The 57671-nt window shown below is 40.5% G+C and carries 56 protein-coding genes, 4 tRNA genes and 1 riboswitch (1 of these 61 running past the window's edge); of the genes, 39 read left to right on the top strand and 21 right to left on the bottom strand.

The genetic code is table 11. The annotated features are described in order from the left end of the window. A protein-coding gene (locus MKL38_RS09995) for a YifB family Mg chelatase-like AAA ATPase (protein WP_270903176.1) crosses the window boundary here: on the bottom strand, positions 1 to 437 show its 5' end (the start). It extends 1048 nt beyond the left edge of the window; only the first 437 of its 1485 coding nucleotides appear in the window; it begins with the start codon at positions 435 to 437; its stop codon lies beyond the left edge, outside the window. A 65-nt stretch (positions 438 to 502) separates the two neighbouring features. Continuing rightward, on the bottom strand, positions 503 to 730 hold the full coding sequence (locus MKL38_RS09990) for an accessory factor UbiK family protein (RefSeq protein WP_003654412.1): 228 nt from the start codon (positions 728 to 730) through the stop codon (positions 503 to 505). 278 nt (positions 731 to 1008) lie between these two features. Between MKL38_RS09990 and glnK the strand changes: the two genes are divergently transcribed. The 6 genes from glnK (at position 1009) to MKL38_RS09960 (ending at position 6511) form a co-directional block, all read left to right on the top strand. Then, positions 1009 to 1347 (top strand): P-II family nitrogen regulator, encoded by a 339-nt coding sequence (glnK, locus tag MKL38_RS09985; protein ID WP_000780326.1) that lies wholly within the window; start codon positions 1009 to 1011, stop codon positions 1345 to 1347. A gap of 56 nt (positions 1348 to 1403) precedes the next feature. After that, entirely contained in the window at positions 1404 to 2798 is a 1395-nt protein-coding gene (locus MKL38_RS09980) for an ammonium transporter (protein WP_231762089.1), read from the top strand. A gap of 161 nt (positions 2799 to 2959) precedes the next feature. Continuing rightward, positions 2960 to 3418: a transcriptional regulator NrdR gene (nrdR, locus tag MKL38_RS09975; protein ID WP_003654416.1), complete on the top strand. Its 459-nt coding sequence runs from the start codon at positions 2960 to 2962 to the stop codon at positions 3416 to 3418. A gap of 15 nt (positions 3419 to 3433) precedes the next feature. Then, positions 3434 to 4519: a bifunctional diaminohydroxyphosphoribosylaminopyrimidine deaminase/5-amino-6-(5-phosphoribosylamino)uracil reductase RibD gene (gene ribD / locus MKL38_RS09970; protein ID WP_017387767.1), complete on the top strand. Its 1086-nt coding sequence runs from the start codon at positions 3434 to 3436 to the stop codon at positions 4517 to 4519. After that, complete coding sequence (locus MKL38_RS09965) at positions 4516 to 5808, top strand: DNA adenine methylase (protein WP_003654420.1); 1293 nt, start codon at positions 4516 to 4518, stop codon at positions 5806 to 5808. Before ribD ends, MKL38_RS09965 begins: the two co-directional genes overlap by 4 nt. Positions 5809 to 5851: 43 nt before the next feature. Then, entirely contained in the window at positions 5852 to 6511 is a 660-nt protein-coding gene (locus MKL38_RS09960; RefSeq protein WP_005037345.1) for a riboflavin synthase, read from the top strand. Between the two features lie 59 nt (positions 6512 to 6570). Here the strand turns inward: MKL38_RS09960 and MKL38_RS09955 are convergent, their stop codons facing one another. The 4 genes from MKL38_RS09955 to MKL38_RS09940 all read right to left on the bottom strand — a co-directional run bounded on the left by MKL38_RS09955 (position 6571) and on the right by MKL38_RS09940 (position 9444). Next, on the bottom strand, positions 6571 to 6789 hold the full coding sequence (locus tag MKL38_RS09955) for a hypothetical protein (protein ID WP_005301614.1): 219 nt from the start codon (positions 6787 to 6789) through the stop codon (positions 6571 to 6573). A gap of 130 nt (positions 6790 to 6919) precedes the next feature. Then, positions 6920 to 7558, bottom strand: coding sequence for a cell division protein BlhA (gene blhA / locus MKL38_RS09950; protein ID WP_017391145.1), 639 nt, complete (start codon positions 7556 to 7558; stop codon positions 6920 to 6922). Between the two features lie 37 nt (positions 7559 to 7595). Then, complete coding sequence (locus MKL38_RS09945) at positions 7596 to 8003, bottom strand: DNA polymerase III subunit chi (protein WP_270903175.1); 408 nt, start codon at positions 8001 to 8003, stop codon at positions 7596 to 7598. Further along, complete coding sequence (locus MKL38_RS09940; protein ID WP_270903174.1) at positions 7996 to 9444, bottom strand: leucyl aminopeptidase; 1449 nt, start codon at positions 9442 to 9444, stop codon at positions 7996 to 7998. The genes MKL38_RS09945 and MKL38_RS09940 overlap by 8 nt, the downstream gene beginning before the upstream one ends. A gap of 143 nt (positions 9445 to 9587) precedes the next feature. On the opposite strand from MKL38_RS09940, the gene lptF reads away from it, so the two are divergent. From lptF to MKL38_RS09920, 4 genes are all read left to right on the top strand, one after another. Next, positions 9588 to 10688 (top strand): LPS export ABC transporter permease LptF, encoded by a 1101-nt coding sequence (gene lptF, locus MKL38_RS09935; RefSeq protein WP_270903173.1) that lies wholly within the window; start codon positions 9588 to 9590, stop codon positions 10686 to 10688. After that, positions 10688 to 11758 carry an LPS export ABC transporter permease LptG gene (gene lptG / locus MKL38_RS09930; protein WP_270903172.1) on the top strand — a complete coding sequence of 357 codons (1071 nt, stop codon included), beginning with the start codon at positions 10688 to 10690 and terminating at the stop codon, positions 11756 to 11758. Before lptF ends, lptG begins: the two co-directional genes overlap by 1 nt. Before the next feature lie 126 nt (positions 11759 to 11884). Continuing rightward, a complete protein-coding gene (gpmI, locus tag MKL38_RS09925; protein WP_270903171.1) occupies positions 11885 to 13432 on the top strand; it encodes a 2,3-bisphosphoglycerate-independent phosphoglycerate mutase in 1548 nt (515 codons plus the stop codon). Positions 13433 to 13447: 15 nt separating this feature from the next. Further along, the gene (locus MKL38_RS09920; protein WP_270903170.1) at positions 13448 to 14632 is read left to right on the top strand and encodes a S41 family peptidase; all 1185 of its coding nucleotides are present in this window, start codon (positions 13448 to 13450) and stop codon (positions 14630 to 14632) included. 4 nt (positions 14633 to 14636) lie between these two features. Here MKL38_RS09920 and MKL38_RS09915 read toward each other — a convergent pair whose 3' ends face one another. The 3 genes from MKL38_RS09915 to gacA are packed head-to-tail and all read right to left on the bottom strand — an operon-like array spanning position 14637 to position 18293. Continuing rightward, the gene (locus tag MKL38_RS09915; RefSeq protein WP_270903169.1) at positions 14637 to 16055 is read right to left on the bottom strand and encodes a sigma-54-dependent transcriptional regulator; all 1419 of its coding nucleotides are present in this window, start codon (positions 16053 to 16055) and stop codon (positions 14637 to 14639) included. A gap of 23 nt (positions 16056 to 16078) precedes the next feature. Further along, positions 16079 to 17647, bottom strand: a complete 1569-nt coding sequence (locus tag MKL38_RS09910; protein WP_270903168.1) for a sensor histidine kinase — start codon at positions 17645 to 17647, stop codon at positions 16079 to 16081. Positions 17648 to 17657: 10 nt separating this feature from the next. Next, positions 17658 to 18293: a response regulator transcription factor GacA gene (gene gacA, locus MKL38_RS09905; RefSeq protein WP_003654436.1), complete on the bottom strand. Its 636-nt coding sequence runs from the start codon at positions 18291 to 18293 to the stop codon at positions 17658 to 17660. Positions 18294 to 18505: 212 nt separating this feature from the next. Here gacA and pbpG point away from each other — a divergent pair, with 212 nt between their 5' ends. Beyond that, on the top strand, positions 18506 to 19552 hold the full coding sequence (gene pbpG / locus MKL38_RS09900; RefSeq protein ID WP_270903167.1) for a D-alanyl-D-alanine endopeptidase PBP7/8: 1047 nt from the start codon (positions 18506 to 18508) through the stop codon (positions 19550 to 19552). A gap of 108 nt (positions 19553 to 19660) precedes the next feature. Here pbpG and thrC read toward each other — a convergent pair whose 3' ends face one another. The 4 genes from thrC to xerD form a co-directional block, all read right to left on the bottom strand. Continuing rightward, positions 19661 to 20800, bottom strand: a complete 1140-nt coding sequence (thrC, locus tag MKL38_RS09895; RefSeq protein WP_270903166.1) for a threonine synthase — start codon at positions 20798 to 20800, stop codon at positions 19661 to 19663. A 54-nt stretch (positions 20801 to 20854) separates the two neighbouring features. Beyond that, positions 20855 to 22156 carry a homoserine dehydrogenase gene (locus tag MKL38_RS09890; protein ID WP_004640662.1) on the bottom strand — a complete coding sequence of 434 codons (1302 nt, stop codon included), beginning with the start codon at positions 22154 to 22156 and terminating at the stop codon, positions 20855 to 20857. 243 nt (positions 22157 to 22399) lie between these two features. After that, positions 22400 to 23212 (bottom strand): DsbC family protein, encoded by an 813-nt coding sequence (locus tag MKL38_RS09885; RefSeq protein WP_004640665.1) that lies wholly within the window; start codon positions 23210 to 23212, stop codon positions 22400 to 22402. Positions 23213 to 23358: 146 nt separating this feature from the next. Beyond that, a complete protein-coding gene (xerD, locus tag MKL38_RS09880) occupies positions 23359 to 24279 on the bottom strand; it encodes a site-specific tyrosine recombinase XerD (RefSeq protein WP_005037320.1) in 921 nt (306 codons plus the stop codon). A gap of 143 nt (positions 24280 to 24422) precedes the next feature. On the opposite strand from xerD, the gene MKL38_RS09875 reads away from it, so the two are divergent. The 5 genes from MKL38_RS09875 to ftsW all read left to right on the top strand — a co-directional run bounded on the left by MKL38_RS09875 (position 24423) and on the right by ftsW (position 29536). Continuing rightward, on the top strand, positions 24423 to 24686 hold the full coding sequence (locus MKL38_RS09875; RefSeq protein ID WP_270903165.1) for a FeoA family protein: 264 nt from the start codon (positions 24423 to 24425) through the stop codon (positions 24684 to 24686). Next, positions 24683 to 26536, top strand: a complete 1854-nt coding sequence (gene feoB, locus MKL38_RS09870; RefSeq protein WP_209831418.1) for a ferrous iron transporter B — start codon at positions 24683 to 24685, stop codon at positions 26534 to 26536. The genes MKL38_RS09875 and feoB overlap by 4 nt, the downstream gene beginning before the upstream one ends. A 20-nt stretch (positions 26537 to 26556) precedes the next feature. Then, the gene (locus MKL38_RS09865) at positions 26557 to 26808 is read left to right on the top strand and encodes a DUF6587 family protein (protein WP_003654445.1); all 252 of its coding nucleotides are present in this window, start codon (positions 26557 to 26559) and stop codon (positions 26806 to 26808) included. Between the two features lie 160 nt (positions 26809 to 26968). Beyond that, positions 26969 to 28315, top strand: coding sequence for a UDP-N-acetylmuramoyl-L-alanine--D-glutamate ligase (gene murD, locus MKL38_RS09860; protein WP_270903164.1), 1347 nt, complete (start codon positions 26969 to 26971; stop codon positions 28313 to 28315). Positions 28316 to 28339: 24 nt separating this feature from the next. Beyond that, positions 28340 to 29536 (top strand): putative lipid II flippase FtsW, encoded by a 1197-nt coding sequence (gene ftsW / locus MKL38_RS09855; protein WP_005037312.1) that lies wholly within the window; start codon positions 28340 to 28342, stop codon positions 29534 to 29536. A gap of 49 nt (positions 29537 to 29585) precedes the next feature. Here the strand turns inward: ftsW and gluQRS are convergent, their stop codons facing one another. From gluQRS to MKL38_RS09825, 6 genes are all read right to left on the bottom strand, one after another. After that, entirely contained in the window at positions 29586 to 30482 is an 897-nt protein-coding gene (gene gluQRS, locus MKL38_RS09850; RefSeq protein ID WP_270903163.1) for a tRNA glutamyl-Q(34) synthetase GluQRS, read from the bottom strand. A 1-nt stretch (position 30483) separates the two neighbouring features. After that, on the bottom strand, positions 30484 to 31020 hold the full coding sequence (gene dksA, locus MKL38_RS09845) for an RNA polymerase-binding protein DksA (protein ID WP_004640678.1): 537 nt from the start codon (positions 31018 to 31020) through the stop codon (positions 30484 to 30486). A 210-nt stretch (positions 31021 to 31230) separates the two neighbouring features. After that, positions 31231 to 32043 (bottom strand): 3',5'-cyclic-AMP phosphodiesterase, encoded by an 813-nt coding sequence (gene cpdA / locus MKL38_RS09840; protein ID WP_270903162.1) that lies wholly within the window; start codon positions 32041 to 32043, stop codon positions 31231 to 31233. Continuing rightward, entirely contained in the window at positions 32040 to 32675 is a 636-nt protein-coding gene (locus tag MKL38_RS09835) for an NUDIX domain-containing protein (RefSeq protein ID WP_045437255.1), read from the bottom strand. The genes cpdA and MKL38_RS09835 overlap by 4 nt, the downstream gene beginning before the upstream one ends. A 75-nt stretch (positions 32676 to 32750) precedes the next feature. Further along, positions 32751 to 34628, bottom strand: coding sequence for a phosphomethylpyrimidine synthase ThiC (gene thiC, locus MKL38_RS09830; RefSeq protein ID WP_003654459.1), 1878 nt, complete (start codon positions 34626 to 34628; stop codon positions 32751 to 32753). A gap of 88 nt (positions 34629 to 34716) precedes the next feature. After that, positions 34717 to 34851: riboswitch (TPP riboswitch) on the bottom strand. A gap of 34 nt (positions 34852 to 34885) precedes the next feature. Next, positions 34886 to 35971, bottom strand: coding sequence for a hypothetical protein (locus MKL38_RS09825; protein ID WP_270903161.1), 1086 nt, complete (start codon positions 35969 to 35971; stop codon positions 34886 to 34888). A gap of 108 nt (positions 35972 to 36079) precedes the next feature. On the opposite strand from MKL38_RS09825, the gene MKL38_RS09820 reads away from it, so the two are divergent. The 4 genes from MKL38_RS09820 (at position 36080) to phoU (ending at position 39818) form a co-directional block, all read left to right on the top strand. Further along, positions 36080 to 36661, top strand: coding sequence for a TetR/AcrR family transcriptional regulator (locus MKL38_RS09820; protein WP_270903160.1), 582 nt, complete (start codon positions 36080 to 36082; stop codon positions 36659 to 36661). Then, entirely contained in the window at positions 36654 to 37559 is a 906-nt protein-coding gene (locus MKL38_RS09815; RefSeq protein WP_270903159.1) for a DMT family transporter, read from the top strand. The genes MKL38_RS09820 and MKL38_RS09815 overlap by 8 nt, the downstream gene beginning before the upstream one ends. 96 nt (positions 37560 to 37655) lie before the next feature. Next, entirely contained in the window at positions 37656 to 38987 is a 1332-nt protein-coding gene (locus MKL38_RS09805) for a TolC family outer membrane protein (protein WP_270903157.1), read from the top strand. A gap of 108 nt (positions 38988 to 39095) precedes the next feature. After that, positions 39096 to 39818 (top strand): phosphate signaling complex protein PhoU, encoded by a 723-nt coding sequence (phoU, locus tag MKL38_RS09800; protein ID WP_003654470.1) that lies wholly within the window; start codon positions 39096 to 39098, stop codon positions 39816 to 39818. A 305-nt stretch (positions 39819 to 40123) separates the two neighbouring features. Here phoU and MKL38_RS09795 read toward each other — a convergent pair whose 3' ends face one another. Both MKL38_RS09795 and argH read right to left on the bottom strand, forming a co-directional pair. After that, a complete protein-coding gene (locus MKL38_RS09795) occupies positions 40124 to 40393 on the bottom strand; it encodes an oxidative damage protection protein (protein WP_000089995.1) in 270 nt (89 codons plus the stop codon). A 9-nt stretch (positions 40394 to 40402) separates the two neighbouring features. Next, the gene (gene argH / locus MKL38_RS09790; RefSeq protein ID WP_017387747.1) at positions 40403 to 41836 is read right to left on the bottom strand and encodes an argininosuccinate lyase; all 1434 of its coding nucleotides are present in this window, start codon (positions 41834 to 41836) and stop codon (positions 40403 to 40405) included. Here argH and MKL38_RS09785 point away from each other — a divergent pair. From MKL38_RS09785 to tuf, 19 genes are all read left to right on the top strand, one after another. After that, entirely contained in the window at positions 41827 to 42966 is a 1140-nt protein-coding gene (locus MKL38_RS09785) for a sensor histidine kinase (protein WP_270903156.1), read from the top strand. The two genes, argH and MKL38_RS09785, sit on opposite strands and share 10 nt — an antisense overlap. 60 nt (positions 42967 to 43026) lie before the next feature. Further along, on the top strand, positions 43027 to 43767 hold the full coding sequence (locus tag MKL38_RS09780; RefSeq protein WP_005045199.1) for a LytR/AlgR family response regulator transcription factor: 741 nt from the start codon (positions 43027 to 43029) through the stop codon (positions 43765 to 43767). 101 nt (positions 43768 to 43868) lie between these two features. Then, the gene (gene hemC, locus MKL38_RS09775) at positions 43869 to 44786 is read left to right on the top strand and encodes a hydroxymethylbilane synthase (RefSeq protein WP_270903155.1); all 918 of its coding nucleotides are present in this window, start codon (positions 43869 to 43871) and stop codon (positions 44784 to 44786) included. Between the two features lie 3 nt (positions 44787 to 44789). Continuing rightward, a complete protein-coding gene (locus MKL38_RS09770; RefSeq protein WP_270903154.1) occupies positions 44790 to 45557 on the top strand; it encodes a uroporphyrinogen-III synthase in 768 nt (255 codons plus the stop codon). A gap of 8 nt (positions 45558 to 45565) precedes the next feature. Next, a complete protein-coding gene (locus MKL38_RS09765) occupies positions 45566 to 46408 on the top strand; it encodes a hypothetical protein (RefSeq protein WP_270903153.1) in 843 nt (280 codons plus the stop codon). A 9-nt stretch (positions 46409 to 46417) separates the two neighbouring features. Continuing rightward, positions 46418 to 47611, top strand: a complete 1194-nt coding sequence (locus MKL38_RS09760) for a hypothetical protein (protein ID WP_056484314.1) — start codon at positions 46418 to 46420, stop codon at positions 47609 to 47611. A gap of 7 nt (positions 47612 to 47618) precedes the next feature. Then, positions 47619 to 48059: an acyl-CoA thioesterase gene (locus MKL38_RS09755; protein WP_003654484.1), complete on the top strand. Its 441-nt coding sequence runs from the start codon at positions 47619 to 47621 to the stop codon at positions 48057 to 48059. 194 nt (positions 48060 to 48253) lie between these two features. Further along, positions 48254 to 48580, top strand: coding sequence for an H-NS histone family protein (locus MKL38_RS09750; RefSeq protein ID WP_003654486.1), 327 nt, complete (start codon positions 48254 to 48256; stop codon positions 48578 to 48580). A 333-nt stretch (positions 48581 to 48913) separates the two neighbouring features. Further along, entirely contained in the window at positions 48914 to 49657 is a 744-nt protein-coding gene (gspN, locus tag MKL38_RS09745; RefSeq protein ID WP_003654488.1) for a type II secretion system protein N, read from the top strand. A gap of 2 nt (positions 49658 to 49659) precedes the next feature. Next, a complete protein-coding gene (locus tag MKL38_RS09740) occupies positions 49660 to 50496 on the top strand; it encodes a type II secretion system protein N (protein ID WP_199991452.1) in 837 nt (278 codons plus the stop codon). Between the two features lie 41 nt (positions 50497 to 50537). After that, on the top strand, positions 50538 to 52814 hold the full coding sequence (gene gspD, locus MKL38_RS09735) for a type II secretion system secretin GspD (RefSeq protein ID WP_270903152.1): 2277 nt from the start codon (positions 50538 to 50540) through the stop codon (positions 52812 to 52814). A gap of 41 nt (positions 52815 to 52855) precedes the next feature. After that, positions 52856 to 53485, top strand: a complete 630-nt coding sequence (locus tag MKL38_RS09730) for an FHA domain-containing protein (protein ID WP_270903151.1) — start codon at positions 52856 to 52858, stop codon at positions 53483 to 53485. Positions 53486 to 53550: 65 nt separating this feature from the next. Then, a complete protein-coding gene (locus tag MKL38_RS09725) occupies positions 53551 to 54219 on the top strand; it encodes a phosphoglycolate phosphatase (protein ID WP_127494732.1) in 669 nt (222 codons plus the stop codon). 109 nt (positions 54220 to 54328) lie between these two features. Next, the gene (gene trpE, locus MKL38_RS09720; RefSeq protein ID WP_270903150.1) at positions 54329 to 55822 is read left to right on the top strand and encodes an anthranilate synthase component I; all 1494 of its coding nucleotides are present in this window, start codon (positions 54329 to 54331) and stop codon (positions 55820 to 55822) included. Between the two features lie 98 nt (positions 55823 to 55920). Then, a tRNA-Thr gene (locus MKL38_RS09715) sits at positions 55921 to 55996 on the top strand. Between the two features lie 53 nt (positions 55997 to 56049). Beyond that, positions 56050 to 56133 (top strand) — tRNA-Tyr (locus MKL38_RS09710). Between the two features lie 37 nt (positions 56134 to 56170). Continuing rightward, positions 56171 to 56246: transfer RNA gene (locus tag MKL38_RS09705), tRNA-Gly, on the top strand. A gap of 13 nt (positions 56247 to 56259) precedes the next feature. Beyond that, positions 56260 to 56334, top strand: a tRNA-Thr gene (locus MKL38_RS09700). A gap of 146 nt (positions 56335 to 56480) precedes the next feature. Continuing rightward, positions 56481 to 57671, top strand: coding sequence for an elongation factor Tu (gene tuf / locus MKL38_RS09695; RefSeq protein WP_209830134.1), 1191 nt, complete (start codon positions 56481 to 56483; stop codon positions 57669 to 57671).

Genomic DNA, 57671 nt, shown 5'->3' with positions numbered 1-57671 from the left:
ATATCCTGACTATTATCAAGTGGTAAAAGCATTTTATGTTTGGCTTGTTGACAAGCCATTGCCAAAGTTAAAGTACCTGACACTGGCCTTACATGACCATCAAGTGCTAACTCTCCAATAAATTCAAAATCTTCGGCACAGTTTTCTGGGAGCTGACCAGAGGCAATTAAAATACCTAAAGCAATTGGTAAATCCAGACGTGAACCATCTTTGGGCAAATCTGCTGGTGCAAGATTAATGGTCAGTCGTTTAGTCGGAAATTGAAATCCACTGTTAATAATCGCTGAGCGAACTCGGTCTTTACTTTCTCTTACTGCCGCTTCGGCTAGGCCTACAATGGTAAGAGAAGGTAAGCCTTGACTCACATGTACCTCTACTTCAATGAGAGGTGCATGTAAACCCAAAAGTCCCCGTGTATAAATTTTAGAAAAAGACATCTTGTTGTTCCATTATGGTGCTTCATTTTTAATCGTTGTAAAGTATAAGTGCGCTACATTGGTGCTTATTTTTTATTCTTTAAAGTTTCTTCTAACAGTTCCACTTGTTTTTGTAGCTCTGCTAAACGTTGGTTGGCTGATTGCAGTGCGGTCTTTTGGCGGTCAATTTCTTGTCTGGAAACAAGATCTAACTTTTCGACTGCTTCATTTAATAATGCACGTAAATTTTTTTCCAAATCTTTTTTAGGCTCATCAATTTGTTCCAGAATGGCCTGTAATAAAGTTTCTAGCATGAAATATCCAAAGTGTTGTATTACCTTATGGTTTACAGTTTACCACTGCTTGAAGGTGGGATATAGGTTTCAATTCTTTTAGTACAAATAGAACATTAAATCAGCATGTAAACATACTGAAAATTCATTTTATTTTTAATAGCTCATCTACATCTTGATCACTAAATAGGTTATAAAGAAAGTTCATGCAATAGATTCATTTCCCTCAACCTTTGAAATATTGGCATGAAAATTGAACATAAAACCTTACTGGTGAAAAGAAGCCGAAGGAAACAAACATGAAGCTTGTAACTGCAATTGTAAAACCGTTTAAATTGGATGATGTGCGTGAAGCGCTCTCTGACATTGGTGTACAAGGGATTACCGTAACTGAAGTTAAAGGTTTTGGTCGTCAAAAAGGACATACAGAACTCTACCGTGGCGCGGAGTATGTGGTTGATTTCTTACCTAAAGTAAAAATCGAAATTGCGATTAGTGATGAAATGGTCGACGCGGTAATTGAATCAATTACACGTGTAGCAAGCACAGGAAAAATTGGCGATGGTAAGATTTTTGTGACTAACCTGGAACAAGTTATCCGTATCCGTACGGGTGAAACTGGACCAGATGCTGTCTAATTGGCACAAAGCTTGCTGAGTAGAAAATAACTCGCAAATGAGGTTGGGGGACACGAATGAAAAAAATGCTTATGGCGCTGAGTCTATCAGGCGCTCTTTTGGGTGGTACTGCCGTTTGGGCAGAAGAAGCTGTAACAACGCCTACATCGGAAGTTGCGGCTACATCAACATCTCAAGCTACTGCAACCACTGCAGAAGCACCAGTTGCTGAAACTCCGGCAGCTCCAGCACCGACACCTACTCTTGATACGGGTGATACCTCTTGGATTTTAGTTTCAACAGCTTTGGTACTGTTGATGACCATTCCTGGGTTGGCATTATTCTACGGCGGTATGGTCCGTAAAAAAAATGTACTCAGTACTATGATGTTCAGCCTTTCTGCTGCGATTTTAGTCAGTTTGCTGTGGGTGATTGCAGGATATTCAATCGCGTTCTCTGGCACAGGTGCATTTTTTGGTGATTTGTCTAAAGCAATGCTAAACGGAGTCGCGTTTGACGCATTGAGTGGGACAATTCCTGAAAGTCTCTTTGTTATTTTCCAAATGACCTTTGCCATTATTACAGTTGCAATTCTAAGTGGTTCTATTGCGGACCGCATGAAGTATTCAGCTTTCATGGTGTTTATTGCAGTTTGGGTACTCGTAGTCTATGCACCAATTACCCACTGGGTTTGGGCGGCAGATGGTTGGTTATTTAAAGCAGGCGCATTAGATTTTGCTGGTGGTACAGTTGTACATATCAACTCAGGTGTTGCAGGTTTAGTTGCGGCTTACATGCTTGGAAAACGTATTGGTTTGGGCCGTGAATCTATGGCTCCGCATAACTTGACTCTAACTGTAGTCGGTGCAAGCTTACTTTGGGTAGGTTGGTTTGGCTTTAACGGTGGTAGTGCTTTAGGTGCTGGCGCTCGTGCAAGCATGGCAATTTTAGTGACTCAAGTTGCTGCCGCTGCTGCTGCATTCTCTTGGTTGGTTGTTGAACGTATGATCCGTGGCAAAGCATCTGTATTAGGTGGTGCTTCTGGTGCGGTAGCTGGTTTGGTTGTGATTACGCCAGCAGCAGGTTTTGTCGGTGTAGGCGGCGCTTTAGTCATGGGCCTTATCGGTGGTGTAGTGTGCTTCTGGGGTATTACTGCACTTAAACGCTTACTTAAAGCTGATGATGCTTTGGATGCGTTTGGTTTACATGCTGTAGGTGGTATTGTCGGTGCGATTTTAACTGGCGTATTTTACAGTGATGAAATCATCAAAGCAGCCAACGTTACCTTAGCTCCAACCTTTGCTGGTCAATTATGGGTACAAGTTGAAGGCGTATTGGCAACCATGATTTACAGTGGTGTAGCGACTTTTGTAATTCTTAAAGTGATTGATCTTGTGATTGGTATCCGTGTTAACGCTGATGATGAACGCATGGGTCTGGATTTAAGCCAACATGGCGAACGTATTGAATAATTCGTAATATATCTGCTGTCTTAAAAGAACAGTCTTGCGCTGTGATCAAAGCGATGCTTTGATCTTGCTCAGGACTGTTTTTTTGTCTCATAGAATGCTGGTTCTGTAAGTGTAGAAATTTTGCTACACTAGGTCAAAGTAATCGACCCTATAAATCCGCTATGCATTGTCCATTTTGCAACGCCGCAGATAGTAAAGTCATCGATTCACGTTTAGCCGCCGAAGGCTGTCAGATTCGTCGACGTCGTGAGTGTGTAAGTTGCGGTGAACGTTTTACCACTTTTGAAAGCTATGAAGTGGTGATGCCCCGTGTGATCAAATCGAATGGAAAGAATGAACCTTTCGATGAGGCCAAGCTACGCCGTTCGTTAATGCATGCATTGCAAAAACGTCCGGTCACCCAAGAACAGATAGAAACTGTTTTAAGTGATATCCAATTGCAGATTCGCCGTTTAGGTGAGCGTGACGTGAAGTCTAGAACAATTGGTGAAGTCGTCATGCAATCTCTATTTGCACTCGACCATGTCGCTTATGTTCGATTTGCTTCTGTTTATCAAGATTTTCAGGATGTTGAAGCTTTTCGCCGACAAATTGAGCAAATGCAGCAACGTGAACAATAATTATTTGAGATTTTTATGTCTGAGTTGAAAAAAGATCAATATTGGATGCAACAAGCTATTGAACTTGCCAAACGAGGTCTATATTCGACTAAGCCTAATCCAAATGTTGGTTGTGTCATTGTCAAAGATGATCAGTTAATCGGTGAGGGCTTTCATCCTAAAGCAGGTCAACCACACGCAGAGGTTTTTGCCTTACGTCAGGCAGCTGAGCAGGCTCAAGGTGCAACAGCGTATGTGACGCTTGAGCCATGTGCACATTATGGGAGAACTCCTCCTTGTGCCGAAGCATTGGTTAAGGCACAGGTTAAAAAGGTGGTTGTGGCATGTCCTGATCCAAACCCACTCGTTGCGGGTAAGGGTGTTCAGATTTTGAAAAATGCCGGAATTGAAGTAGAAGTTGGCATTTGTGAAGATTTGGCAGAGAAATTAAACCAAGGTTTTTTAAAGGCGATGTCTACGGGCATGCCCTATGTACGCTTAAAAGTAGCTTCAAGCTTAGATGGACGTACTGCAATGGCATCGGGTGAATCGAAATGGATTACTGGTGCAGTTGCGCGTCAGGATGTACAACATTGGCGTGCCATTTCAGGAGCAGTGATTACAGGGATCGATACTGTGATTGCAGATGACTGTCAGCTTAATGTACGAACTCTGGGCAGTGTTGATATTGAGACAATTGCACAGCCAAAACGGATTATTTTAGACCGCCAAGGTCGTTTGCCGCTTGCTGCTAAAATTTTAGAAAACCCTGAAACTGTGATGGTGATGGGGCCATATCGTCAAGAACTTGCTGATTTAGGCGTGATACAATTAGAAATTCAGCCTTTAAAAGTGCTGTTACAGACCCTATCTAAGCAATATCAAATTTATGATGTATTGGTAGAAGCCGGTGCAACATTATCTACTGCCTTTTTACAAGAAGGTTTGGTAGATGAGTTGATCAGTTATATTGCCCCGACATTATTGGGGAAAAGTGCAAGAGCCATGTTCAATGCAGAGTTTGAATATATGGCACAACAACTTCGTTTTACACTTCTTGATGTGACACAACTTGATCAAGATATACGCTTAAGGTTAATCCCTACGCAAGAGAAAGTATGAATCCAGAGCCTTCGGTTTATCACAAACGTCGTCATGCAGCCCGTACGACAGACGAATATCTTTTCCATCAGCTTGTTCCTTACTTGGGTAATAAGCGCCGATTGCTCCATCTAATTTTAGAAGCCCTTGAAATTACAGGGACACTGAATAGCAAGAAAAAGAATCCTCCGATTTTTGCCGATTTCTTTGCCGGCAGTGGCGTAGTATCTCGTTTGGCGCGTCAAAATGGTTACCGAGTGATTGCGAATGACTGGGAACCTTATAGCCATGCGTTAAATCATGCGATTTTAGCTTGCATCGATGCACCTGCTTTTAAAGAGCTAGGCGGGTATCAGAAGGCAATCGATTATTTAAATCGCTTACCTGAAGTTAAAGGTTGGGTAACGCATAATCTTTGCCCACGTAATGATGATATTTATGATCCAGCTCGTGACCGTTTGTTCTTTAAACGCCGTAATGGTATGCGTATTGATGCGATTCGCCAGCAGATTGCAACATGGCAATCTCAAGGTGCAATTAATGATGTAGAGATGAGTGCATTGCTCGCGCCTTTGCTCTATTCAGCAAGTTTTGTTAGTAACACCAGTGGCGTATTTAAAAGCTTCCACCAAGGGTGGGGCGGACGTACACAAACTGCATTAGAGCGAATTGAGTCATTACTTTGGTTAACACCAAGTCGTTTTTGCGAGATTGGTGACCGTAAACGTCCTGCTGCTGAAATGTGGTGTGTAGATTCACAGCATCTAGCAAATCAAATGAGTGGTTTTGAAGTGGATGTTGCCTATCTCGATCCACCGTATAACCAGCATGCATATAGTAGTAATTACCATGTTTTAAATGCATTAACTTTATGGGATCAGGTCGATTTACCTTCACCAGATACCAAAGGTTATAAGAGCGGAATTGATAGAGCTTGGCGTAAAGAGCGTCCAAGCCCATATAACTCTTCTAAATATGCGAAAGATGCGTATGAAAAACTACTTTCAACCATCAATGCCCGCTATATTCTGACCAGTTATTCAACTGATGGTAATATCGAGCCGAAAGATTTGCTTATGGCCAATCTGGAGCGGGGCAAAGTGACCTTGTTAACACAAGATGTTCCACGCTATCGAGTGAGTAAACAACGACAGTCTGAACGTGCACGCGTGCTTGAATTTATTGTGATTACTGATACTCATGCCAAGTCAGGACCACCATTACGTCAGTTATTAGGCCAGCTTTACCACTTCGCCGAGCTAGGTGGTGTAGATACCTCAGGTAATAGCACACAGCTCGCACTTTGGTAAGCGCTGCAATTTAAGCAGTGTAAAAAGATTTGGAGATTGAGCCATGTTTACAGGCATTATTGAAAGTTTAGGAAAAGTTGAAAGCCTGCAAAGCGTAGGTGGTGATGTGCGTTTACGTATTCAGACTGATCTGGATATGTCAGATGTACATTTGGGTGACTCAATTGCGACCAATGGAATTTGTCTCACCGTGATTGAATGGGGCGATAATTGGTATGCAGCTGATGTTTCTCGTGAGAGTTTAAACCGAACGACTTTGGGTCACTGGAAAGTTGGGCAACGTGTCAATGTTGAAAAGGCAATGTTACCAACAACACGCTTTGGTGGACACATTGTAAGTGGTCACGTTGATGGCGTAGGTGAAATTACAGTAGTGCGTGAAGATGCTCGTTCAATCTATTATGAAGTGACGGCACCCGCAGAACTTGCTAAATATTTAGCAGAAAAAGGTTCTGTGACCGTAGATGGTATTAGTTTAACGATTAACCACTTACGTGGAAATATTTTAAGCTTGAACTTAATTCCGCATACAGCAGAGCGTACTAACATTGGAACATGGCAAGTAGGCAGTAAGGTAAACCTTGAGGTCGATGTTTTGGCGCGTTATATCGAGCGTTTATTACTAGGTGATAAGGCTGCTGAACAAAAAACAGAGTCAAATATTAGTATGGCTTTTTTAGCTGAGAATGGTTTTTTAAAATAAAAAGCTAAATCGTTAAAATAAAAAACCGGACACTTGTTCCGGTTTTTTATTTTGAAAATTTATTGCTTGGTTAGCGTAACCGAGTTTGTGCCGACCCATGGCTTGTTATGCTGAGTACGTGTAATTGAAAATTCGCCTTTTTCTGACTCTCGTGTGAGTAAGATAGATAAAGAGTTAAAGTCGTTATGACTCATATAAAGTTCTTGTGCTGAAAATGTCCATTGTTCACCCTGATTAAGCTGCTCAAGTTGCATTGAAATCTGATGCGGAATGTCCATTTTTACCCTCATTAATTTTCATAAATAACTATGCGATATTCTAATAATTATTTGAACTAAAAGAATATTGTGCATGACCATTCTGTGACAATTAAATGTCATTTTTATGACAAAGAGGGTCTTAAAAACTTTACTTTTCTATTTTTTCATCAGAAAACTTAGAATTCTTTAAAATGTATTCAATTTCTTCTTGAGCTGCCGAATTTAGCTTGGCTCGGAAAGCCGTTACAGACTGTTCAATTAAGCTCTCAGCTTCAAGTTCTAAACGAATACGTAAACTTTCAAGCTCAGATAAGATTTGATCATCGGTAATACTAAGTTTTACGCCAGCAGAGTAATTGACTGCTGGTGTTTCAGGGTTTTTCTGATAACGCGCAGTTTGCTCTGCAACCTCTTGTTCTAAATGACTACGTAATATGTGTAATGTTTCAGTCTGTTCATTAAACTTGCGAATTTCGTCTGCTTGCAACTCCGCAGCATAAGCAGCTTCTGATGCACGTTTGTCAGCAAGTGCTTTTTCTAAAGCAAGTTGACGACGAATACGTGCCTGCTCAATGAGCTCTGCTTTGAGGTCTGCGTAGGCTTGTTCAATTTTTTGCTGTGATTCTAACTGAGCTTTTTCGTCATTTAAAACCCAAAGCTGAATAGGGGTTTGGGGTTCGAGTAGATCGCAAATACGTGCCAAATCCTGTTGATAGGTATGACGGACAGCTTCAGGCGCATTTAACCATCTTTTTTTAAAATCTTGCCCGACATTTAATGCCACCATGTTTCTCCTTGATCAACAGTATTTACATTTTAGCGCGTTATAATTTAAAGGTCCGCGGTTCTATACCCAAACGGCGATACATTTTAAATTTTTCTCGACCAATTTGCTTGGCTGTTTCATTATTTTCAACAATTTCTATAATGTGGCTAAAATGATCAACTTGTTCAAGTGCATGATTGTTAAAATTAAATACTAACAGGCCTTGTTCAAGTGGTTGTTTAGCCGAAATACATACAGCAGCATCAGTCTGGTCAACTCCATGCGCAATGAAACTGACAGGGTCGAAATCCCATAATCTTTCATCAAGCATCTGTTGTAGCTGCACATCTGGACAATACCACCAGATTTTAGGATGCTTCTGTAATATTTTTCGACATAAACGGCAAGCACTATCGACTTGCCGTTCTTCGCTGGTTTCAAATAGATAAAAACTAACTTTAGCCATTCGTACTTACACGATTCGCTAGAAATTGCATGAGTAATGGTACTGGACGACCAGTTGCACCTTTAGCTGGACCAGATAACCATGCTGTTCCTGCTACATCTAAATGAGCCCAACGATATTCACGTGTAAAGCGCTCAAGGAAACATGCAGCTGTAATCGCGCCGCCGTATGGACCACCGATGTTCGCAATATCTGCAAATGGTGAATCAAGCAACTCTTGATAATCGTCAATGACTGGCATACGCCATACACGGTCAAATGATTGTTCGCCCGCTTGTTGGAGTTCAGCTGCTAAAGCATCATCTGGTGAGAACAAACCACTGAGTACTTTACCTAAAGCGACTACACAGGCACCTGTTAAAGTCGCAATATCAACCACTACTGCTGGATTGAAGCGTTTGATATAGGTCAATGTGTCACACAGTACTAAACGGCCTTCAGCATCTGTATTTAAAATTTCAACAGTTTGCCCGCTCATGGTGGTCACAATGTCACCCGGACGAGTTGCTTTGCCAGAAGGCATATTTTCTGCTGCTGCAATTGCACCAACTACATGAATAGGAAGTTTTGCTTCGCATAATGCACGAATGGTACCTAGTACAGAGGCTGCACCACACATATCGAATTTCATTTCATCCATGCCCAGGCCTGGTTTTAAAGAAATACCACCCGTATCAAAAGTTACACCTTTACCAACGAGAACAACCGGAGCTTGATCAATCTGTGCTTGATATTCGAGAGTTACAATACGGCCCGGACGATCAGATCCTTTGCTGACTGCAAGAAAAGCATACATGCCTAAATCAGCCATTTGTTGCTCATTTAAAACAGTGACTTTAAGTAAGTCTGGGAATTCTGCCGCTAAAGCTAGAGCTTGTTCTGCCAAATATTCTGGGAAACAAATATTACCTGGGCGGTTGCCAAGATCACGTGCATAAGACTGACCAGACTGTACTGCATGTACTAAAGCCAGTTGTTTTTCATCTAGGCTAGTCGTTGAACTAATTAAATCAACCTGTTGTAACACAAATTCATTTTTTTTCGATTTAAACTCATCATAACCATAAGCTGCTTGAGTTAAGCTTAAAGCAAATAAATAATGGTGCTCGACAGGTAACGCAGCAATATCAATTGCGATATGCTTAAATTTATTTTGTGTCGATTTGATAATCGTTTGGGCAAGTTTAGCGAGTTTGACTGTCTGAAGTTCAGCTGTTTTTCCTAAGCCAAGTAATTGGCTGTGAGGCTGATTTGAAATCTGACCAAATAAAGGCAGAGTTTCATTGAAGTTGCCTTTAAATTGGGTAGCGCTAAGAACGCTTTCTAGGTTATTGATTTGATATGTGTTGACGTTGCTTTGTAGCTGTTCTGAATCAACTAAAACCCACAAAGATTCATTAGATGTCTGTTCGGGAAAAGTTGTATAAGTTGTAAATTTCATGGCTGTCGTGATTGCCTATAGAAAGTTATGATGAATTAAAACATTGAAACACTTTCAAGCATAGCGTTGCAATGTGCGGTTTTATATTTTTAACATTCGGGTAAACTAGCAGTCGTCCCGATTAGCCTTTTGGAAGTATTACTTTGATTATTCGGCGTTATCTCGTCAAGCAAGTTGTCTCTACCTCATTGGTGGTCATTTCTTTATTGACCTTAATCATGATGGGTGGTCGTCTGATCAAATACTTTGGTGTGGCGGCGCAGGGGCGTTTAGATGCCAGCATCTTGTTTAGCATCATTGGATATCGTTTACCTGAATTTCTAACACTCATTTTACCACTGGGTTTTTTCATTGGTTTAATGCTGGTGTTTGGTCGCTTATATGTTGACCATGAAATGGCTGTATTGAATGGTAGTGGTGTGAGTCGCCATCAATTAGCACGATTACTCATTCCAATGACGCTTGTTTATATGGTTTGTCAGTCTGTGCTTATGCTCTGGATGACGCCGTGGGGACTGCGTGAGTTTGAAAAGCTGACAACTACCCAAGCGGTTCGGACAGGCTTCGATTTGGTTCGGCCAAGAGAGTTTATTTCTTCTGGACCCTATACGATTTATGCGGGTTCTTTGTCAGAAGACCGAAAAAATTTAAAGGATATTTTCTTTTATCAACGCGCTGCCAAAGAAGATAAGCCAGATGTCATGATTTTGGCAAAAGAAGCGACTCGTGTAGAGGTTGCAAATGATACAGCCAATGTAGTTGATCTGGTGCAAGGCCGCCGTTATGAAATATTCCCGGGACAACCAAAATATACGCAAGCAGAGTTCCAGTCTTATCGTCTACGTTTAGAAAATGACAAAGATGTTAAGTTTGAGAGTGGCGATGTAGAAGCCTTATCAACGACTAAACTCTTTTCAAAAACAAATGATCCAGTCATAAGAAGCGAGTTGGGATGGCGTTTGTTTGGACCATTCACCATTATTATTGCTTTAATGCTTTCTGTGGCATTGTCTGAGGTGAGTCCAAGACAAGGTCGTTATTACCGTCTTATTCCGGCGATTTTTATTTTTTCCAGTCTGATCGTATTAATGATTGCAATCAAGACTCGTATTAGTAAAGAAGAACTTGATATTTGGGCTTATCCTGCCGTGTTGGTTGTTTATGGCGTTGCAGCCGCCTTATTCTCACGTAAGCAGAAGTTAGGGCCAAAAATCAAGAAACAGATCAAGCGAGTGAAATTATAATGTTAGCACGTCGAATAGTCGCCAAATATGTGACGAAAACCACTGCGCTTGCAATGTTTGGCACCACAGTTGTTTTGTCGATTTTACAGGTCTTATTTACGTACCTTGGCGAGTTGGGTGAGCTCAAACCCGACTATAACGCATGGCAAGCTCTCATCTATGTGTTGTGGGGAGCGCCTCGTTATCTATATGAAATTTTGCCTATTTCTGCCTTGATTGGTGCTGTAATTGGTTTAGGTTCACTAGCGACCAGCAGTGAACTTATTGTTATGCGCTCCGCCGGTATTAGCTTATGGCGTATTGTTGGTTGGGTGATGCGCTCAGCTTTACTGCTTATTATTTTGTCGTTTGCCTTAAGTGAGTGGGTTATCCCTTATACGAATGAAAAAGCACAAAGTGTTAAAAGCCACCGCTCTGTAGCTGCTTTAGGCGAAGTCAAAGGTTATTGGTCACGTGAAGGGCAGAGATTTATCTATATTGACTATGCTAACTCTCAGGGCAATTTAAAAGATATTCAAGTGGTCGACTTTGACCAGAACTATTACTTGCAATCATTGATTAATGCTCAGCAAGGACAGTTCGTAAAAGATGGTCAATGGGCGTTGAAGAAAGCAGAACAAATGGATATTTTGGCGACAGGCAATGCCATCAAAACTGACCATGACGAACAATCGCTTTCTTTAGCATTACAGCCTAAATATGTGCACATGGTGACTTTAGATCCTGAAGATTTATCTCCAAGCCAGCTCATTAGTTTCATGCGCTATATGGATGAATACAGTCAGGTACCAAAGACTTACCAATTGGCTTTCTGGCAAAAAGTTGCCTCGCCATTTTCGTTGATCGCTTTGGTTCTAGTGGCGTGTTCATTTATTTTTGGACCATTACGTCAACAATCGATGGGTTTCCGTTTGGTAATCGCATTGTTTATTGGCTTGAGTTTCTATTATTTGCAGGATTTCTTGGGCTATGCCAGCTTGGTTTACTCCCCATCTCCAGCTTGGTTTGTACTTGTACCTATATTATTAATGTTTGGTGCCGGAAGTTATTTGCTTTACCGCGCTCGCTAGTAATAATTGATATTTATGGTTTTCATCAATCGTAGATATTGGTGAAAGCCATAGGAAAAAATAGAGTCTTGACCGAAAATTCGGTAAGATATTGTGACGAAATTGTAGACAAAAGAGAAATAGATTATGACGGATGCAACTGCTGGCAAGATCCCTCACGTTCTGGTCATTATGGATGGTGTTGGTCACCGTGAAGCGATTGAAGATAATGCTTTTCTTGCAGCAAAAACACCGAATTTGGCGGCAATGACAGCAAAGCATCCAAATAGTCTAATTTCTGGTTCTGGTGAAGATGTTGGTTTACCTGATGGACAAATGGGTAACTCTGAAGTTGGCCATATGAATCTTGGTGCTGGTCGTGTTTTGTATCAAGACTTTACCCGTATTACTAAAGATATTCGTACTGGCGACTTTTTTAAACATGAAGTGTTGATCGACGCGGTTGAAAAGGCCAAAGCTGCTAATGGTGCTGTCCATATTATGGGATTGCTCTCAGACGGTGGCGTCCATTCACATGAAGACCATATTGTGGCGATGTGTGAGCTTGCATTAAAACGTGGTGCAAAAGTTTATTTACACGCTTTTCTTGATGGCCGTGACACACCTCCACGTAGTGCTCAGCCATCTTTAGAAAAATTAGATGCATTATTTGCTCAATATCCAGGTCAAGGCCGTATCGCGACTATGATTGGCCGCTACTTTGCAATGGACCGCGATAACCGTTGGGATCGTGTTGAGCAAGCTTATCGCTTGTTGACCGAAGGCGAGGCACTTCGTACTGCGCAAACAGCAGCGGAAGGGTTAGAGTTAGCTTATGCAGCCAATGAAAACGATGAGTTTGTAAAAGCGACTCGTATTGGTGATGTTGCTAAAGTACAAGACGGCGATAGCGTTGTATTTATGAATTTCCGTGCTGACCGAGCTCGTGAAATTACTCGTGCATTTGTAGAAAAAGACTTTGCAGGTTTTGAGCGTAAAGTTGTACCAAACCTTTCTAAATTTGTCATGCTAACCCGTTATCAAGCTAGCATTGATGCGCCAGTTGCATACATGCCAGAAGCATTAAAAAATTCATTGGGTGAATATTTATCTTCTCTTGGAAAAACTCAGTTACGTATTGCCGAAACTGAAAAATATGCTCATGTCACGTTCTTCTTTAGTGGCGGGCGTGAAGATGAATATCCAGGCGAAAAGCGTATTTTGATTCCATCTCCAAACGTTGCAACGTATGACCTTAAGCCTGAAATGAGTGCTTATGAAGTAACTGATGAATTGGTTAAAGCCATTAATTCTGGTGAATACGATTTATTGGTTGTGAACTATGCCAATGGTGATATGGTAGGTCATACAGGTATTTTTGATGCTGCTGTTAAAGCAGTTGAAGCAGTCGACCTCTGCCTAGGACGTGTCTATGAAGCGGTAATGGCAAAGAAAGGCCATATGTTGATTACTGCTGACCATGGTAACGTGGAACAAATGCAAGACTACGAAAGCGGTCAAGTTCACACTCAACATACAACGGAACTTGTACCGTTTATCTATGTTGGCCCAACACAAGCAACAATTGCAGAAGGTGGTGTGCTTGCCGATGTAGCACCTACGATTCTCAATTTAATGCAGATTCCTGTTCCTGCTGAAATGCAAGGGCGTAATCTGATTACATTATCTGCATAAGCCAAAGGTGATTGGATGCTGCAACACATTAAATATAAAAAACTTATTGTAAGTATGTTGCTGTGTTGCAGCCAATTTGCTTTTGCGGCGCCAGTTGTAAAAGAGAAATTGTCACCTCTGCATTCGGATTCGGAAGAACCGGAACATAGTTATGCAGAGGTACCGATCGAGTCGATTCAACAGTTTGTTCAAATCTATGGAATCGTTCGAGATAATTACGTTGACGTGAAGTCCGACGATGCCTTATTTCAACAAGCCATTAAAGGGCTGGTGAGTGGACTAGATCGTTATTCGCGTTATTTGTCGGCAGAAGAATATCGTCAACTCATTCAATATACCGAAGGTGACCTCGCCTCGGTTGATTTTGCTTTAAGCCCTGAAGTGCATGTCCATAAATGGATGATTCGTGATCTTAAAACTGGCTCAGACTCATACAAATTAGGTTTGAGAAATGGTCAAGCGATTCTCAAGATTGATAATCAAGACTTAAAAAATTTAAACCAAGATCAGGTGCTTGGGCTGCTTTATGGCTCTATCGGAAGTACGCTTCAAGTACAAGCAGAAGATTTAAATGGAAACCTCAACTTAGTTCGTAATAAAAAAATAGAAACCGATATAGAACCTGTAATGCTGCATAATCAGGTTTTGGTGCTAAAAATTAGAGTATTCCAGCAAGACACGGCAAATGAAATTAAACGGTTAATTGAAGAAAATAGTTCACCACGTTTAAAAGCGGTTTTAATCGATTTACGAAACAATCCAGGTGGGTTGTTATCGGCAGCAGTCGAGTCGGCAGATTTATTTCTAAATAGTGGGATTATCGTCTCAACTAAAAGCCGTTCGGAAGGTAATCAGCAATTTCAGGCTCTGCCTGGCAATGAATTTCAGAATATAAAATTAGGTATATTAATTAATCATCGTTCTGCATCGGCAGCCGAAGTTTTTACTGCGGCCATGAAAGAACACCAGCGTGCTTGGGTAATCGGTGAAAAAAGTTATGGGAAAGGCGTAGTGCAGAAACTGTTTCCTTTGCCAAGTGGTGCGGCACTACAAATGACAGTTTCACACTATTACACGCCAAATGGCAATATGATTGAAGGGCAAGGTATTCAGCCTAATCAGACCTATCCTTTGCCCCCAGAAATGAAAGAAGAGGTATATTTAGATCGTGTTGCAGACTTATTTCTAAAGAAAAAATAGTCTTTTATACTTCCTCTCCCAATTCAGTATCTAAGCCAAACTTTTTCAATCGATAGCGTAAAGAGCGGAAGGTCATTCCTAACTTCTTAGCTGCTAAGGTCCTGTTCCAATGTGTCATGTCCAACGCGTTCAGTAGAATATCTTTTTCAATATTTTCTAAGTAGCGTTCTAAGCCTTCCATTGGTAATTTTGGTCGAGTCTGAGCAATCGCAGTTGATGTGTCATTCACTTGTTTAGTTGTGATTTGCGAGTTAACGCTACTGCCTCTGAGAGGAGGTGCTAAGTGTGTTAAATCAATACATTCATCATCACTTAAGGTAATAGCTCGTTCAATCATATTTCTTAATTCACGAACATTACCTGGAAAATCTTGCTGCAATAAATAAGTTTCAGCAGTAGTGGTTAATTGTTTGCTTGGAATTTCCCATTCCATACAAACCTTTTGAATAAAATGATTGGCTAATAACAAAATATCTCCACCGCGCTCACGTAGTGGCGGCAACATGATATCCATAACATGAATACGGAAAAATAAGTCCTGACGGAATTTGCCTTGTCGGACTAATAACTCTAAATCTTGGTGGCTGGCGCTAATCACCCGAAAATCAACATCGATTTCCTGATCTGAACCTACTGGGCGAATTTTTTTCTCTTGTACTGCCCGAAGTAATTTGACTTGCATACTTAAAGGCAATTCAGCAATTTCATCTAAAAATAAGCTGCCGCCATGAGCAGACAAAATCAGGCCTTGTTTGTCTTGGGTAGCTCCAGTAAAACTGCCTTTTTTATGTCCAAAAAGTTCACTTTCCATGAGCTCAGTTGGAATTGCTCCACAGTTAATCGCAATAAATGGACCTTCGCTGCGGTTACTCAAACGGTGAATAAGATTAGCAACAACTTCTTTACCTGTACCAGATTCCCCCGTAACAAACACAGGAGCTTGGGAACGAGCTATTTTTTTTATAGCAATACGCAAGTTTTGTATCGGTGGAGAACGTCCAATCAATAGGTCATTTTCCAACGTTATTTCACCGAACTCATGCTCTGGTTTTGGCTGATTTAGCGCTTTTTTTAATAACTGATCTAAATGAATTTGGTTAATAGGTTTACTTACAAAGTCAAAAGCTCCCGCCTTTAACGCTGCAATTGCAATATCCATATTGCCGTACGCAGTTAAAACTGCAATTGGTGTGTGAGAATAAGTTTGAGAAACATGTTTAACTAATTCTAAACCGCTACCGTCGGGTAGGTTTAAATCGGTTAAGCATGCATCGTAATGAAACTGAGTAAAGAGTTGTTTGGCCTGTTCAACCCGATAAGCAAGATGTGTTTTAATCCCCATTCGCGCAAGAGTCATTTGCATTAAAAGGCACAAATCTTCTTCATCGTCTACAAGCAAAACTAGTGGTTGCTGTTCTGCCATTTCCCCAAAAACCTAATAAAAAATCAATATATTATTGGGCATGCCATTCGGAAGCATGCCCCTTGTTTTTGCTCTACATATGTGAGCTTTGCATGGTTTGCCTCACAAAAACTATGAGACAAATATAATCCTAAACCAGTTCCATTAATTTCGGTACTAAAAAATGGTTTAAATAATTGAGATATATCACGTTTTGAAACACCTTCACCGTAATCGATCACATCAATATAAATTTTATTTGTTTGTGAATGAATGTTGATCAGAACATGGGGTGAATCGGGTGCATTATGTCGTAAAGCATTCCTGACAAGGTTAATCAGCACTTGTCTTAGTTGTTTCTCGTCAAATAATAATTTTAAGGATGAATCAGAGATTTTAAGCTGTATAGAATGTTTAACATCCGATAGATCTTCGTCTAATAACGTCTTTATGAAGTCGTTTAATTCAATCTGGATTGGATGAGTTCTTTCGCTGCTGGCAAGTCCTAAGGTGTCTTGAACAATACTATCGATGCGTTTTGTTTGCTTACCAATCATACGGCGTAAAGTATTTTGCTGCTCTAAATCACTATCTTTAAGTAAGTCATTTGCCTGAACAATTGCTGCCAGGGGATTACGGATTTCATGTGCAATACTGGCTGAAAGTTGCCCTAAGGCAGCCAGTTTGAGTTGTTGAGCTTGCTGATTAATGTGTTGTGCATCTTGTAAAATGAGTAGCGTCAATGCTTGTTGCGGCACCACAAGATGCTGCACTTTAATGTTAATAGAGTAAGCCGACAGTCGAGACTCAAAAATAAATCGATCACCTTCTTGTAGGTTATCAAACTTAAGAATTTCAAATAAATCGGGGTGCCATTTTGCTAAAGGATATTTTTCACTGGCAAATTGTGGGGGAATGCCTAACAGAGAGCAGGCAGCCGGATTACTTAGAACAATGTCGTAGTTTTCATCTAGAACAAGATAGCCTTCTTCAATTTGTTCCAAAATATAGCGGTTAATATTTTGTAGTTGATAGAGTTCTATTGATTGGTGGAAAGTTAGCGCCTCAAGTAATTTAAAGCGCTGAACCGCAATTTGTCCGATCCCATGCACCACAAAAAATAAGAAGGCTAATAAAGCACTATTACCAATAGTATTTAGATTATTGTAGTCAAATAAACTACCGACAAAACGTTGGTAAATAACAGCAATGACCGCAAGTAATGTAATGAGTAAAGACATTCTTGCGCTGAGTAAAATTGCCGAGGTGAATATAGCAATAACATACAGCAAGCTGAGTTGTAGATTTGGTTCACCTACAGAAAATGTAAGTAAACTCAGACAGATAACATCAACCACAAAAAACAAAATAAGCTGCTTTGTTGCCTGAGTTGCAATAAACTTAAAACACAAAAGCTGAAGAAGGCTTAATATGGAATAGCCAAGCAGTGTGTAAAAATATAATGCGGGTTGTTGTAGACTATTGTCGATTTGAGCATCGGTTAAAACCAAAATAATATTGAGGCTAACCGCAATAATAAGACGATATAAACCATACCACGTGCCCAAACGAAAAATCGTATTGGACAACGATGAGTTTAAGGGAAATTGCATATAAGCTTGATTACGGCTTGATCAGACCATAACGGATCGCAAGATGAGTTAGTTTAACGTCACTATCGATGGCGAGTTTTTCAAAAATACGGTAGCGGTAAGTATTCACTGTTTTGACACTTACAAAAAGTTTGTCCGCAATTTCTTGAGCGCTAATACAATTTACAACCATCATTGCAACTTGCATTTCTCGTTCGGATAGAGCGTCAAAAGGTGATTGTTGTGTGTCTGATAGATAGGAACTCGCCAACTGCTCAGCAATATCGGCACTGAAGTATTTACCACCTTGCATGACTTTGTTGATTGCTCGAACCATTTCTGTAATTGGAGCACCTTTCGTGATGTAGCCTTTAGCTCCTGCTTTAAGCAAAAGAGAAGGGTAAGGTTCTTCTGATAAGCCACTTACAGCAATAACTTTTGTATCTGGTGCGGTTTGTAGTAAACGACGCGTTGTTTCTACGCCCCCGATGCCTGGCATGTTGACATCAAGTAGCACAACTTGAGGATGTTTCTGACGAACAATAGCAATTGCTTCTTCACCCGATTCGGCTTGTCCAATGACCTCTACATCGGCATGATCTTCTAACATACGGCAAATGCCTGTACGTACAAGTTCATGGTCATCCACAACTAAAACTGTAATCAAGAAGACCTCCTTTCTTTCAAAAAACAAGTTTTTTGTTACATAAAGCAAAATTAGCTTGCAATGGAATGACAAAATTAGCAATCCTATTCTTATATAGTGAGCGAATAGTTGTGCACAATTGTGTCGGTAAAAGCGTTATACCTTATACCTCAAATGTAAGGCATAATTATAGTAAGCGCAAATGTGTATCACCCTGAGTCGAGTATTGTGCCGTGAAAAATTCTAAAAAGTCTTTAATACATGTGCTAAGCATGTCTATTTTGCTTAGTTTGAGTTCAACAAGCTTTGCAGAACTCGTCAATAACCCGTCCTCAGGGAGTAGTGGTACTGCAAGCTTAAATTGGTCTTCAGCTGACGCTAGCCAATTTTTGAATGAGGAAGATGATGAACCCACTCCGCAAGGTTCAACATCTGTAACTACAACATTGCGTGGTGGGAATGCACCGAAAGTTATAGCGTCTGCTCCTAAGCTTGCTCCAATTCGTGATACGAGTGGGTACAATGCTCAGCCGAGTGTAAGTGCTCGAGCTGCGTTAGTGATGGATGCGCAAACTGGTGAAGTACTGTTTAGTAAAAATACGAACGCTTCTGTGCCAATTGCATCTATTACCAAGTTAATGACAGCAGTGGTAACGGCAGATGCTCGTTTAAACATGTCAGAAGAAATTATGTTAGAGCAAATTGATTTTGCTGGCGCAGGTGGTAAAAATTCAAGTTCAACACTCCGTGTTGGCGACAAGATGAACCGTGCAGAAGTGTTGTTGTTTGCTTTAATGAAGTCTGAAAATCCGGCAGCAGCGGCTTTAGCGCGTACTTATCCGGGTGGTCGTCCTGCATTCGTTGCTGCAATGAACTCTAAAGCACGTGCTTTAGGTATGAACGCAACTCATTATTATGAATCTACAGGCTTAGATCCGCGCAATGTATCTTCTGCGCGTGACTTAGGGATCTTGGCGAGTACAGCATCTCAATACGGTTTGATTCGTCAATTTTCAACCACACCAACTTATGATTTCAACTTGGGTTATCGCGTATTGAAATCTAATAATACCAATGCTCTAGTGCGTAATGGTGGTTGGAATATTAACTTGTCTAAAACGGGTTATATCAATGAAGCAGGTCGCTGTGTTGTCATGCATACGACTGTAAACTCACGTCCAGCAGTGATTGTATTGCTTGGTGAGCCAAGTTCGCAAGCACGTAATAATGATGCAACTAACCTATTGAGTTGGTTAAGTAATTTACCAAAACGTATTTAATTTAATTATTCTAAAAACGCTTCTATCTAGAAGCGTTTTTTTATAGCTATTAAAAAAGACATAAAAAAACGGCTGTGTTGAACAGCCGTTTTTATGAAAACTCAGATTTTACATGTTAGATAAAATCGAATCTTTTACTTGGCTCATTGTTGCATCAATTGACAACATTACTGCATCAGCACATTGTTTGATTGCAGTATCTGGGTCTTTTAAGCCATTACCAGTCACTGTACATACAATTACAGAACCTGCAGCAATTTTACCTGCTTTAATGTCACGAATTGCACCACCGATAGAAGCAGCAGATGCTGGCTCAACAAATACGCCTTCATACATAGAAAGTAAGCGCTGAGCTTCTAAAATCTCGCTGTCTTGAAGTTCATCAAACCAGCCTTTAGAGTCACGTACTACCGCTTTAGCATGGTTCCAGCTTTGTGGGTTACCAATACGAATTGCAGTTGCAACTGTTTCTGGGTTTTCAACTGGAGCACCACGTAAGAATGGAGCTGCGCCAGAAGCCTGATAACCTACCATTGTTGGTAAACCTTCAGGTTTTGGACCAGTAAACTGATCTGTTGCTGCGTCATAAATAACTTGTTCAAACTGATCAGCAGGCTGATTTGCTACTGCTTCAGTATAGCCCATCCAGTGAGCTGTGATGTTACCTGCGTTACCTACAGGTAAGCAGTGATAATCAGGTGCACGGCCTAAAGCTTCAACGATCTCATAAGCAATGGTTTTTTGGCCTTGCAAACGGTAAGGGTTGATTGAGTTTACAATCGTTACAGGCGCTTGATCAGCAACTTCTTTTACAAGACGCATACCATCATCGAAGTTACCACGGATTTGCATAGTGATCGCACCATACATCATCGCTTGCGCCATTTTACCCATCGCAATTTTGCCTTCTGGAATCAAAACAAACGCTTTGATACCTGCACGTGCAGCATAAGCAGCAGCAGCAGCAGAAGTGTTACCAGTAGATGCACAGATAATCGCTTTAGAGCCTTCTTCAACCGCTTTGGTTACAGCCATGGTCATACCACGGTCTTTAAATGAACCAGTTGGGTTTAAACCCTCATATTTCACATAAATTTCAACATCTTTGCCAATAATACGTGGAATATTCTCTAGTTTAATGAGTGGGGTGTTGCCTTCCCCCAAAGAGATAGCACGAGTAGTTGCCGAAACTGGCAAACGGTCACGATAACGATCTACAAGACCAGTATAACGATTGGCATTAGACATGATGGTGTTCCAATTAGAGATGAAGCGGGAGAGGGAATCTTTCCCTCAACCTGATTAACTATCGAGCGATTCTAAACGAATTCTTACGATTTCGCCACGAATTGCAGGTAAGGCTTGAATTTGTGCAAGTGCCTCATCCATTTTAGATTCGACGATTGGATCGGTGAGAATCACGATTGGAATAAGGTCTTTTAAACGGGATTGTTGCATGATGGCATCAATACTAATTCCAGCACGGCTTAAGATGGTAGTGACATCTGCAAGTACGCCAGTTTGATCTTCTGCATTTAAGCGGATGTAATAACCTGTGGTCATTTCTTCACGGCTTAAAATTGGCACATTTGTTAATGCTTCAAAAGCAAGTTGAGGAATAGTTCCAGCACCATCTTCGGTATAAGAAATATCACGGACAATATCAATTACATCGGCAACAACAGCAGAAGCAGTTGGACCAGCACCAGCACCAGCGCCGTAATAGAGTGTAGGGCCTACAGCATGCGCTTGAACTAAAACAGCATTTTTAACACCATTTACATTGGCAATAAGCTGCTCATCTGGAATGAGTGTTGGGTGAACACGTAACTCAATACCTTTTTCAGCACGGCGGGCAATACCTAGGTGTTTAATGCGGAAACCGAGATCTTCGGCATATTTCACATCTTGTGCAGTAATTTTGCTAATACCTTCGGTATAGACCTTATCGAACTGAAGCGGAATACCAAACGCACAAGACGCTAAAATTGTAAGTTTGTGCGCAGCATCGATACCTTCAACGTCAAAAGTTGGATCTGCTTCTGCATAGCCAAGTTCTTGAGCTTCTTTTAATACATCATCAAATGCACGACCTTTCTCACGCATTTCGGTCAGAATAAAGTTGCCTGTGCCGTTAATGATACCTGCCAACCATTGAATATGGTTTGCAGCAAGACCTTCACGGATGACTTTAATAATTGGAATACCGCCAGCAACGGCTGCTTCATAAGCGATTTGCACAGCATTATCTTCAGCTGCTTTAAATAGTTCGTTGCCATGTTCAGCGAGTAGAGCTTTATTTGCAGTAACGACTTGTTTGCCGTGTTTGATCGCTTCCATTATGACTTCGTAAGCAGGGTGTATACCACCCATCACTTCAACAACCATATCAACATCTGGTTGACGAACGATATCAAGTAAATCTGCGCTTTGTTTAATCCCTTCTAATTCGAGATCTGGACGAGGGCGGCGTGTTCCAACGTGGGTAATTTGAATTTCTCGACCGGTGCGACGTTTAATTTCAGCGGCATTTTCTTGTAGTAGTTTAAGGGCTCCTCCACCTACGGTTCCTAGACCGAGTATTGCCAGGCGAACTGGTTTCACGTCACACTCCATTCATCATTTAATCATTTAGTTGAAGCTAGATCATAGCTAAAAAAAACGCCAGACTCTAGCGCTTTTAGTGCCTGTTCAATGAATTAGAGTGCGATGTTTGGAAAAGAAGAGTAGATCAGTCTTTAAACACAGGTGGATAAAGTATTAATTAGTGAAAAAACAAAGCGCTGCAATAAGAGCAGCGCTTTTCTTAAGAGACAGATGATTAATCATTCATCAACTTTAAGTGGATTATTTATCCAGACGTTTAATTAATTCATCTGGTGTTAGATATCCACCCAAGTACTCGCCATCAGCATTGTAAATAGCAGGTGTACCATTTACACCCATATTCAAGCCAAGTTGATATTGCTCTCGAACAGGGTTTTTACATTGAGCTGGTGGAATGTTGATACCTTGTACTGCTTGATTAAAGGCAGCTTTACGATCTGCACTACACCATACAGCTTCCATGGTCGGCATAAATTGTTCGCCGCGTGGCCAAGCGATATAGCGTATCTCAATACCCTTTTCATTAATTTCGGGTATGTGCTCATGTAGCTTATGGCAATAAGGACAGCTTGCATCGGTAAACACATAGATCACGTGCTTAGCCTTACCTTTTGCAGGGTAGACAATAAGATCTTCATTTTTTAAAGCGGCAAGATGCTTTTTATTTTCTGATGCTTGAAGTGAGTCACCAATATTATGAAGCTCTTTGCCTCCTAAGCGGATAACATCACCTTGAATTAAATATTTACCATCACTTGTTGTATAAACTGATGTCATCCCTTCTAGATTTACCCAATATAAATTAGGAACTTCAGTCGGCTTGATATCTAAAATTTTGGCGCTGATATTTGCATTCTTAAATTGTTTTTGCAAAGTTTCGATCAAACGCTGCTTGGCATTACGCTCGATAATGGTTGAAGCTTCCCCTGTAGCAGGTGCAGTCGCTGTGAGCGCATCTTCTTTTTGTGGTTTGTTTTCTTTAGAACAAGCACTGAACAAAAGGCTAGATGCCAGAGTACAGGCAAGAAAAATTTGAGAGCGGGTAAAAGACATAGATAACCCTTATTTCATCAGTATTTATAGTCAGAAGCTGCTAAGCATACCAAAAAATCTAACGTGTATTGTTAAAACTTTCTTAACCTTTGTGAACGAAATCAAACGATTGATCTGAAATACTTGCGTGGAGCTTGAAAGCTTTATCATCCTCTAGGGTGATGTTTTTCATGTAGTTGTTGCATTCTGACTTGCGCAACATGTGTATAGATTTGAGTTGTAGATAAATCGCTATGACCCAGTAACATTTGCACGACGCGTAAGTCTGCGCCGTGATTGAGCAGATGCGTTGCGAATGCATGGCGCAAGGTATGAGGTGAGAGTTCAGCTTGAATATTGGCTTGTAGCGCATAGCGTTTAATGGCATACCAAAAGTTTTGTCGACTCATAATCCCGCCATGTTGGGTTAAAAAGAGATAGTCAGTCGAACTTTTATAGAGTTGAGGCCGAGCATTATTCAAATAGCGTTCTACCCACTCACAGGCAAATTGTCCTAACGGCACCAAACGCTCTTTATTGCCTTTACCTGTAACACGTAAATAGCCTTGTTTTAAATTAATAAGTTCCAGACGCAAGTTAAGTAATTCTGAAACACGCAAACCACATGCATAAAGCACTTCAAACATTGCTCGGTCACGTAAGCCAAGTGCTGTATTGATATCTGGTGCTTGAATCAGGGATTCGACATCTTCTTCAGATAGATCTTTGGGTAATGCTCGTCCAATTTTAGGAGAGTGGTGGGTCGCAACGGGATTGTCACTCCGTAACTTCTGTTCACGTAAAAATTTGTAAAACTGACGTAGGGCAGATAAACACCGTGCAATTGAGCGGGGACTTTTTCCTGCTTTTGTCAGTTCGATAAGAACATCAGCAATATCATCACTTGACCATTGTGGAAGAGTATTTTTTTTATGGAGTTCGCTGCATTGAATGAGGTCAGATAAATAAGCATTACGTGTATGTGGACTCACTGTCTGTGCAACGAGATAGTCGCGAAAACCTTGTAAAAAGCTTAAATGTTCTGGAATTTGAACAGGGCTTGGAATACGCGGTTTTTTATTTAACATACACTACATCCTCTAAACCTCTGTACTGTAAAAGAAACTTTAAGGTTTGTCGATTAAACTGAATAGGAAGTGAAATTTAACCTTATTTGGTAATTATTCTCATTTATATGTATACTAGAAAAAAAGGTTTAGGATCGGATGCGGTGCGTTTATCAGCTTTAAAAGTGAAGCAAGCGGCGACCATCAGCAAAGTGAATCGGATATCAATAGAGTCCGAGCAGCAAGATTTGGTCGCAATTCGTTTGGAAAGTCTGGGCTTTGTGCCAGGCACACGAGTGGAAGTGATTACCAAGGGTATTTTTGGTGGTGATCCGATCTTGATCCAAATTGGCTTTACTCGTTTCGCTTTGCGTAAAGCAGAAGCGGACAAAATCGAAATTCAAGTAGAAGAAGGAGTACCCGCATGAGTGATGCGTTACGTATTGCCCTTGTGGGAAATCCAAACTGTGGTAAAACCTCTCTTTTTAACCATTTAACTGGAACTCGACAAAAAGTCGCAAACTATGCGGGCGTAACTGTCGAGCGTAAAGTAGGTCATTTTCAGTTACCTTCAGGGCGTGCAGTGCGTGTACTCGATTTACCGGGTACATATAGTCTAAATGCAACCAGTCCTGATGAGGTTATTACCCGTGATGTTTGTTTGGGTAAGATTGCCGAAGAAGGTCAGCAAGATGCCTTTTTATGTGTGGTCGATGCGACTAACTTAAAATTGCATTTAGGACTAGTGCTCGAAATGATTGAGCTTGGCCGTCCGATTTTACTTGTACTGAATATGATGGATGAAGCGCGTCGTCGTGGTATCCAAATTAATACTCAAAAGTTGTCTCAACGTTTGGGCGTAGCAGTCGTTGAGACAGTTGCTGTTCGTAATGCGGGTATTGAAAATTTATTACATGCCCTTGATCAAGAAAAATACAGTGTGCCACAGACCGAACTGAGTGGTTTGACTGGGACGCATCATCAAAAAATCGATATGATTTTTAAAGATGTTGTTCAATATGTCGATCAGGGAGATAAGCGTACTGATTTTCTAGATCGAATTTTCTTACACCCAGTTTTAGGCCTACTTAGCCTTGCCCTCATGATGTTTATTGTGTTTCAGGCAGTTTTTGCTTGGGCAGCTCCGTTCATGGATGGCATTGAAGGCTTCTTTGGCTGGTTGGGTGAAGTAATAGGAAGTGTGATTACACAGCCCCTACTGCATAGTTTGGTTGTTGACGGAATTATTGCTGGTGCAGGTGGCGTAGTTGTGTTCTTGCCACAAATTCTAATCTTGTTCTTCTTTATTTTAGTATTAGAAGAATCGGGTTATTTACCACGTGCAGCATTCTTGCTTGATAAATTAATGTTTCAAGCTGGTTTAAGCGGACGAGCCTTTATTCCTTTACTTTCAAGCTTTGCCTGTGCAGTACCGGGAATTATGGCAACGCGTAGTATTAGTGACCCTCGTGATCGCTTTACGACCATTATGGTTGCACCATTAATGACCTGTTCGGCACGTTTGCCCGTATATGCTTTGCTGATTGCAGCTTTTATTCCAGAGAAAATGATCTGGGGTATTTTCAACTTGCAAGGTCTGGTGCTATTTGGTCTGTACATGGCTGGTATTGTGAGTGCTCTTTGCGTTTCATTTTTAATGAAGTTTTTGCAAAAAGATAAGTCACAGCATGCTTTACTGCTAGAGCTACCGAGTTATCGTTTCCCTGATTTAAAAAGTGTGGGAATTGGTTTGCTGGATCGTGCAAAGATCTTCTTGAAACGTGTCGGTGGAATCATTTTTGCGCTTTCTATTTTGCTCTGGTTTTTGTGTACTTTCCCACAGCCACCAGAAGGGGCAACATTGCCGGCTATAGATTATAGTTTTGCCGGTATGCTCGGACATCTTATCCAACCTTTATTTGCTCCAATTGGTTTTAACTGGCAAATCTGTATTGCTTTAATTCCAGCAATGGCAGCACGTGAAGTCGTAGTGGCAGCATTAGGTACAGTTTATGCTTTGTCTGCAACGAGTGACGATGCTGTAGCTCAAGGTTTGTCACATCTGATTAGTGCAGATGGCTCGGGTTGGTCCTTGGCAACAGGATTATCGCTTTTAGTGTGGTTCATTTATGCTCCACATTGTTTGGCCACATTGGCAACGGTACGACGTGAAACAGGTTCATGGAAACATGTTGCTGTCATGACTGCATATCTGTTCGGCTTGGCTTATTTGGCATCGTTTGTTACCTATCAAATTGCTTCCCACTATTGGGGTTAAGGCAAGAAAGGAGGTTGTACATGATTCAATATCTGATTATTGCGGTTTTAGTGAGCTGGAGTGCTGTTGTTGTTTTTAAGAAAGTATTTCCAAAAACAGCAAACTCAGTCTTTTCTACACTCTCTTCATTTTGTGAAAAGCAGGGTTGGACAACCTTGGCAAAATGGCTTAAGCCAAAAATGACCTTTGGCTGTGCTGGCGGCTGTGGTTGCTCAAGTGAAGATAAACCTACGAATACAGTTCAAGAAATTAAGCCGATTAAATGGCAATAAATTTAGTATTTCTTGTTTCGTCTAAAAAGCCATCATATTGATGGCTTTTTTACGCACTGACACAAAAAAAGATGAATAAAGTTCAAACTGAAAAAGCATTCAAAACAGCAAAGTGCTAACATTTTTGCCATTCTGTCGATTGATAAATTGTGGGGCAAAAATGTTAATACAACGTGGTGGATTAAAAGTTGTCGCAGGCTTGGGAATATCAGGCGTTTCTGCTGTTAATTTCCTGCATGAACAAGGCTACCAAGTTGCAGTAACGGATTCTCGTCCCACACCCCCAGGCTATGACCAGATTCCAGCTGGCGTTAAAACCAGCTTCGGTCAACTTGACCAAGAATTATTATTACAAGCAGAAGAAATTATTTTAAGCCCAGGCCTTGCACCGCAATTACCAGAAATTCAGGCAGCTATTGCTCAAGGGATTTCAGTGGTAGGCGATATTCAATTATTACGCCGTGCGACCGAAGTACCTATTGTGGCGATTACGGGTTCTAATGCGAAAAGTACAGTAACGACTTTAATTGGCTTAATGGCTAAAGATGCCGGTACGAAAGTTGCTGTTGGTGGAAACCTTGGACGCCCAGCTCTAGATTTATTAAAAGATCAACCAGAGTTGCTTGTACTTGAGTTATCAAGTTTTCAATTAGAAACCACGTCTCATTTGAATGCTGAGGTTGCTGTGGTTCTTAACATGAGTGAAGACCACTTAGATCGTCATGGCGATATGTGGGGTTACCACCAAGCAAAACACCGTATTTTCCAAGGTGTTAAAAAAGTCATATTTAACCGTGATGATGCTTTAAGTCGTCCTCTTGTTCCAGACACAACACCAATGCAAAGCTTTGGTCTAAATGCTCCAGACTTAAATCAATATGGTGTTTTAAGAGATGGAGATGGCACGCTTTGGCTTGCGCGTGGCCTACAGCGTTTAATTAAAAGCTCGGATTTATATATTCAAGGCATGCACAACGTAGCCAATGCTTTAGCTTGTTTGGCGCTAGGTGAAGCTATTGGCTTACCTATGGAATCTATGCTTGAAACGTTAAAACAGTTTAAAGGATTAGAGCACCGCTGCGAGTATGTGAGAACTGTACATGATGTACGTTATTACAATGACTCTAAAGGGACTAACGTTGGTGCTACACTTGCAGCAATTGATGGTTTAGGCGCTGCAATTGAGGTTAAAAAGGGTAAGGTTGCCTTGATTTTGGGTGGGCAGGGCAAAGGTCAAGATTTTGCTCCATTACGTTCTTCTATCGAAAAATATGCCAAAGTTGTGGTATTGATTGGTGAGGATGCTCCAGTTATTGAACAAGCTATTCAGGGCGCAACCAAAATTTTGCATGCAGCAACGCTCAAAGAAGCTGTAGAGCTGTGTCAACGTGAAACACAAGCTGAAGATGTTGTGTTGTTATCACCAGCCTGTGCAAGTTTTGATATGTTTAAAAGTTATAATGACCGTGGTCAGCAGTTTGTTGCCTGCGTCAATTCGTTGGTTTAAAGAAAACATGATTAGGAATGTAGTATGGCAGGCTTAGCTCAGACCACAATCCAGAAAATCAATCATTGGTATGAACGGATATTGCCTAAATGGCCAGCGGAAGTGACGCCACGTAATGTCCTGATTTTCTGTGTCGTTGCATTATTGTGTATCGGTTCAGTGATGGTCGCATCTGCTTCGATGCCCTATGCTGAATATATGCATGAAAACCCGTTTCACTATGTGATTCGTCATGGTATTTCGATTGTCGCTGCGGCTGTGGTGGCTTATTTGACCTATCGGATATCACTTAATACGTGGTTTAAAAATACTTTCCCGTTGTGGTTGTTGACCATGGTTCTTTTGCTTGCTGCTTTAGTAGTGGGTTCAGAAGTCAATGGTTCTACACGTTGGATTAAGATCGGTGGCTTTACTTTGCAGCCAACCGAGGTTGCTAAAGTCATGATGGCGATCTTTACCGCAGACTACGTTGTGCGCCGTGCCAAAGAGGTTCGTACTCATTGGAAAGGCTTATTACGTTTAAGTGGGGTCATGGCAATCACGGTCGGTTTGATTATTGCTGAGCCTGACTTGGGTGCTACGATCGTAATTGTATTGATGATGGTCGGGGTGTTCTTTTTAGCTGGTGCGCCGCCAACACAGTTCTTAATTATGTTGGGTGCGATTGTAACCGGTATTGTATTTTTAATTTTGTTTGAGCCTTACCGTTTCCAGCGTTTGATTTCATTTACTGACCCTTGGGCAGACCCATTAGGGGTTGGTTACCAGTTATCAAATGCGTTAATGGCCTTTGGCCGTGGTGAGTGGTTTGGTACAGGCTTAGGGCACAGTGTACAAAAGCTATCTTATTTGCCAGAAGCACATACTGACTTTATGTTGGCAGTGTTAGGTGAAGAGTTTGGTTTCTTTGGTATTTCGATTGTCATTGTATTATCTTTCTCGATGCTTGCATGTTGTATCAAAATTGGTCATCGTGCATTGAAACATCATTACCTTCGCGCAGGTTATTTGGCGTACGGCATTAGTATTATTTTCTTGCTCCAGATCTTGGTAAATGCGGGCATGAATATGGGTTTGATGCCGACTAAAGGTTTGACTCTGCCATTTATTAGTTATGGTGGTACATCTTTAATGATGTGTGCTGCGATGATTAGCTTGATCTTAAAGATTGATGCTTCAACACAAGAAGTTAACCCAGAAAGGGAAGAATCAAACTTCTAGTTGAGTATTTAGGTATTAAAAAACCCGATTTGATATCGGGTTTTTTAATTTATAGATATGTTCCACTCAGCTGCTCTACATGTGGAATTAAATCTACATTCCACTGCGCTACTGCTTGTTTAAGCATAACTTTAGGCTGGTCTAAATCAACGTTAGGTTGTCCTAGTGCTTGTATTGCTTGTTGCAGCAATTGAGGAGCTTTTGACAAATCGAGTGCTTGAGCAAGGTTTTGCTTAGAAAGCTTTTGCCCTTGATCGTTCATGGCGAGGGGAAGGTGCATATAGCTCAGTTTAGGGTAACCTAGGAGTTGACCCAGCCAGATCTGACGTTCGGTGTTATCTAATAGGTCGGAGCCTCGAACAACATGGGTGATGCCTTGCAGATAATCATCAACGACTACGGCAAGTTGATAGTTAATAATCCCGTCACGGCGTTTAAGAACAAAGTCTCCAAGGTCATGTTGCAGATTAGAACAATGAGTTCCTTGTAGTCGATCATCAAAACAGATCTGTTGATCTTGAACTTTTACCCGAATCGCTTGTCCTTGAAAATCAAGCCCTAGATTGCGGCAAGTTCCGGCGTAGATTGCATTTGAACCCAGCATTTTGCGTGTACATTGACAAGCATAGATAAGACCCTCTTTTTTAAGTTGGTCTAATACGCTTTCATAAATGTCTAAACGGTTTTTTTGAAAGATGATTTCTGCATCGGGTTCGAACTGGAAGGCTTCCAGTGATGTGAGAATATGATCTTCACTGCCTGGATAAATACGAGGGATATCTGTGTCTTCGACACGAACGAGCCATGTGCCATGATGGGCTTTTGCATCACAATAACTGGCAACGGCAGTAATGAGTGATCCAAAATGCAAAGGGCCGGTTGGCGATGGCGCAAACCGACCTGAATATGCAAAGCTAGGTTTCTCTTTAGGAGTTACCTCGGTCATATTAACCGTTATTTTGCTTCTCTTTGATTTCTGCCAAAGTTTTGCAATCAATACATAAAGTTGCCGTTGGACGTGCTTCTAAACGACGTAAGCCGATTTCGATACCACACGTTTCACAGAAACCATAGTCTTCATTTTTAATGGCTTCCATAGATTGTTCGATTTTACGAATTAACTTACGTTCACGGTCACGTGTACGCAATTCAATTGCAAACTCTTCTTCTTGGGTAGCACGGTCATTTACATCTGGCAATGCAGTTGATTCGTCTTGCATCGTATTCAACGTACGATCAACTTCAGACATCAATTCAGCTTTCCATGCTTGCAGAATTTGTCGGAAATGCTCGAGCTGTCCTTCAGACATGTACTCTTCATTTTTCTTAGGTTGATAAGGTGCAATACCAAATAAACTTGCAGTTGTGCCTATATCAGAAGTTTTAGGTTTCACTTTACGTGCACGTTTTGCAGAAGCTTTTTCACCTTCCACTACAACTTCTGTATGTTCATCCAAAACTTGGTTGTGGTTGTCATTCGCCATAATAGGGCATTCCTCATCATACACGTATTATCTATACGCAAAAAATATGGTGATATGCAAGTGTTTTTATAGAAAACCATCGATGGATTTTACCATCGGGTCGTCATCATATAGATTTTTCCTGCAAGATGATAGTCATTCCGACCCGTAAATATTTTCAAAACGTGTTTACCCTAGTCATAATTGCATATAAGCATATAAAAAATAGAGCTAATAGCCTGAAATATCAGTATTTATAAGGCCCTGAAAATTTTCAAGACGGAAGACTTCGGTTTCAAAACTACCATCGTTTTTTAGACGAATGTAACGGTAGCCGGGAGCATTTTGGTCTAGGGCAAAGTCATTACTAAACGGTTTAAACTGAACACTGGTCGATGGGGTCGAGAAAAATTCCATCCCTTGCCAAGTGTTGAGTGAGTCTTGGTGAACATGCCCGCAGACTAAAGCTTTTACATTTTTAAATGGAGCTAATGTTGTAAGCAACGCATTAGAATTTTGTAACTTGTGATGATCAATCCATTTGGATTTCATTGCAAAAGGATGATGATGACAAGCCAATAAAACAGGGTTATCTGAAAATTCTTCGAGTAATGTCGCTAAATTTTGTAGTTGTTCTGGTGACAGATGTCCATCAATCTGACCTTGTACCGCACTATTTAATAAAATAACACGCCAGTTTCCTAAGCCAATCACCACAGGTTCCTGATGGTTTTCTTTATGCAATGGAAAATGGTCAACGTTATCATGATTACCCAGTGTCTGAAAAAATGGCAGACCTAACGTTTGCATATATTGAATATAACGTTTGTACGTAATAGGCGTTGGTGCTTGAGCCAGATCTCCGGTATGGATAATGGCATCAGTTTCAGGATGTTTTTTCAGGATCTGTTGAATAATTGCATGAAAACTTTCTTCAGGATTCATCCCCACAAATTCTAAGTGCGGATATTCCAATAGGTGAGTATCGGTAATTTGTATAATGACATGGTCTTTTTGTGAAAGTGTTGAGACTTGAAAAGTCACCGTCCTACCTCGTCGGATTTTATTATCGTTGTGATGTGTTGAGACAGCCATTGTAACGCCATAATGACAGGAGCATTTCTTAAACGTCCGCTGTCGAGTAGAGTCTGAATTTCACTATAATTAAATAAGTGCAGTTGAATATTTTCACCTTCATTATCTACACCAAAAACGCCGCCTTCAGCAGGTAAATCGGTTTCGCTAACATAGAGATGAAATAACTCCGAGCACGCACCAGCTGACGGATAAAAGCTAAATAGATGTTGTAAATCCTGAACTGCACACCCTGACTCTTCGAGGCTCTCTCGACGAATACAACTCTCGGGTGTTTCATCACCGTCTAACACGCCTGCGATTATTTCCAGTTGCCATGGGGAGTGAGGGTCATCTAAAGCGCCAACACGAAACTGTTCAATAAGTGCGAACTGTTGTTTTTGATCGTTGTAGAGTAGAACGCCTGCAGCCTCAGGGCGATGAATAAGCTCGCGCTGTATTACAGGGGTATATTCAGACTGGTTAAATAGACGATGTCGAAGGCTGACTTTTTCAACCTGAATAAAACCGCGGAATACATATTCACGGGATGTTATTTCGACATCTTCAGATATATAGCTTGGATGTTCAACAATGCTCATGAGCCAGTCAGGATAAAATCTATTTATTTCATCCTAACTGAGAATCATGGCTAGGCAAGTGTTTTTTTTGAATATTTACACTTTGTGATACAGTTTTTGTCCTTGTTCTTGATAAACCTCTTTCATGGTTTTGAGGCCTTCTTCAACCTCTGTATTAATATTGGTGAGGTTGTTGGCATAGTCGCGAACATTCTGGGTGATTTTCATCGAGCAGAACTTTGGTCCACACATTGAGCAAAAGTGTGCAGATTTGTGAGCCTCTTTCGGTAAGGTTTCATCATGCATACTACGAGCTGTGTCAGGGTCCAGACTTAAGTTGAACTGATCATCCCAACGGAATTCAAAACGTGCTTTTGACAAGGCATTATCGCGAACCTGTGCACCCGGATGTCCTTTAGCAAGATCGGCCGCGTGAGCTGCAAGCTTGTAGGTAATAATCCCATCTTTAACATCTTTCTTGTTTGGTAGACCCAAATGCTCTTTTGGTGTGACATAGCAAAGCATAGCCGTGCCGTACCAACCAATCATGGCTGCACCAATTGCAGAGGTAATGTGGTCGTAACCCGGAGCGATATCAGTCGTTAAAGGCCCAAGCGTATAGAATGGTGCTTCTTTACAAACCTCTAGCTGCAAGTCCATGTTTTCTTTAATCATGTGCATTGGTACGTGACCAGGGCCTTCAATCATGACTTGAACATCATGTTCCCATGCACGATGAGTGAGTTCACCGAGTGTTTTAAGTTCGCTGAATTGTGCTTCGTCATTTGCGTCTTGGATACAGCCCGGACGTAGGCCATCGCCTAAACTGAACGAAACATCGTAGGCTTTCATGATTTCACAGATTTCATCGAAATGTGTATATAAGAAGTTTTCTTCATGATGCGCTAAACACCACTGCGCCATGATTGAACCACCACGAGAAACAATACCGGTCAAACGGTTTGCAGTGAGTGGTACGTAGCGAAGTAATACACCTGCATGAATCGTGAAGTAGTCAACGCCTTGTTCAGCTTGTTCAATAAGCGTGTCTTTAAAGATTTCCCAAGTCAGGTCCTCTGCAACACCATCCACTTTTTCAAGCGCTTGATAAATAGGTACGGTGCCGATTGGAACAGGTGAGTTACGAATAATCCATTCACGTGTTTCATGAATATTTTTACCTGTCGATAAATCCATAATGGTGTCAGCACCCCAACGGGTTGCCCATGTCATTTTGGCAACTTCTTCATCAATTGAAGAACCAAGCGCTGAGTTACCAATGTTGGCATTAATTTTAACCAAGAAGTTACGACCAATAATCATTGGCTCAAGTTCTGGATGGTTAATGTTGGCAGGAATGATCGCACGACCTTCAGCAACTTCTTGGCGAACAAATTCAGGTGTAATTTCTTTTAAATTTTTTGCACCAAAATTTTGTCCCGGATGCTGGCGCGTATCAACACCTTCACGCTGGCGCTGATTTTCGCGAATTGCAATATATTCCATTTCAGGTGTGATAATACCTTGCTTGGCATAGTGCATTTGAGAGACATTTTTACCAGCTTTGGCACGGCGTGGGTTTTGAATGTGGGCAAAGCGAATATCTGCGGTACGGATGTCTTTTAAACGTTCTTGACCAAACGTTGAAGTTAAACCAGAAAGTACGTCAGTATCGTTACGTTCTTCAATCCAGTTTTGGCGAACTGAAGGTAAACCTTTGTCTAAATCAATTTGAACATTTGGGTCGGTATAAACACCTGAAGTGTCATAGACCATAACAGGGGGATTATGTTCGCCACCAAGACCAGTAGGGGTGTCGGTGAGAGAAATTTCCCGCATTGGAACCTGAATGTCAGGGCGAGAGCCTTCAATATAAACTTTTTTTGAAGCGGGTAAGATGCGAGTTAAATCTTTTGCATCTTGTTCATGTTGCGCTGAAATTTCAACAGAAGAGAGATTCGTTAACTGGTTCATTACATGATCCTTATGAATAACATCAACGAATCAAGCACGACCAAAAACGATGGCGGATTTATCTTTACTAGATAAATTTGAGGCTTTAGTTTTTAGATGGCTTGATTCCTACGCAGGTCTTAACCTGATCAGGTTCAACGGTACTTGTGATCAAACTTGTGTTGCGATAACACGAAATTTACACAATCTCAGCGAGCTATTACTCGCGCTCCGTCAAGCGAATTACAGACTAACATGATTTAGGTTGGCTGGCATTGTCAATTTGTATCTATACAAACGGCATCTATATGGCAGTCACGATAGACTTCAGTGTTCCATGGCGAATCAAATTTTAATAGCTGCTCAAGTTGTTCATGGGTAATCTGATAATTTGATTTTTTATCGCCATTCTTTTCAGTTAAATCTATTTTAAATTGCTTATTGCGCTCTTCTACAGGCGTGGCAATAAATTTAAGAAATTGCTGGGCAGGTTTTGCTAAACTCGATTGGTTTTGTGTAGATAGAAAACGGATTTGTTCAAGAGCATCTTTATCAAACCATGTGTTTGGTGCATATTCATCTGAAACAGGTGTGTTATCTAGGCCAAAGAAAATAAAATAGCGATATTCGTTAAAGAGTAGTTTTGCATCACCAATAAAGTAGCTTTTTGGATATTTTTGAATAAATTTTTCCCAAAACAGCGCTCGTTCAGTAAGTTCTTTCCACGAAACAGCCAAAGCTCCATCGTTATAGAAAATATTTTGATTGTCTTTCGCCATACGAGTTAAAAACTCTTTTTGGTCCGCGGTTAAGGCTTTAGAAAAAACATCGACTAGATAGTTTGGCTGACGTCGATAGGTAAACATGCCTTCGCCTTGATAAAGGAGGTCAATATAGGCTTCACCATTATGTTGAAGTAAGTATTGGTCACGTGGACTAAGTTGGTCGAATAATTTTTTCTGGCTTTGAATGACTTTTTTAGGGTCTCGTTGTTTTTGTTCTAAAACAGCATAGCCAAAAGCTTCAAAAGCTCTGGCTGTTTTGTCAGTGTAGTCTTGCTTTAGAAAACGTTGATACATGGTAGTTGATGCATTAATAAGCTTAAGCTGTTCATCATTCTTTAAAGATGGAACACATGTTTTCAGCTTCTCATTAATTTGATTTAAGTCTTCTATTTTACTGTTCTGATTAATCTTCTGTATTGCAGCATTGATTTCGATACAGCTATTGTTTTGTTTACTTACATGCTTTTGTTCAGTTGACTTTTGCTCTTTAGAAACAGCTTGATCTTGCTGCGATGTTTTATTGCATCCAGATAAAAGTAGTGCGCTGCACACACTCATCATTAGAAATTTTTTCATCATTGTATTTTTATCGAAGTGAACATTGCTCAAATTATAACTCGGAAAAAGATTGCATCATTGTTAGAAATCTTTATTATTAGGTAGATCGGTCTACTTAAAAATAAAACTATGAATGATAAAACAGCAAGACAGAAAATTCTCGATGCAGCAGCAACTTTGTTTTATAACGATGGCATTACTGCAACTGGAATTAACTCGGTTACGGCAAAAGCAGATGTTGCTAAGATGTCGCTTTACAATAACTTTTCTTCAAAAGGTGAGCTTGTTGATGCCTACATTGCTGCGCGGCATCAGGAGTGGCTTGATCTTTATCAAAAACGTTTAGAACAAACGAAATCAGCTACAGAAGCTATTTTGGCAGTGTTTGATGCCTATCAAGACCATGCAGAATTTGCCTATGAAAAAGGCTTTCGAGGTTGTGGGTTATTGAATGCTGCGGCTGAGTTTCCAGCGAATAGTGCCGGGCGAAGTTCTGTCAGACAGCATAAAGAAGAGGTTGAAGCTATTGTTGCTGAACATTTAAAAAAATTAATACCAGACTCGCAGCACGTTAGCTACGTGGCTACGCAGCTTTCCTTTCTTTTAGAAGGTTCTATGGCAAGAGCAGGGTTGGAAGGAAGTAGTCGTCAACTCCTCTTAGCAAAACAAATGGCAGAAGATATTCTAAAGAGAGAAGGCCAACATGATTAGCCTCATTAAAAATAGTAGTTATGGCGGCACAATTGCAATTTTAGTTGCCTCTGTTTTATGGGGAACAACAGGTACTGCTGCCGCATTTGCACCAACACTTGGACCACTCGCCATTGGTGCTGTGGCTATGGGTGGCGGAGGTCTTTTGCAAGCTTTGGTTGCATCGCGGGCTATTCGGGAAAACCGTCAATTTATAAGGCAAAACCTTCTAATACTGCTTTTAGGTGTTGCGGCAGTTGGTATTTATCCTTTGGCCTTTTATTCCTCAATGCATTATGCAGGAATTACGATTGGCACCGTGGTTTCTATTGGTGCAGCGCCACTGATCGCAGCAATTTTAGAACGATTTTTTGATCGGAAGTCTTTGTCAGCGATATGGTTCTTAAGTTTTATTTTTGGTGTTATGGGCGTAAGTTTATTATCCATGGGTGAAAACCATGCGCTCCAAGAGGGTACAAATGAATGGAATAAAATCTTCGGTATTTTTCTTGGGCTTGTCGCGGCTACAACTTATTCACTTTATTCATGGGCTGCTAAAAGATTAATAGATCGGGGTGTTGCTGCTAAAGCCGCAATGGGCATGATTATGGGTGGTGGGGCAGTTATTTTGCTTCCTACTTTACTGGTTACAGGTGGAGGGTTGTTGCAAAGTTCAACCAATTTGCTTGTTGCTGGTTATATGATGCTGATTCCTATGTTTTTAGGTTATTTACTTTTCGGTTTTGGTCTAAAAACAGTAAATGCCAGTAAAGCGACGACCTTAACTTTATTTGAACCTTTAGTTGCCGCGCTTTTTGCCATCGTGTTGGTTGGTGAGCATATTTCATGGTTGGGTTGGATAGGCATGTTTTTGATTTTTATTTGTATTTTAATATTGTCAAAAAATGAGAACGCTTAAAAAAACTAAAACTTTTAATGGCTTGAGTTTGCTTGGATTTTTTCTTAGTCTTAAAGGCAAGTTTTATCGTTGATTTGAACAATGAAAATAAAATTAATGTTCGCTGTTGGCCTTTGGAGTTTTGCATCTTCGAGTTTTGCTCTAGATTTAGTTGAAGCTTATGAGCGCGCAAAACAAAATGACCCAACATGGCAAGCCAATCAACAACAATTTGAAGCAGATCAACTGAACTTAGGCTTAGCAACAGGGGCGTTATTACCCACTGTCACATTGTCTGGAAATATTACTCGTAATCGGCAAACGGTGAAGCGTTCTAATTTTCCTGGAGTTGATCAGGAAGGGCTTTCAGATGCCTTGGTGAGTAATACGTCTACTACTCGTCAAGCGACTTTAACTGCACGTCAGCCACTATTTCGAATGGATGCTTGGGAAGGTTATAAGCAAGTTAAAACTTCGGTTGCCTTAAGTGAAATAACTTTAAGATTGCAAAAACAAGACCATGTTTTAAATGTAGCAGAAGCCTATTTTAATGTGCTGCGTCAGCAGGCATTAAGCGTTGCATACTTACAAGAAGAAAAAGCTTTGCTTGAGCAACTCAATATGATGAATGCCAAGCTCAAAGAAGGTTTGGTGGCGCGTAGTGATGTGAGTGAAGCAAATGCTCAATACCAAAATGCCAGAGCCAATCGTATTTCAACCAATGTTCAATTACTTTTAGCCCAAGAACAGCTGTCTGAATATATTGGTTCTTATCAAGATAAACTTGCTGTATTACGAAGTGATTTTAATTTTCAAAAACCTTATCCAGCCCAGCTTAATGATTGGCTTTCGTTGGCGCAGCAAAAAAACTTAAAGATTCAACAAGCACGTTTACAGCAACAATATAGCGAAGATCAGCGCCGTGTAGAAAAAGCTGCGCTTTATCCTCAAATTGATGCTGTTGCAAGTTATGGATATACCAAGCAGACCCCAGAGACCCTCATATCGACTGATGGAAAATTTGATCAGGTCGGTGTGGAAATGAACTGGAATTTATTTAATGGTGGGCGTACTAAAACATCAATTAAAAAAGCGACTGTAGAAGCCAGTAAAGCTCAGGCACAACTTGATGCAGCTATTCGCCGTGCTAATGTTGATGTGAAAAGTGCATATATGCAGGTAGATACAGATCAAGCCAAACTCGAAGCACGAAAAGCTGCAATGGATTCGTCTTCGCTTGTTTCTCAAGCTTCAAAAGCGAGTTATAACGAAGGCTTAAAAAGTATGGTTGATGTTTTATTAGCGCAGCGTAATGCTTTTTCGGCAAAACAGGATTATCTTAATAGTCAATATGACTACTTATTGAATGTACTTCGGTTAAAAGCTGCGGTAGGCCAGTTAGGCGAAAAAGATCTGGTCGAATTAAACAGCTGGCTAACCTATCAGTGAGCAAAAAAAGCTTTTATCTGAATTTTAATTTTGTCATAAAAACTTAATGATTGCTGTGTTCTAATGCTCAATCATTTTATTCCTGCGCCATCATGTTGGAGGCTTCCCTTGAGTCCAAGTAATCCGGTGTTAAGCCATCATATTTCTTCTCAATTTAATGAAGATTTGCAAGATGTAAACACAAAGTTCATGACCATGGGTGGCTTGGTCGAACAACAGGTGGCGAACGCAATTCATGCCTTGCTTGATACAGATGCAAATTTAGCGATTGATGTTCAATTTAAAGATAACGCCGTGAATCAATATGAACGTGATATTGATGAAGGTCTTACGCTAATTTTGGCACGTCGTCATCCAGCAGCAATTGACTTGCGTATGGTTATTGCAATGAGTAAAGCCAATACCGATCTTGAGCGTATTGGTGATGAAGCGGCAAAAATTGCCCGTATTGCGCAAAACCTCTGTGAAGAAGGTGGTTCTCCGCGTGGCTACATGGAAACCCGTCATATTGGTAACCAAGTTCGTGTCATGATTCATGACGCACTTGATGCTTTTGCGCGTTTAGATGCAGATCAAGCTTTGCGTGTGCTTTTAGCCGATGCAGATATTGACCGTGAATACCAGTCAGCAACACGTACTTTAATGACTTATATGATTGAAGATCCACGTCATATTGCTCGTGTAATTAATGTGATGTGGGTGTTACGTTCTTTAGAGCGTATTGGTGATCATGCCCGTAACATTGCTGAGCAAGTGATTTACATGGCAAAAGGCTTTGATGCCCGCCATACCAAAATTGAAGAAATTGAAGCTAAAGTCCACGAAAAGTAATCTTAAGCTGAAATATTTAAAGGCCTTGTTTGAAACAAGGCTTTTTTATTTTTTAAAATAATAGATAAAAAAATGTCCCGAACTTTGGGGGGAAGTTCAGGACAGAAAATCAAGTGCATAAACACGACAGGGATCGTGTTCTTCTTGCTATAAATTGATATTAAGTTCTTCGCTTTTTGATGTCATGTAGAGTCCTGTTCGCTCTATGTAAGGCTTTTTATGCTTGTGTAAGTTTCACGTAAAAAAAGGCGGATCTATGTATATAGACCCGCCTTTTTAATGATGAGTAAGCTGAAACAAACCGATTATTCTGGTTTCCAGCCTTCAGCTTTTTCTACGCTTTCATCATTATTGAAAAACTTCTCACGTTGTTCCTCAAGAAACTTCTTCGCTTCTGGTTCAAACACATTTAGGCGTTTTTCATTAATCAGCGTTGTTTGGTGTTGTAACCATTCTTGCCATGCTTGTTTAGAAACATTTTCAAAAAAATCTTGGCCTTTAGCACCAGGGAATGGAGCGAAGTCTAGACCTTCCATTTCCTTTTGATATTTGCGGCAAAATACTTGTCGACTCATGTTTTATCCTTAAGCGTATAACTGTTCTAAACGTGTATGGGCACGAGCAATTGCGGCTTCTACCTGTTTTGGTGAAGTTCCACCAATATGATCACGTGCATTTACTGAAGCTTCTAGTGTTAGAGCTTTATCAAACACATCTGCTGTGATTAAGTCAGAGAATTGTTGTAATTGCTCAAGCGTTAATTCAGATAAATCTTTTTCTTCAGCTACGCCTAATGCAACTGCTTTACCTACAATTTCATGCGCATCACGGAAAGCAACGCCTTTTTTCACTAAATAGTCAGCAAGATCGGTTGCTGTCGAGAATCCACGAAGTGCAGCTTCACGCATAATTTCAATATTTGGAACTAATGCAGGAATCATGTCTGCGAAAGCCATGAGTGAACCACGAACCGTATCGATTGCATCAAATAAAGGTTCTTTATCTTCTTGGTTGTCTTTGTTGTACGCCAATGGTTGACCTTTCATGAGCGTAAGTAAGCTAATTAAGTCACCAAATACACGACCTGATTTACCACGGATCAGTTCAGGAACATCCGGGTTTTTCTTCTGTGGCATGATTGATGAGCCAGTACAGAAACGATCAGGAATATTCACAAATTTAAACTGTGCAGAAGTCCAAAGAATCAGTTCTTCTGACATACGTGATAAGTGCATCATAATTAAAGACGCAGCTGCATTAAACTCAATGGCAAAGTCACGGTCAGATACAGCATCAAGAGAATTTTCACATACAGCTTCAAAGCCTAATAACTCTGCTGTGTAAGCGCGGTCAATCGGATAAGTTGTGCCAGCAAGAGCGGCAGAACCAAGTGGCAGACGGTTGACACGCTTACGGCAATCTTGAAGACGCTCAGAGTCACGCACTAACATTTCAAACCATGCTAATAGGTGATGACCAAAAGTCACTGGCTGTGCAGTTTGTAGGTGGGTGAAGCCAGGCATAATGGTGTTTACATTTTTGGCAGCCAAGCCTAACAAGCCTTTTTGTAAGCGCTCTAATAATTTTAAGATGTCATCAATTTCGTCACGTAGGTAAAGACGAATATCGGTTGCAACCTGATCGTTACGGCTACGCCCAGTGTGTAATTTTTTACCTGTAATACCAATACGTTGAGTCAAACGTGATTCAATGTTCATGTGAACATCTTCAAGATCGATGCGCCATTCAAAGGTTCCAGCCTCAATTTCTGAGCGAATGGTGCTTAAACCTTCAATAATGTCATCGCGTTCTGCTTCTGTGAGTACGCCAACTTTCGCAAGCATGGTAGCATGCGCAATCGAACCGGCGATGTCTTGTTTATAAAAACGCTGGTCAAACTGAACAGAGGCGGTAAATTCGGCTACAAAAGCATCCGTCGCTTCAGAAAAACGACCACCCCACATACCTGAGGTTTGGTCTGGGGTTACTGAATTAGGGGGATTTGAAGATGTGGTCATGGTGGCTCAGTAAAATAAAAAAGAGTATATCACTTGCCGAAGCTCAACAAACAAAGTTGTTTCCTACAGCATACCGAAATCAAAATTCCTCCTATTTTTTTACGAAAAACGGTCGTTGGCAACACTTATTCGAATTAATTATCGCAAGTAACATTTTGGCACTGGTTTTGGCACTGGCTGAAGCTCAGTCATGGCAAGCATTAAGCGGTGGACGCCTTTTACAATACATCGTTTTTATTAACTGGGTAATATTGTCGTTTTTTGCCTTGGTTGAACGCTTTCAGCATTTTTTTAGCAGCTTACGTCAAGAATTTGCCTTGGCTATCGGTTTTGTCATGCTGCAAGCTATTGTTGTTTTGACGACCTTAATGAGTAATTTTTTTCAGTTTGGTCTTTTAAATAAACATGCTTCTTTAACACAGGACTGGCGCATTTATTTTGCCAATGTGCCTTTATATCTAAGCTACGGGATATTACTGGGGGCTTTCTGCTTGCGCTATCTCTATGTGAGAGAGCAATGGCTACATCAACAATATGCAGAGTTAAATGCTCGTATTCAGGCCATGCAGGCGCGGATTCATCCCCATTTTTTATTTAATAGTTTAAATAATGTGGTGAGCTTAATTGCGATAGACCCAGATAAAGCAGAAGGTATGTTGATTAGCCTGTCACGTTTATTTCGCGCAAGCTTCCAAGAATTGAAATTGGTGAGTCTCCATGAAGAAATTGAGCTGAGTAAACAATATTTAATGATTGAGCAGGTACGTTTGGGAGAGCGTTTAAAAGTAGAGTGGAAAATTGAGCTTTCACCTGTGCAACTGAAACAGATCACCATTCCTTTATTGACATTACAACCTTTGTTAGAGAATAGTATTTTTCATGGGGTAGAACCAATGATAGGTAAAGCAACCATAGGGGTATTGGTTGAAATATTGCAAAATCAGGTCAGTATAGTCATTACCAACCCATATACAGACGATACAATAAATTCACGGAAAGGGCATGGAATCGCGCTTGAAAATGTAAAACAACGCCTGAAAGCATATTATGGGAACTCCGTTAGATTTCAGGTTTATAAAGGTGAAACCTTATATACCACCATTATGAGCTATCAATATCAAACAAAATAATAAGTTAGTCAGAGTTAACCATAAAAAAATGGATCAAGTTAACGGTGACAAGGAGGATTAATGAAGGTGCTGATTTGTGATGACGAACCACTTGCAGTGGAGCGATTATCACGTTTAGTTTCAAAGATGGGACATGAAGTTGTATCAACGGCTCATCATGGACAGGAAGCCTTGGAACAGGCGCGGCTTCATCAACCGGATGTAATCTTACTTGATATTCAAATGCCAGGTATGAATGGTCTTGTCTGTGCAGAACAGTTAAGTCAGCTGAGCCCTAGACCTGCGATTGTATTTTGTACAGCCTATGATCAACATGCATTGGAAGCGTTTAAATCTCAGGCTCAAGCTTATCTTCTTAAACCGATTGACCCTCAAGAACTTGAACAAGTTTTTAGTCAACTGACTCAGCTGACTCGAGCACAGCTTAATGCTTTGCCACAACATGATTTTTTACATGATCTAAAAACACAGCGACATCAAATTGCTGCCAAAACCTATCGTGGGGTTGAGCTGATTCCTGTGGAGAATATTTATTATTTTTTAGCAGATCAGAAATATGTCACGGTGCGTCATCAAAATGGCAGTGTATTAATTGATGAAACATTAAAAGAGCTTGAAACCGAATTTGCAGATCAATTCATTCGCATTCATCGGAATGCGTTGGTTGCAGTTGCATATTTAGATGGATTGGAGTTGGTCAGTTCGGGACAATATCAGGTTCGATTACGTGGTTTAGATGAACGACTTTCGGTGAGTCGCCGACATTTATCTATGCTTAGAGACCGAATTCATCAGCTCTAAACTTAAAAAGAGTTATCTTAGACGTGTGAGATTTTACTTGCAATTTTAAGGGATCAAGTTAAGTTTAGGGTGTATTGTTTGACCAGCCCATGCTTGAATTTATGAAAACCTTGAAAATTGCTACACGACAAAGCCCACTTGCTCTTTGGCAGGCAGAATATATTCGTGCCCGATTACAGGAGCTTCACCCGGATTTAATGGTGGAGTTGGTTAAATTTGTCACGCAGGGCGATAAAATCTTAGATACGCCTCTAGCAAAAATTGGTGGGAAAGGGCTGTTTGTTAAAGAGTTAGAAGCAGCTCTTTTAGATGGGCGTGCAGATTTAGCCGTACATTCAATGAAAGATGTTCCGATGGCTTTGCCAGAAGGTTTAACCTTGGCGGTAATTTGTGAACGTGAAGATCCATTAGATGCTTTCGTTTCAAATCAATTTGAAAAATTTGCTGACCTACCTCAAGGTGCAAAAGTTGGTACATCAAGTTTACGTCGTAAATCTCAGATTTTAAAACAACGCCCTGATTTGCAAATTATTGATTTGCGTGGAAATGTTGGAACACGTTTAGGGAAGCTAGATGATGGTCAATACGACGCGATTATTTTGGCCAGTGCTGGTTTGAAGCGCTTAGGATTGTCAGAACGCATTCGTCATTGTTTAACACCAGACATTAGTTTGCCTGCTGTGGGTCAAGGTGCATTGGGTTTGGAATGCCGTGCAGCTGACAACGAAGTATTATCTTTAATTCAACCTTTATTACACCAAGAAACAGATGTTTGTGTGCGTGCTGAACGTGCCTTTAATGCTTATCTTGAAGGCGGTTGTCAGGTCCCAATTGCAGGTTATGCCACACTACAAAATGGACAAATCCATATTGAAGGTCGTGTCGGAAGTGCCGATGGTCAAACATTATTACGTGCTGAACTGACAGATGAAGCCAGCAATGCTCAGCAATTGGGTGAAAATCTTGCTCGAAACTTACTTGATCAAGGTGCTGGTGAGCTATTAAAGGCTCTCTACTAAGCTATGTTGTTTATTAATACTCGACCTGATTCTCGGGCTGCAGAATTAACAGAAGTTTTGCAAAATGAAGGTTATCAGGTTGAGTCTTTACCTCTTTTAGAACTCGTTGCTAAACCCTTTTCCGAACATTTACTTCAGCTTTACCAACAATTAGTTAAAGCACAAGCTATAGTCGTAGTGAGCCCAACCGCCGTTGATGTGGGGATGAAGTATTTACTGCAAAGCGGTTTAAAACTATCTGACTTGAAGCATATTCAGTGGATTGCCGTTGGGCAGTCAACGGCCAATTGTCTAAATGAATATGGAATAGAAGCACATATTCCAGATGTTGAAACCTCTGAGGGGATGTTAAATCTACCTATTCTCCATAATATGAAGCAAGCTGGTAGTATCGCTTTTTGGCGAGGAGAAGGTGGCCGTCAATTTATGATGGAGACCTTGCAACAGCAAGGAATTCAGATTTTAAATTTCGTGTTATATCATCGGCAGTGTCCAGAAGCCTCATATTCCACATTCAAACATCTGACACAGAATTCAAATTATAATTTAAACAAATGGCTGGTCTTGATTACCAGTGAGGCCAGCTGGAAGTATTGGTTAGAGCTCTGTTCAAAAAATAATGTACAACCTGATTGTGTATATTTGGTTTTAGGGCCACGTCTTTTTCAAATTGTTAAAGAATATCGCGATCAGCAACAGGCTCATTTTCACATTATTCAACTTGAAAATTTATCGCCTTCGGGGATGATTCATCACATTCAGGCATTATAAGGATTCGTATGAGAAAACTTGTTTCTATCATCATTTTACTGGGCGTGGCTTGGTTGGCTAAGCTCAGTTACGATATGTGGCAAATTTCTCGTACTGTTCCCGAGCTTAAGCAAAGTTTGCTTCAATCAGAACAGCACTATGCCAATCTAAATGATCAATTGGTTGCTTTACAGCGACAATTACAGGATCAACCTGTAAATACAGGGAATAAACTGAGTCCGACCGGCCATTTAGAAGTCCCGCCGATGGGTATTGCCCCTACAGTTTTAATAAAACAAAAGTTAGATTTAATTCAATTTGCAATTGATCAGCAACAATTGATTTACGCAGTTGATCAATTAAACCAGTTACAGCAATCTCTTCTACACTATGAAATTGCCCCTGCATTGCAACATAGCTTGAACCAATCGCTTGAGCAGGATAAACAGGCGGTTCAACAATTCACATTGGCCCAAAATCAACGCCATCAATTGATTGACGATTTATTACAGAGTATTGATAAAAATATTCAGCAAGCCTTAGCTCAGCCTAAACTTGAGATGGATCAATCCGAGTCTGTGTCTTGGTGGAAAAAATGGTTCCGTATAGAAAAAGTAGAAACGCCGTCTATTAATTTAATGAATCGAAGTGTAGTGCTCAAAGAAGTGCAATTAAGATTATTAATTGCTGAACAGGCACTCAATCAAGGGAAAATGACAGAGTACCAAAATGAGTTGCAATCTGTGATGCAAAAGCTAGATGAAATGCCTGATGCAACGAGTCAGCGGTTAAAAAAACGTATTGCTAAAGTGGCAAATTTATCGGTAGTGCCTGTTCCTAAATTGTCTACACTTGGTCTAATTGGCTCATAAGGAGGAGATATGAAACACCTCCTGTCGGTTTATTTCGTAATTAGCTTAATACTCTTTGCAGCTTTAGCTTTATTTAGTTATGGCTATGGAATGGGGTATGTCTACATTTACTGGCGACAATTGCAGTTGCAAACAAATGTCTGGGGATTAACCCTTGCTTTTGTGGTAGTGAGTTTTATTGCACAACTCATATGGCTTTGGATTAAACGTTATTCCTCTCGTGAGCAAAGAAAAAGTGAAAACATCTTCCAGTTTAAAAACCTTCATCCCTATGAACAATTAGGTATTGTCTGGTTATTAGAGGCCGCCGAAGACCAACGTGTATTTATTGAACGTGTTTTTACTCAGTCAGGACTTTTAAAAAATATTATTGATGCCAAGTTTCTGGTTTTAAGTGGAGACTATCCAAAAGCATTAGCTGCTTTAGATCAGTCACCGCCAATGGCATTTGAATTGGCAGAGTTAGAGCGAATCGAAATCTTTTTAGCCCAAAATGAATCTGATCGTGCATTAACTCATCTTGAATTTTTATATCAGCATCAGTTATCGCCTTGGCTTGAGGAAATAGAAACCGCCTACCAGCAAAGATTAACGGCGTTATGGGGGCAATTAGCGCTGCAACATCCATGGGTATATTTAAGGTCAATGAAGTATGGATTATTAGATGCTGAACACCGTGATTTATGGTTGCAGCAACTTCTTCAGCAATTTGATCAAGCTTCTATTGATGACCTGCATGCCTTGCAACAACGTTATCTGGATTTGGAGTCTGAGATCCAAACTCGACCTTATAGCAGTAAGTTGTTATGGCTCAAACTATTAGCACGTATGCCTGATATGAGCATGCAACATGCAGCCTTAACACTACACTTATTAAAAGAGCAGTTTGATCCAGAAGTGTTTTACCTGTGGTTTCAGCAACAATTGCTTAAACAGGTTCCAGACTATGCTGATGTCGAAGAAAAAATTATTGAGCTTGAAAATCAATATATGAATTTGCCAGTTTTAACTTTTGCAAAATGGCATGTCTATATGGCAACCGGACGTCAAGCAGAGGCTGAAACATTATTAACATTATATCCAGATAATATTTTAATGAGCTATTTGCGTATTAAGTCTACCCTTAAAGAAGATGAAGTGTTAATCAATCAGTTAAACCTAATCTTTGAAAATGATGCGAATTTTTTAAAATTTAAAATATGAGGTAAAAATGAAAGAACTGTCTGTCTACCCGATAATATATGAACAGAAAGTAGCGTGGGGAGATATGGACGCTTTTGGTCATGTCAATAATGTACAATATTATCGATATATTGAAAGCTCACGTATTTTATATATGGAAGCGATAAATATATTAACCCCGCAATTATATACCGTTGTCGCTTCAAGCCAATGCAAATACTTAAAGCCCGTTTTTTATCCCGATGTATTGAAAGTTGGTGTTCGCGTGGAGGAGCTCCGTAATAGTGCATTCCGTATGGCTTATATATTATGGAGCGAAACACAACAACAAATCGTAGCTACGGGTGAAGCTGTTATGGTATGCGTAGATAAATTAACAGAACGAAAATGTGAAATACCTCAAGAGATAAAACAAAAAATTATTGAGCTAGAAAAAACTGTTGGACATGACTTAATACATTTATCTTAAATAAATATTAATAAAATATATGTCATTTATAATTGATAATGTAATTAAAAGGTAATTTTTTTGATTATTCTGATGAACACGGCTTTCAAACTATTGCTTATTGAATAGATTATAAATAATATTGGTCTTGATTTTATGTTTTTAAATTTTGTCTGTATTATTTTGAATTGTCTGTAAGACTGGAGTGTTTATTAATGAAGCCGGATATCAGTGAATTATCTGTTGAAGAGTTAAAACGTTTACAAGAAGAAGCTGAAGCTTTAATTGTAAGTAAAAAAGATCAAGCAATCGAAGATGCTTATAATCAAATTATCGAGATCGCTGAAAATGTAGGTTTTAGTGTTGAACAACTTCTTGAGTTTGGTGCTCAAAAACGTAAGAAAACAACACGTAAATCTGTTGAACCGCGTTACCGTAACAAAAACAATTCTGAAGAGACTTGGACTGGCCGTGGTAAACAACCACGCTGGTTAGTTGCTGAAATTGAAAAAGGCGCAAAACTTGAAGATTTCTTAATCTAATCGTATTGCTGATCTAAAAAGCCAGGCAAATTTGCCTGGCTTTTTTATGCGTGAAAATATTTAAAATTTTGCTATAAATATTATTTAAGAATTTGAGTGTTTAAATTCATCTTTAAATAGATTGTTGAGATCAAATGTACATTTAGTAAGTTGATTAGCCAGTTTTCATGATTTTGTCATACGTTCAACTTATAGTCTTAATACAGAAGCCAAGCCTGATTGCTTGGTTTTTTTATATGAAGTGAATTGGCGATGTTGAAAAAGTATGCATAATGTCAGACTAGGGAGCTACTCTCAAAATAAGGACGATAATTTGCATGTTGGTAAGGCTGAATGAAGAAAAAGTCTAAGCAGTGGAAGTGGTGGTTATTTGCCCTCATTGCATTTTTAATTTTTATTATTTTACAGATCCCAGCGACGTGGCTTATTTCTAAATTTTCAAAGAATAATCAAACTCTACACAATGTAAGTGGAAATATCTGGCAGGGCCAAGCAGATTGGCGGCGCGGTACTTTGAGAGGCTCGATTCATTGGAAAACTAGACCTCTTGACCTGTTTTTATTAAGGTTCGCGGCTGATGTGGATATCCATAGTGGAAATACCCAATTATCTGGGGTAATGGCCTATGGTGTTGGTAAAAAAGTACTTGTTAGAGCAATGAATGGTCAAATTGCGCCTGAAACATTAAAACAAATTGTGAACTGGCAATGGCCTGTGAACAGTATTCAGTTAAAAGATATTGATTTTAATTATAAAAAAGAGCAAGGTTTCGCTGCAGTTGATGGTCAATTGCATTGGGGTGGTGGTGCTTTAATTTATAATATTGGTGACCGTCAAGACCGGATGAATATGCCTTCTTTAAATGGGCAGTTAACGGATCAAAATGGTCAATTACAGGTTGATATACGTGATCAACGCAGTCAAAAAATGGCAAATCTTCTATTAGATGCCAATATGATGCTTGATGTGCAGCTTACACAAAGATTATTACTGAATATTCCGTCTTATGATGGAAAAGCCGGTTTAGATACTTTTGTCATTAGTTCTCGTCAACCCTTAATACAAGGGAGTAACTAATAATGAAAGTATGGGTTGAAAAATTACAGCAACTACAATGGCAAAAATTAGATCGGTTAAGTGTTGTCGTATTTGCCTTTTTAATTTTATGGCTGTGTTGGAAATTAGCTTCATTATTTTGGTGGGTCATTGCACCTCCCCAAATGATGCAATTCGATCGGGTAGAGTTGGGATCACAGCAGCCGCAAATTCCTAACATTAGTACTTTTTCGATTTTTAATGAACCTTCAGCCAATGCAGCTCAGGAAAATGTCAACCTAGAATTGCAGGGTGTGATGGTGGGCTATCCGAACCGTTTTTCCTCAGCGGTGATTAAGCTTGATAATACTGCTGACCGGTATCGGGTGGGGGAAACAATAGGTTCTACATCTTATCAGTTGGCAGAAGTTTATTGGGATCACGTTATATTGCGTCAAGGTAATGGCAGTACTCGTGAACTTCAGTTCAAAGGTTTGCCAAACGGTTTATATCAGCCCATGACGCCAGATGCCTCACAACCAACTGCTACAGCGTCTCAACCATCGGCACCTGTTAATACGACTCAAGAAGCGCTTGGACAGGCTATTCAGCAAATGCAAGGGAACCGTGAACAATATCTACGTGATATGGGTGTAAGCGGTAACTCAAGTGAAGGTTTTGAAGTTACAGAACGTACACCCACTGCGCTTCGAAATAAGTTAGGTTTAAGGCCGGGTGACCGGATTGTTTCTTTAAATGGTCAAACGGTTGGGCAAGGACAAACGGATGTGCAGTTACTTGAACAGGCTCGTCGAGCTGGGCAAGTGAAAATAGAAATAAAACGTGGTGATCAAGTGATGACCATACAACAAAATTTTTAGTGATAACACGTCACCATAAGAGTTAGGAATTATCGCAAGTTATGGCTTTATTGAATCATCAACGTCCACTTTGGGCATTACTTGCAGCAGCCCCATTGATTGCGACAGTGAGCAGCAGCGTCTATGCCCAGACATGGAAGATCAATTTACGTGATGCTGACTTAACTGCATTTATTAATGAAGTTGCAGATATCACGGGGAAAAACTTTGCAGTAGATCCGCGAGTGCGTGGCAATGTCACAGTAATATCGAATAAACCACTCAATAAAGATGAAGTTTATGACCTCTTTCTAGGGGTCTTGAATGTAAATGGAGTGGTTGCAATTCCTTCTGGCAATACGATTAAACTTGTGCCAGATAGCAACGTGAAAAATTCGGGAATTCCTTACGATTCTAGAAATAGGCTGCGTGGTGATCAAATCGTCACCCGAGTGATTTGGCTTGAAAATACCAATCCAAATGACTTAATTCCAGCACTTCGCCCTTTAATGCCTCAATTTGCACATATGGCTGCGATAGCAGGCACTAATGCGCTGATTGTTTCGGACCGAGCTGCGAATATTTACCAACTTGAAAATATCATTCGTAACCTTGATGGTACTGGCCAAAATGATATTGAGGCAATAAGCCTCCAATCGAGCCAAGCGGAAGAAATCATTACTCAACTTGAGGCAATGAGCGCAACAGGCGCATCGAAAGATTTTAGTGGTGCACGTATTCGTATTATTGCAGACAACCGAACGAATCGTATTTTGGTAAAGGGTGATCCTGAAACACGTAAACGCATTCGCCACATGATTGAGATGCTGGATGTGCCTTCGGCAGACCGTTTAGGCGGCTTAAAAGTTTTCCGATTGAAATATGCAAGTGCAAAAAATTTATCAGAGATTTTACAAGGCCTTGTAACGGGGCAGGCTGTTTCTTCGTCAAATAGTAATAATAATTCTTCTAACTCATCGAATCCGATTAATAATTTGATGGGTAATAACCAGAATTCCAGCTCAAATACATCTGGTTCAAATGGTAGCTCAATTTCTACTCCATCTATTAACCTAAATGGTAATTCAAATAACAACAATCAGAACAGTATCTCTAGCTTTAGCCAAAATGGTGTGAGCATTATCGCGGATAATGCCCAAAACTCGTTAGTGGTTAAGGCTGATCCACAATTAATGCGTGAAATTGAATCTGCTATCCAGCAACTCGATGTTCGCCGTCAGCAAGTTTTAATTGAAGCTGCCATTATTGAAGTTTCAGGAGATGATGCAGATCAACTCGGAATTCAATGGGCGCTAGGTGATCTATCTAGTGGAATAGGCTTGCTTAGCTTCAGTAATGTGGGTGCAAGTTTATCTTCTATTGCTGCTGGTTATTTGTCTGGTGGTTCGGCTGGAGCAGCGTCTGCTATTGCTGGTGGTGCCAATAAAGGTAATGGTGCAACTTTTGCTGTGGGTAATTTTGAGAATTCCCGTAAGGCTTATGGTGCATTAATTCAAGCCCTCAAAGCTAACACCAAATCAAATTTACTTTCGACACCATCCATTGTGACTATGGATAATGAAGAGGCTTATATTGTTGTAGGTCAGAACGTTCCATTTGTAACAGGGTCGGTCACTACGAATAGTACAGGTATCAATCCATACACAACTGTTGAACGAAAAGATGTCGGGGTGACATTAAAAGTTGTTCCACATATTGGTGAAGGTGGTACGGTTCGTCTCGAAGTTGAGCAAGAAGTTTCGAATGTTCAGACCAGTAAAGGTCAGGCAGCCGATTTAATTACTAATAAACGTGCTATTAAAACTGCTGTATTGGCCGAGCATGGACAGACGGTAGTCTTGGGTGGTCTGGTGTCTGATGATGTTGAACTCAGTCGTCAAGGTATTCCTGGGTTAAGCAGCATTCCATACCTAGGTAGGTTATTCCGTTCAGACAGCAGAAGTAATACGAAGCGTAATCTTCTAGTCTTTATTCATCCAACAATTGTGGGTGATGCGAATGATGTGCGTCGTTTGTCTCAGCAGCGCTATAATCAGCTTTACAGCTTGCAATTGGCGATGGATCAAAATGGCAATTTTGCCAAACTGCCTGAGCGGGTCGATGATGTCTATAATCAAAAGATGACACTGCCAAGTGTTACCCCTCAGCCAAAAAATTATCAACAGGTTCCTTCGGGTGGAAAAAGCTCGACAGTAACCACACCCGTAGCGGTAGAACCTGCGGTTCGAAAGCAAACCTTACAGTTGCCTGAGCCTGAAATTAATCGTACTAAAAATACAGTAACAACAACGACACTGCGTCCAAGCACAGCGCCGTAGTAGCATGTTATGATTGATAAAAAGTGAAATAGGACATACGCATGACTTGGAAATTACAAGCAATTACTGGCGAAATTACTGGCCAAGAAATTAGTATTGATCGGGATATGTTGGTGGGACGCCATCAAGATGCTGATGTGTTGTTACAAGCTGCTGAAATTTCACGTCGCCACGCTGCATTGCTTTTAAAAGATCAATTGCTATGGGTGCAAGACCTTAATTCATCGAATGGCACATTCATAAACGATATTCGTATTGAGCAAGAAAAACAGCTGCATGATGGTGATATTGTTCAATTTGCTAGCTTTAAATTTTCTGTATTAGCGCCTGTGCAGGAAATAGAGGATTTGCCTGAAATTGAAGCAGAACCTGTAAATACGGCCCCATCGCAAGATTTAAGTGATCAAGGAATGCCAAGTCTTACAGAGCGTGCTGCTGAAATAGAAGTCAGTCGCGATGGTATGCCGCAAAATATCTCTATTCCAAAACCTGCACCGATCCCGGAAGGTGTAGATGTTAATGCACAACCACAACAGACACCTGTTGCCTTTGATGAGCCTGTTTCTCGTGTTGCTGAAGAAAAAGAGCAACAGAAGAATGCTTCAGTTGGTTTGATCACTATTATTATTTTAGTAATCTTAGCTTTATTGGCATGGTTGTTCTTTAAATAATCCGTTGGTGCTTTTACAATCAAGGCATGCTAAACGCATGCCTTTTTAATTTTGAGTATAAGAAGATGTCTGTTGCACAACTAAATAAGCGCGATTTAATTTTATTTGACCTAGATGGAACGTTAGTTGACTCTGCAGCTGATTTATATCGATCCATGAATTTAAGTTTAGACGCGCTAAGTTGGCCATTGGTAACTGAAGCACAAATACGAGAATGGGTGGGTAAAGGAGCTTCAAAACTTTGTGAAAGTGTTTTGCTTCATATATTTGGAAAATTAGACACCGAACAACATAAAGTTTTATTACAAAAATTTGTAGATGTATACGGTGCAGAGCTTTGTGTAAATACTCAAATTTATCCTGGAGTAACAGAGTTTTTAAAGCATTGTAAAACTTTGAATATACATATGGCATGTGTTACCAATAAGCCTGTGCAACTTGCTCAAGGATTACTGGATGCATTGGAACTTTCTTCTTATTTTCAAGTTGTACTGGGTGGTGATAGCTTGCCAGAGAGAAAACCACATCCATTGCCTTTGTTGCATTGTATGCAAAGTTTAAAGATATCTGCTTCGCACGCGCTAATGATTGGCGATTCAAGTAATGATATTGAGGCTGCACGGCGCGCGGGAATTGATTGTATTGTGGTTAGCTATGGCTATAATCATGGAGAAAATATCTATGATTGCCAACCTCAGCAAGTGGTTGATAGTTTGGCTGAGTTAATTATCTAATGAGTGAAATGGAGATCAGCATGAATAAGCGTATGGTTTTTCGATGGCGTGTCTAAATCGAAACTAGAAAAACACCGTTTTAAATCGAAACCATATTAGAGAAAAATTCATGACTACATTAGCGCAATTTGAACAACTTAAGGCATCAGGTTACAACACGATTCCTGTTTATCGCCAGCGTTTAGCAGACACGGAAACACCTTTATCTGTGTTTGCTCGATTCAAAGATCAAACACAAGCTTATTTATTTGAATCTGTAGAAGGTGGGGAAAATTGGGCGCGCTACTCCATGATCGGTTTAGGCGAATCGACAGTTTTTTCATGTAATGCAGGGGTCTTGTCTATACAGCATGCTGATGGTTCAATCACACAAGAAGATTGCCTGGATCCATTTCAATATATTCGTGAATTTCAGAAGCAATTTACAGTACCACCAGCTGAGCTTCTGCCAGCATTACCAAGTTTTACTGGCGGGCTAGTTGGTTATTTGGGCTATGATGCAGTTCGTTATATTGAGCCGCGCTTAAAGAATGTACCTGCCGCGGATCCAATTGCTTTACCAGACTTGTGGTTGATGCTATCAAAGACAGTCATTGTTTTCGATAACCTTAAAGATACTTTATTTTTAATTGTCCATGCTGATACAACGCAGGCACATGCTTATGAAGATGCTCAGCAAAAGTTAGATCAATTAGAGCAGTTATTAGCTACACCAGTGAGTTTGCAAGCTAAGCCGCATACACCGCCTCATTTTGAATCGATTACGGGTAAGGCTAAGTTCCTTGAAACAATCGAGAAGGTAAAAGAATACATTAGAGCGGGCGATGTTATGCAGGTTGTTCCGGGCCAGCGTATGGTTTCGGACTTTGATGGTGAGGCTTTGCAAGTTTACCGTGCTTTACGTCATTTAAACCCTTCACCTTATTTGTTTTTGGTGCAGGGTCAAACAATTACAGATAATAAGCCATTCCATATTGTAGGTTCATCACCAGAAATTCTTTCTCGACTAGAAAATGGTATTGCGACAGTCCGCCCACTTGCAGGTACAAGACCGCGTGGAAAAACTAAAGAAGAAGACATCGCTTTAGAAAAAGATTTACTTTCTGATGAAAAAGAAATAGCAGAGCATTTAATGTTGATTGACCTTGGTCGAAATGATGTTGGTCGAGTTTCTAAAATTGGTAAGGTCAAAGTTACTGATCAAATGGTGATTGAGCGCTATTCGCATGTCATGCACATTGTTTCAAATGTGCAAGGTGAAGTTCGTGATGATATCGATGCCTTAGATGTATTTAAGGCAACCTTTCCAGCAGGTACTCTATCTGGTGCACCGAAAATTCGTGCAATGGAAATCATTGATGAAGTTGAGCCTGTTAAGCGAGGCGTTTTCGGTGGGGCAGTGGGATATTTAGGATGGCATGGTGAAATGGACATGTCGATTGCAATCCGTACGTGTGTTATCCGCGATAAAAAAGTGTATGTGCAGGCTGGAGCGGGCCTAGTTGCTGACTCAAATCCTGAATCAGAATGGAATGAAACACAAATAAAAGCTCGCGCAGTGATCAAAGCGGTTGAATTATCGTCAAACGGATTGATTTTATGAGTTTTTAGCGATTTTTTTAAAAAAATCACTTGCATCGTTTGGAAGTTTTGCTAAACTGCACACCGTTCCGATACGAAACGTACGAAACACTAAGAAGCGCCGGCATAGCTCAGTTGGTAGAGCAACTGACTTGTAATCAGTAGGTCCACAGTTCGAATCCGTGTGCCGGCACCATCTAAAAGTGTGAAGTTGTTAAGTGAAGAATAACACTGAAATAAGTGTGAAGTGGTGAGATTCCCGAGCGGTCAAAGGGGGCGGACTGTAACTCCGCTACGAAAGTTTCGAAGGTTCGAATCCTTCTCTCACCACCATTAACTTCGATTGAAGTGCTAAGTATACCAGCATCGTGCGGGAGTAGCTCAGTTGGTAGAGCGGCAGCCTTCCAAGCTGCATGTCGCGAGTTCGACCCTCGTCTCCCGCTCCATCGAAGGATAATCGCTCTTATAGCTCAGTGGTAGAGCACTCCCTTGGTAAGGGAGAGGTCTCGAGTTCAAATCTCGATAAGAGCTCCAGATACAGTTTAGTAGATTTTCTACAAAGATTTAAAAAGCAGGCTTATTAGTCTGCTTTTCAAGTATTGGGTGTTTGATTTTTTAGGCGATATGTCGATGCTGGGTCTTACTCAGAATTGTGTTCGACGTAAACGAGGACTATAAACATGGCTAAGGCTAAGTTTGAACGTAATAAGCCACACGTAAACGTGGGCACAATCGGTCACGTTGACCATGGTAAAACAACTTTAACTGCTGCGATTGCAACTATTTGTGCAAAAACTTACGGCGGTGAAGCGAAAGATTACTCACAAATCGACTCAGCACCTGAAGAAAAAGCACGTGGTATTACAATTAATACTTCACACGTAGAATACGATTCTCCAATCCGTCACTATGCTCACGTAGACTGCCCGGGCCACGCCGATTATGTTAAAAACATGATTACTGGTGCTGCTCAGATGGACGGCGCGATCCTTGTATGTGCTGCGACTGATGGTCCAATGCCACAAACTCGTGAACACATCCTTCTTTCTCGTCAGGTTGGTGTACCTTACATCATCGTATTCTTAAACAAGTGTGACCTTGTTGATGATGAAGAATTACTTGAATTAGTAGAAATGGAAGTTCGTGAACTTCTTTCTACTTATGACTTCCCAGGTGATGACACTCCAGTTATCCGTGGTTCTGCGCTTAAAGCGTTGGAAGGCGATGCTGGTCAATATGGTGAGTCTTCAGTTCTTGCTCTTGTTGAAGCGCTTGACTCTTACATTCCAGAACCAGAACGTGCTATCGACAAAGCATTCTTAATGCCAATCGAAGACGTATTCTCTATCTCTGGCCGTGGTACAGTAGTAACTGGTCGTGTAGAAGCTGGTATCGTGAAAGTAGGCGAATCAGTTGAAATCGTTGGTATCCGTGATACTCAAACAACTACAGTTACTGGCGTAGAAATGTTCCGTAAATTGCTTGACGAAGGTCGTGCAGGCGAGAACTGTGGTGTTCTTCTACGTGGTACTAAGCGTGAAGACGTACAACGTGGTCAAGTACTTGCTAAACCAGGTACAATCAAGCCGCACACTAAATTCGATGCAGAAGTATACGTACTTTCTAAAGAAGAAGGTGGTCGTCATACTCCATTCCTTAACGGTTACCGTCCACAGTTCTACTTCCGTACAACTGACGTAACTGGCGCAATCCAATTACAAGACGGCGTTGAAATGGTTATGCCAGGCGACAACGTTGAAATGTCAGTAGAATTAATCCACCCAATCGCAATGGACCCAGGTCTACGTTTTGCGATCCGTGAAGGTGGTCGTACTGTAGGTGCTGGTGTTGTTGCGAAAGTAACTGCATAA

It is taken from the genome of Acinetobacter sp. AOR14_HL (assembly GCF_027855175.1).
GTDB lineage: Bacteria > Pseudomonadota > Gammaproteobacteria > Pseudomonadales > Moraxellaceae > Acinetobacter > Acinetobacter calcoaceticus.
The sequence above is the reverse complement of the archived record's forward strand: the minus strand, read 5'-3'. Positions and strand labels throughout refer to the sequence as shown.

Excerpts from the sequence above, each read along its gene's own strand:
- MKL38_RS09755 (WP_003654484.1), top strand. The coding sequence starts at position 47,619 with ATGAAAGAACTGTCTGTCTACCCGATAATATATGAACAGAAAGTAGCG.
- MKL38_RS09785 (WP_270903156.1), top strand. The coding sequence starts at position 41,827 with ATGTGGTCATGGTGGCTCAGTAAAATAAAAAAGAGTATATCACTTGCC.
- hemC (WP_270903155.1), top strand. The coding sequence starts at position 43,869 with ATGAAAACCTTGAAAATTGCTACACGACAAAGCCCACTTGCTCTTTGG.
- tuf (WP_209830134.1), top strand. The coding sequence starts at position 56,481 with ATGGCTAAGGCTAAGTTTGAACGTAATAAGCCACACGTAAACGTGGGC.
- MKL38_RS09965 (WP_003654420.1), top strand. The coding sequence starts at position 4,516 with ATGAATCCAGAGCCTTCGGTTTATCACAAACGTCGTCATGCAGCCCGT.
- xerD (WP_005037320.1), bottom strand. The coding sequence starts at position 24,279 with ATGTTAAATAAAAAACCGCGTATTCCAAGCCCTGTTCAAATTCCAGAA.
- MKL38_RS09960 (WP_005037345.1), top strand. The coding sequence starts at position 5,852 with ATGTTTACAGGCATTATTGAAAGTTTAGGAAAAGTTGAAAGCCTGCAA.
- ribD (WP_017387767.1), top strand. The coding sequence starts at position 3,434 with ATGTCTGAGTTGAAAAAAGATCAATATTGGATGCAACAAGCTATTGAA.
- MKL38_RS09765 (WP_270903153.1), top strand. The coding sequence starts at position 45,566 with ATGAGAAAACTTGTTTCTATCATCATTTTACTGGGCGTGGCTTGGTTG.
- MKL38_RS09955 (WP_005301614.1), bottom strand. The coding sequence starts at position 6,789 with ATGGACATTCCGCATCAGATTTCAATGCAACTTGAGCAGCTTAATCAG.
- MKL38_RS09990 (WP_003654412.1), bottom strand. The coding sequence starts at position 730 with ATGCTAGAAACTTTATTACAGGCCATTCTGGAACAAATTGATGAGCCT.
- MKL38_RS09885 (WP_004640665.1), bottom strand. The coding sequence starts at position 23,212 with ATGTCTTTTACCCGCTCTCAAATTTTTCTTGCCTGTACTCTGGCATCT.
- lptG (WP_270903172.1), top strand. The coding sequence starts at position 10,688 with ATGTTAGCACGTCGAATAGTCGCCAAATATGTGACGAAAACCACTGCG.
- MKL38_RS09815 (WP_270903159.1), top strand. The coding sequence starts at position 36,654 with ATGATTAGCCTCATTAAAAATAGTAGTTATGGCGGCACAATTGCAATT.
- thrC (WP_270903166.1), bottom strand. The coding sequence starts at position 20,800 with ATGTCTAATGCCAATCGTTATACTGGTCTTGTAGATCGTTATCGTGAC.
- MKL38_RS09740 (WP_199991452.1), top strand. The coding sequence starts at position 49,660 with ATGAAAGTATGGGTTGAAAAATTACAGCAACTACAATGGCAAAAATTA.
- MKL38_RS09940 (WP_270903174.1), bottom strand. The coding sequence starts at position 9,444 with ATGAAATTTACAACTTATACAACTTTTCCCGAACAGACATCTAATGAA.
- gluQRS (WP_270903163.1), bottom strand. The coding sequence starts at position 30,482 with ATGACCGAGGTAACTCCTAAAGAGAAACCTAGCTTTGCATATTCAGGT.
- MKL38_RS09920 (WP_270903170.1), top strand. The coding sequence starts at position 13,448 with ATGCTGCAACACATTAAATATAAAAAACTTATTGTAAGTATGTTGCTG.
- nrdR (WP_003654416.1), top strand. The coding sequence starts at position 2,960 with ATGCATTGTCCATTTTGCAACGCCGCAGATAGTAAAGTCATCGATTCA.
- MKL38_RS09805 (WP_270903157.1), top strand. The coding sequence starts at position 37,656 with ATGTTCGCTGTTGGCCTTTGGAGTTTTGCATCTTCGAGTTTTGCTCTA.
- MKL38_RS09750 (WP_003654486.1), top strand. The coding sequence starts at position 48,254 with ATGAAGCCGGATATCAGTGAATTATCTGTTGAAGAGTTAAAACGTTTA.
- glnK (WP_000780326.1), top strand. The coding sequence starts at position 1,009 with ATGAAGCTTGTAACTGCAATTGTAAAACCGTTTAAATTGGATGATGTG.
- argH (WP_017387747.1), bottom strand. The coding sequence starts at position 41,836 with ATGACCACATCTTCAAATCCCCCTAATTCAGTAACCCCAGACCAAACC.
- gspD (WP_270903152.1), top strand. The coding sequence starts at position 50,538 with ATGGCTTTATTGAATCATCAACGTCCACTTTGGGCATTACTTGCAGCA.
- murD (WP_270903164.1), top strand. The coding sequence starts at position 26,969 with ATGTTAATACAACGTGGTGGATTAAAAGTTGTCGCAGGCTTGGGAATA.
- feoB (WP_209831418.1), top strand. The coding sequence starts at position 24,683 with ATGAGTGATGCGTTACGTATTGCCCTTGTGGGAAATCCAAACTGTGGT.
- ftsW (WP_005037312.1), top strand. The coding sequence starts at position 28,340 with ATGGCAGGCTTAGCTCAGACCACAATCCAGAAAATCAATCATTGGTAT.
- blhA (WP_017391145.1), bottom strand. The coding sequence starts at position 7,558 with ATGGTGGCATTAAATGTCGGGCAAGATTTTAAAAAAAGATGGTTAAAT.
- MKL38_RS09835 (WP_045437255.1), bottom strand. The coding sequence starts at position 32,675 with ATGAGCATTGTTGAACATCCAAGCTATATATCTGAAGATGTCGAAATA.
- MKL38_RS09760 (WP_056484314.1), top strand. The coding sequence starts at position 46,418 with ATGAAACACCTCCTGTCGGTTTATTTCGTAATTAGCTTAATACTCTTT.
- MKL38_RS09915 (WP_270903169.1), bottom strand. The coding sequence starts at position 16,055 with ATGGCAGAACAGCAACCACTAGTTTTGCTTGTAGACGATGAAGAAGAT.
- gspN (WP_003654488.1), top strand. The coding sequence starts at position 48,914 with ATGAAGAAAAAGTCTAAGCAGTGGAAGTGGTGGTTATTTGCCCTCATT.
- dksA (WP_004640678.1), bottom strand. The coding sequence starts at position 31,020 with ATGGCGAATGACAACCACAACCAAGTTTTGGATGAACATACAGAAGTT.
- trpE (WP_270903150.1), top strand. The coding sequence starts at position 54,329 with ATGACTACATTAGCGCAATTTGAACAACTTAAGGCATCAGGTTACAAC.
- MKL38_RS09910 (WP_270903168.1), bottom strand. The coding sequence starts at position 17,647 with ATGCAATTTCCCTTAAACTCATCGTTGTCCAATACGATTTTTCGTTTG.
- MKL38_RS09865 (WP_003654445.1), top strand. The coding sequence starts at position 26,557 with ATGATTCAATATCTGATTATTGCGGTTTTAGTGAGCTGGAGTGCTGTT.
- MKL38_RS09770 (WP_270903154.1), top strand. The coding sequence starts at position 44,790 with ATGTTGTTTATTAATACTCGACCTGATTCTCGGGCTGCAGAATTAACA.
- MKL38_RS09780 (WP_005045199.1), top strand. The coding sequence starts at position 43,027 with ATGAAGGTGCTGATTTGTGATGACGAACCACTTGCAGTGGAGCGATTA.
- MKL38_RS09730 (WP_270903151.1), top strand. The coding sequence starts at position 52,856 with ATGACTTGGAAATTACAAGCAATTACTGGCGAAATTACTGGCCAAGAA.
- MKL38_RS09945 (WP_270903175.1), bottom strand. The coding sequence starts at position 8,003 with ATGGCTAAAGTTAGTTTTTATCTATTTGAAACCAGCGAAGAACGGCAA.
- MKL38_RS09725 (WP_127494732.1), top strand. The coding sequence starts at position 53,551 with ATGTCTGTTGCACAACTAAATAAGCGCGATTTAATTTTATTTGACCTA.
- thiC (WP_003654459.1), bottom strand. The coding sequence starts at position 34,628 with ATGAACCAGTTAACGAATCTCTCTTCTGTTGAAATTTCAGCGCAACAT.
- MKL38_RS09795 (WP_000089995.1), bottom strand. The coding sequence starts at position 40,393 with ATGAGTCGACAAGTATTTTGCCGCAAATATCAAAAGGAAATGGAAGGT.
- gpmI (WP_270903171.1), top strand. The coding sequence starts at position 11,885 with ATGACGGATGCAACTGCTGGCAAGATCCCTCACGTTCTGGTCATTATG.
- MKL38_RS09980 (WP_231762089.1), top strand. The coding sequence starts at position 1,404 with ATGAAAAAAATGCTTATGGCGCTGAGTCTATCAGGCGCTCTTTTGGGT.
- MKL38_RS09820 (WP_270903160.1), top strand. The coding sequence starts at position 36,080 with ATGAATGATAAAACAGCAAGACAGAAAATTCTCGATGCAGCAGCAACT.
- MKL38_RS09825 (WP_270903161.1), bottom strand. The coding sequence starts at position 35,971 with ATGATGAAAAAATTTCTAATGATGAGTGTGTGCAGCGCACTACTTTTA.